This window comes from Mesorhizobium sp. M1C.F.Ca.ET.210.01.1.1 (genome assembly GCF_004791585.1).
Lineage (GTDB): Bacteria > Pseudomonadota > Alphaproteobacteria > Rhizobiales > Rhizobiaceae > Mesorhizobium.
On sequence record NZ_SRUU01000002.1, the window covers coordinates 286,292 to 342,724 of the forward strand.

A 56,433-nucleotide genomic window follows, 5' to 3' on the forward strand; every position below is an offset into this window, starting at 1 on the left:
TCGTTCCCGTTCTCGCAGGCACGTCGCCGATCAAGATTCGTCACATCATCGGCGGCGATGACGGCGTGGCGCCGCCTTCTACCACCGACCTGTCGGACGCCGCCGCGCTCCCCGTCAAGGCCGGCGGCAAGGAACGGCTGGCGATGCTATTCGACCTTGGGCAGGTCTCCGACAGCGCCGAGGGCTTCGCCGTGCTGGCGCTCTATGATCTCGGCGGCAAGCCGAAACTGCTTGATGCGGTCAATGTCGCCATCGATCGGAGCACCTTCTTCCGCGATAGGAGCAGGCTTTCGATCGGTGCCGGCGATGACGCCATCGTCACCACGAGCACGCATTCCAATTCGAGCCAGGGCTATGTCGGCACACTGCTGATCATGGTCCGCGACGACCGCTTCCAGTTGATCGATTCAATCTTTACGTTCGATGAAAACTACTGCGGTTACAAGCGGACGCAGGACCTTGCCTTCAAGACGCTCCCGGGCGGCCATTATGCGGCGATCAAGGCGACGGTCACCGACGCCACGGCGCCGGGAGAAGGCTGCGAGGACAAACAGGCCAAGGCTTCGACGCAGAGGATCTCCGTGACCTACCGCTGGAGCAAGAAAGCATCGCGCTACATGCCTAGCTCCAAGGCGTTCGAGCGTTTGGCAGCAGAGAACGAGAAACGGTTCTGAGCCTGACGCATTCGTTTGCCCGGTCCGGCCGGCCGCGATAAATTCCCCTCACAACCCCGATCACGATTGAGGATCCGCCATGGACAAGGGCAAGATTTTTCGCGATCTGCACACCTCCACCTTCGTCATGCCCAATCCCTGGGATATCGGCACGACCAAGCTTCTTTCCTCCTTTGGCTTCAAGGCGCTGGCCACCACCAGCGCCGGCTTTGCCTTCTCGCGCGGCCTGCCCGACGGCGCCGTGACGTTCGATGCCATGATCCACCATTGCCGCGAGGTGACGGCGGCGACCGACCTGCCGGTTTCGGCCGATCTCGAGCGCGGCAAGGGCGACAGCCCCGAGCAGGCGGCCGAAACCATCTTCGCGGCCGAAGCCGCCGGCCTTGCCGGCTGCTCGATCGAGGACCATACCGGCGATCCCGACAATCCGATCTACGATTTCTCGCACGCGGTCGAACGCGTCGCCGCAGCCGTCGAGGCGGCTCGGGCGCTCAAGCACGATTTCGTCTTCACCGCGCGGGCCGAGAACTTCCTGTGGGGCAAGACCGATCTCGACGACACGATCAAGCGCCTGCAAGCCTTCGAGAAGGCCGGCGCGGATGTGCTTTACGCGCCGGGCCTGAGCGATGTCGAGACCGTGCGGACGGTCTGCGCGGCGGTGAGCAAGCCCGTCAACGTCATGGCGCGGCCCGGCTTCACCGTCACCGACCTTGCCATGGCGGGCGTCAAGCGCGTGTCGCTCGGGCCATGGCTGACGAATTTCGCCTACGGCATGCTGGAAACGGCGGCGCGCGAAATCCAGCAGGACGGCACCTTCGGCTTCACCCGTGCCGCCATGCCGTTCGGCAAGCTGCAGGCGCTGTTCCGCGAGGGCGGTACGGAGCAAGACTAGACAGGCTTGCGCACGGAGACCGCCTTGTGCAGATGCACCATCATGGCGGCCGCAAAGAGCGGCGTCAAAAGGTTGAGCAGCGGCACGGCGAGGATGAGGGCGATGACCAACCCGGCCAGGAAAACGGTGCCGGCATATTTGCGGCGCAGCGCCTTGGCCTCTGCCTCAGGACGAAAACGCATGGCGGCGAATTCGAAGAACTCGCGGCCCAGCAGATAGCCGTTGACGATGAAGAAGGCGGCGATGTTGATGCCCGGCACCAGCAGCAGAAGCAGGGCGACGATGTTGCCGAGGATCACGACGCCGAAGAATTTGATCGCCAGCACCAGTGAATGCAGCGCCGGCACGGCGCGGCCGGGCGGGTCGTTCGGGTAGTCGGTGCGCTCGACCACCTCGGCGACGTCGTCCAGGAACAGGCCGGCGATGATCGCCGTTACCGGCGCCACGAGCAGCGCCATTCCCACCGCGAGGACGATGCCGGCGATGATGCCGCCCAGCCATCCGGCCCAGGAAGGCAGGCCCGGAACAAGCGCCTGCAGCCACGGCCAGGCCAACCATTCGAGCAGGCTCTCGACACCTAACCACAACGCCACCAGCGCCAGCAGCGTCAGGCCCAGCGTCTTCAGGAAGACGGAGCGGAATTCGGTCGAGAACAGTTGGCTGGCGGCGGCGCGGGCGGCGTCTAGGATCACGGCAGGTCCAAGCCCTTATCGAGGAACGACGTTCCCGAGATAGGCGGGCTTGGCGGCTCGCGCAACCAAGGCGCATCGCGTCGACGCGCCCGTCCCCCTAAAACCACTCGACATGCGCTATTGCGCAAGCCTTGCCTGCCTTGCCGGAATGGTCATGGCGGCCACGCCGACGACGACGAAGGCCATGCCGAGCCAGGCCGTCGGGCCGAGGCTCTCGCCGAGGAAGACGGCGCCGATGCCGACGCCGATCGGCACGCGCAGATAGGCCTGCGAGGTGGTGCCGACCGAGCCCAGCGTATGGATGAGCCGGAAGAAGATCGAGAAGGCGAGCGCGGTGGAGAAGACCGAAAGCCCGAAGAGTGCCAGGATCGATGCCGTCGACGGCGTCAATGTCCAGGGCCGGTCGAAGACGAGACTTAAAGGTATAAGGATCGCGGCGCCGCAGATCATCGAGCCGGCCGCCGGCACCATCGGATCCAGTCCCCTGAAGTTTCGGCCGAAGATGGCGGCGCCCGCATAGCAGATGGTGGCGGCGACCACCGCAAGCTGCGCCCAGAGCTGATGGCCGATGCCGCCGAGAGCCTCGGTGCCGACAATGAGGCAAATGCCTGCGATACCGGCGCCGACGCCGACCAGCTTGCGCAGCGTCACCGGCTCGTGGCGGGTGATCAGCGCCGTCAGCAGGAAGGTGAAGATCGGCGATGTCGCGTTCAGGATCGTGGCGAGACCGGCGTCGATCGAGCGCTCGGCGGCCGCGATCAGCGTGAACGGGATGACGCTGTTGAGGCAGGCCTGGAACATGAAGCGGCGCCAGTTGACCATGTCCCGCGGCATGGCAAGGCCGCGCCAGCGGATGAGGCCAAGCAGAATGCCGCCGGCGATCAGGGTGCGCCCGGCGATGAAGGTCACAGGCGGGATCGTCTCGACGCCGATCTTGATGAAAGTGTAGGAGGCGCCCCACAGCACCGCGAGCAAGCCAAGCAGCGCCAGTTCGATGGTCATCTCGGTCTTTTCGGACATTGAGTAGTTCGTGCCTTCAGCCAGTTGCCGGATCCGCTTCTAGCTCATAGCGCGGCGGAAATGTTTCGATGACGGTGGAACCATAGCCGTGAGCGACGCGACTGTTATGGGCCAGTTCGACGCGAACACTGCCGCAGCCGGCGAACAATCCCGGCCAAGGTCGGCGCGATGCAAAACCGGCGCCGATTTTTCGGGGTAGGCAAAGCGGTTGCAAGCCGCTAGACCCGCGCCCGGCCGGCATGGCAGAAAGCCGGTAGACGTTGGCGGAGACTTTGATGCCGGAATATGACGTGCTTTGCATCGGCAATGCCATTGTCGACATCATCGCCCAGTGCGACGAGGCCTTTCTCGAAACCAACGGCATCATCAAAGGCGCGATGAACCTCATCGACACCAGGCGCGCCGAATTGCTCTACAGCCGCATGGGGCCGGCGATCGAGGCTTCGGGCGGCAGCGCCGGCAACACGGCGGCGGGCGTGGCGAGCTTCGGCGGCCGCGCCGCCTTCTTCGGCAAGGTTTCCAACGACGCGCTCGGCGACATCTACACTCACGATATCCACGCACAGGGCGTGGCCTTCGACACCAAGCCGCTCAAGGGCGAACCGCCAACGGCGCGCTCGATGATCTTCGTCACGCCGGACGGCGAGCGTTCGATGAACACCTATCTCGGCGCCTGCATCGAACTCGGGCCGGAAGATGTCGAGGCCGACAAGGCCGCCGGCGCCAAGGTCACCTATTTCGAAGGTTACCTGTGGGATCCGCCGCGCGCCAAGGAGGCTATCCGGCAGACCGCGAAGCTGGCGCACACCGCCGGCCGCGAGGTCTCGATGACGCTGTCGGATTCCTTCTGCGTCGACCGCTACCGCGACGAGTTCCTGGATCTGATGCGCTCCGGCACGGTCGACATCGTTTTCGCCAACAGCCACGAGATCAAGTCGCTCTACCAGACCGCTTCCTTCGACGACGCGCTGGCGGCGATACGCAAGGACTGCAAGATCGCCGCCGTCACCCGATCCGAAAAAGGCTCGGTGATCGTGCGCGGCGACGAGACCGTCACCATTCACGCGACGACGATCAGAGAACTGGTCGACACCACCGGCGCCGGCGATCTCTATGCCGCCGGCTTCCTCTACGGCTACACGACCGGTCGAAGCCTCAAAGACTGCGGCGATCTCGGCTCGCTGGCGGCCGGGCTGGTGATCCAGCAGATCGGCCCGCGGCCGCGGCAGAACCTGCGCCGCGAAGCGGAACAGGCGGGGCTGCTGTAGCGTGTCCACCTCTCCCATAAGCGGAGAGGGCAAACCCTCCTTGTCGCGCGCCTGTCACAGAGCGCTCCTACATGCACCCTGGGCGTTTCGCGGCTGACATTTCGGGACGCCCGCCAGTTGGGGTGTCGAATGCAAGACAGCAACCTTTACGGTCGCTGCGTCTGTTGCCGTTGCAATTGCCGCTTTCCGTTGTAGCCGTTCAAAACCGGCCGCGACCAGGGGGAGGAGCGCGGCGCGCAAGACAGATGCATGACCAGATTTCAGAATCCGCCTGATGGGATTTCGCAGGAGGCCCTGGCAGGCCTGGTGGCCGAGGCGGTGCGACAGGCACTGATGCAGCATGGCGCCCTGCTGGACGCGGAGGCCCTGGCTTCCGCAAGCGCGATTGCAGGCAGCGTTGCCGCCGCCCTTCCCTTCCTGCCACAGGCGCAGCGGCTTGCAATCACCTCCTTCAAAGGCCGCTGGAGCGAGCTGACGTCCGAGTTTTTCCGCATGACGGCGGAAAGAATCGCGCGCGCCGACCAGGCGGGCACCGACAGCGTGGACGAAAGCGCGACAACCGGGCTTGCCAGGCCCGCCTCCCGGCCTTTGGCCGCGCGAGCCTTGGAACTCCGGTCGATGCTCATCGAAGACTGGGCCGGCGAGGTTGCCGGGTCGACCTATCTGGAAGAGAAATTCCGCATACCCCGCTCGACGCTGCATCGCTGGCAGAGACGGGGCGAGGTGGTCGCGCTTCGCAAGGGCGGCCGCAAGCACGTCTTCCCGCTCGCCCAGTTCGTCGACGGCAGGCCTGCTCCGGGCATAAGCGATGTTTTGGCGGCGATCACCAATGCCAGGCTGGCCTGGTTCTGGCTGACCCGGCCCTCGCCCGAACTGGATGACCGTATCCCCATTGAAATGCTGCGCGAGGACATGGTCGAGGATGTGGTTCGCGTCGCGCACGCCTTGACCTGACCCTGACTTCCCGACGCAGGTCCGCGCCAGTGCCACGACACTATTAGCCGGATAATAATTCGTCATAAAGCCGTAATAAATGGCACAAATGGCACATTTTCATATAAAAATTATCGTCCTTAATGTATCCATTGTGCAATTTGTGCCGTTCTTTCAAATATGTGACGTGATATTTGCGCAACAAGACTTCTATAAGCGTCCAGAACGCACTTTTCAGTCGCAATCTCTGTTGTGAACGACCGCCAGTTGGGCCATGTCGAGGGCGAAGAAGCGCGCCGATGCGCGACTTTTTCAACGATGGGGACGGGGGTGGCAGAGCCTGCGAGGCATGCCCGAGCCTGTCTTGAACCTTTGACTGGAGATTCAAGAAAATGAACATCAAGAGCCTTCTACTCGGCTCCGCTGCGACGCTGATCGCAGTTTCGGGCGCCCGCGCCGCCGACGCGGTCACCGTCGCCGAGCCGGAACCGGCCGAATACGTCAAGATCTGCGACGTCTATGGCGCGGGTTACTTCTACATCCCCGGCACCGAGACCTGCCTGCGCGTCGGCGGCTACGTCCGCTATGACGCCGGCTTCGGCGATGTCGGCTCCTTCGATGGCCGCACGGCCACCGATCACGAGGACGGCGACGCGCAAAACAGCTGGAAGAAGAACGCCCGCTTCAACCTAAAGACATGGACCGGCCAGGAAACCGAACTCGGCACGTTGAAGACCTATACCGAGACCAAATTCAACTTTCCGAACGGTGGCGCCACCAGCGTGTCGCTGAGCTTTGCCTGGATCCAGCTTGGCGGCCTGCGCGTCGGTAAGGACGAAACGCCTTACGATCAGTTCATCGGCTATGCCGGCAACGTCATCCAGGACACGATCATCCCGTACGGCATCAAAGACACCAATGTCGTCAGCTACTACTTCGACGCCGGCAGCGGCTTCTCGGGCGTGATCTCGCTCGAAGAGGGCTCGGACGGTTCGGGCATATCCGGCACGATCGACAGCTATGTCCCGCATGTCGTCGGCGGTTTGAAGTACAAAGGCGACTGGGGCGCGGTCACTGGCGTCGTCGCCTATGACAGCAACTACGAGGAAGTGGCCGGCAAGGTTCGCTTGGACGTCAACGTCACCAAGGAACTGTCGCTGTTCATCATGGGCGGCTACGGCACCGACGACAATCTCCGCGACGATGCGGGTAACGTCATCGACGCTCATGGCCGCGGCTTCTACAAGCCGTGGGGCGGCAACTGGGCTGTGTGGGGTGGCGGCACCTACAAATTCAACGAGAAGACGGCGTTCAACCTCCAGGCCTCGGCTGACGACGACAAGAACTACGCGCTCGCAGCCAACGTCGCCTACACTATCGTTCCGGGCTTCACGATCACGACCGAAGTCGACTGGGATCATTTCGCCCACTTCGGCGACGGCACCTCGGCCGTCAACTGGACCAAGGCCGACAAGAAGAACAGCGTCGGCGGCATCGTCCGCTTCCAGCGCTCCTTCTGATCGAAGCTGCGATCTCACATGGAAAGGCCCGCGACATCGCCGCGGGCCTTTTTTTGCTTGTCCCTAGCCAATGTCGACCGGCTTTCCGGCTCCCTAGTTGCTCGCCGTATAGGCAGCGATCGCCGCCATGTTGACGATGTCTGAATCCTTGGCGTTGAGCGAGACGATCTGGACCGGCTTGTTCAAGCCGACGAGCAGCGGGCCGATGACGGTCGAGCCGCCGAGTTCCTGCAGCATCTTGGTCGAGATCGAGGCCGAGTGGAACGCCGGCATCACCAGCACATTGGCCGGGCCGGTCAGCCTGATGAAGGGATACTGCGCCATGGCGCGCGGGTTCAGCGCCACGTCGGCGGCCATCTCGCCGTCATACTCGAAATCGACGCGGCGCTTGTCGAGGATGCGCACGGCCTCCTGCACGCGCTCGGAGCGCTCGCCCTGCGGATGGCCGAAAGTGGAATAGGCGAGCATGGCAATCCTCGGCTCGTAGCCCATGCGGCGGGCAAAGCCCGCAGCCTCCTCGGCGATATCGGCGATCTGCTCGGCATTCGGCATGTCGTGCACGGCAGTGTCGGCAACCAGCACCGTGCGGCCCCTTGCCAGCACGATCGACACTCCGATGACGCGGTGACCCGGCTTGGCGTCGATGGCGCGGCGGATGTCGTCGAGCGCGGTCGAATAGTTGCGGGTCACGCCGGTGACGATGCCGTCGGCATCGCCCAGCGCCACCATGCAGGCGGCGAAATGGTTGCGGTCGTTGTTGATCAGGCGTTGACAGTCGCGGAACAGGTAGCCCTTCCGCTGCATGCGCTCGTAAAGATAGTCGGTATAGATCGAGTTGCGGCGCGACAGCCTGGCATTGATGATCTCGAGGCCCTGCTTGTTGAGATCGATGCCGGCGTTGCGGGCATTCTCCTTGATGACGTCGTCGCGGCCGAGCAGGATCGCCGTGCCGAGCTTCTGGTTCACATAGGAGACGGCGGCGCGCATCACCTGCTCCTCCTCGCCCTCGGCGAAGACGATGCGCTTGGGCTGGCGGCGGACGCGGTCGTAGATGCGCTGGAGGGTCGACGCGATCGGGTCGCGGCGGGCGGAAAGCTCATGCGCGTAGCGGTCGAGGTCGAGGATCGGCTTGCGGGCGACGCCGGACTCCATCGCCGCCTTCGCTACCGCGAGCGGGATCGCCGAGATCAGGCGCGGATCGAACGGCACCGGAATGATGTAGTTCGGGCCGAATTTCGGTCGGTTGCCCTGATAGGCGGCGGCGACATCATCCGGCACGTCCTGGCGCGCCAGCTCGGCCAACGCCCGGGCCGCGGCGATCTTCATCTCGTCATTGATGGTGGTGGCCCGGACATCCAGCGCGCCGCGGAAGATATAAGGGAAGCCCAGCACATTGTTGACCTGGTTCGGGTAGTCCGAGCGGCCGGTCGCCATGATGGCGTCGGTGCGGATCTCGCCCACTTCCTCCGGGGTGATTTCCGGATCGGGATTGGCCATGGCGAAGATGATCGGGTTCTTCGCCATCGACTGCACCATGGCGGGGGTCAGCGCGCCTTTGGCGGACAGGCCGAGGAAGACGTCGGCACCGTCCAGCGCCTCGGCGAGGCTGCGCGCCTCGGTCTTGACCGCATGTGCCGACTTCCACTGGTTCATGCCTTCGGTACGGCCCTGGAAGACCACGCCTTTGGTGTCGCAAAGGATGATGTTTTCCGGCGAAAAACCCATCGCCTTCATCAGTTCGATGCAGGCGATGCCGGCGGCGCCGGCGCCGTTGCAGACCATCTTGGTGGTCTTCATGTCGCGGCCGGTGATCTCCAGCGCGTTGATCAGCCCGGCGGACGAGATGATGGCGGTGCCGTGCTGGTCGTCATGGAAGACGGGGATGTCCATCAATTCGCGCAGGCGCTGCTCGATGATGAAGCATTCCGGCGCCTTGATATCCTCGAGGTTGATGCCGCCGAAGGAGGGGCCGAGGAAACGCACGCAGTTGATGAACTCGTCGGCGTCCTCGGTCGCGACTTCAAGATCGACGGAATCGACGTCGGCGAAGCGCTTGAACAAAACCGCCTTGCCTTCCATGACCGGCTTCGAGGCCAGCGCGCCGAGATTGCCGAGCCCCAAGATGGCGGTGCCGTTGGAAATGACGGCGACCATGTTGCCGCGCGTCGTGTAGTCGAAGGCGCGGCTCGGGTCCTCCGCGATGGCGCGCACCGGAACGGCGACGCCCGGCGAATAAGCAAGGCTGAGATCGCGCTGGGTGGCCATCGGCTTGGTGGCGACGATCTCCAGCTTGCCTGGACGCCCCATGGCGTGGAATTCGAGCGCTTCCTGCGCGCTGACGGAGGGCCCGCTGCTTTCGGTTTTCCTGGCCATGATGCTTCTGATTTCCTCGCCTTGCGGCACCGCTTGGCATGGGTGCTTGCTTATGGATTCCCGGATTAAGGCTACACGCGGCCGCTGTAAACCGACAAGCCGGGCAAAGCTGCTTCAACGCGGAAGACCCAAGCGTTGCCGAGGCTCGGTTGGCGACCGGCTGGCAGCATGGCTCGCGGTTTCCCCTGCTTTTCGAGCACCCGGCATTAAACCCTCCGGTCACATCTGCTAGCGTCCCGATATGAACATGCATATGTCCACCGAGACCGACGCCCAGGAAACGACGACGCCGCCGCCAGCCACGGGCGGCGTCACGCCGATGATGGAGCAGTATATCGAGATCAAGGCGGCGAACCCGGATTCGCTGCTCTTCTACCGCATGGGCGATTTCTACGAGCTGTTCTTCGACGACGCCGAGAAAGCAAGCCAGGCGCTGGGCATTGTTTTGACCCGGCGCGGCAAGCACCAGGGCCACGACATTCCGATGTGCGGCGTGCCGGTGCATGCGGCGGACGACTATCTGCAGAAGCTGATCGCACAAGGTTTCCGCGTCGCCGTGTGCGAGCAGATCGAGGACCCGGCGGAAGCCAAGAAACGCGGCTCGAAATCGGTGGTGCGGCGCGACGTGGTGCGGCTGGTCACGCCCGGCACCATCACCGAGGACAAGCTGCTCGCGCCCTCGGAATCGAGCTTCCTGATGGCGCTGGGCAGGGTGAAGGGCGGCAATTCGGCCAGCCAAGGCAGCTTCGCGCTGGCATGGATCGACATATCGACGGGCGCGTTCCGCGTGGCGGAAACCACGGCCGAGCGGCTGCTTGCCGACATCTTCCGCGTCGACCCGCGCGAACTGATCGTCGCCGAGCCGGTGTTCCACGACCCGGAACTGCGACCGGTCTTCGACGTGCTTGGCCGGGTCGCCAACCCGCAGCCGCCGTCACTGTTCGATTCGGCATCGGCCACCGGCCGCATCGCCCGCTTCTTCGAGGTGGCGACGCCGGACAGTTTCGGAACCTTCTCGCGCGCCGAGCTGTCGGCAATCTCGGGCGCCATCGCCTATGTCGAGAAGACGCAGAAGGCCGAGCGGCCGCCGCTGTCGCGGCCCGAGCGCGAGGAGAGCGGCTCGACGCTGTTCATCGACCCGGCGACGCGCGCCAATCTGGAACTGTTGCGCACGCTTTCCGGCAGCCGCGACGGCTCGCTGTTCAAGGCGATCGACCGCACGGTGACCGGCGGCGGAGCGAGATTGCTCGCCGACCGGCTGATGGCGCCTCTGACCGACCCGGCGGCGATCACGGCAAGACTGGATTCGGTGTCGTTCTTCCGTTCCGAGACGCGGCTTTGCCAAGGGGTGCGGGCCAGTCTAAAAAGCGTCGCCGACATGCCGAGGGCGCTGTCCAGGCTGGCGCTCAACCGCGGCGGCCCGCGCGACCTCGGCGCGCTGCGCGCCGGCTTCGAGGCGGCCGGCGCGATCGCCGCACTGTTCGCGACGTCGGCGCTGCCCGCCGAGCTCGCCGCCGCGCTGGCAGCGATCAATGCCTTGCCCGAGGCGCTCGCCCGCCACCTCAGCGAGGCGCTCGACGACGAGTTGCCGCTGATCAAGCGCGACGGCGGCTTCGTGCGCTCCACCTATAATGCCGAACTCGACGAGATGCGGGCGCTGCGTGACGAGTCGCGAAAAGTGATCGCCGGGCTGGAGCGCTCGCTGGTCGAGGAGACCGGTATCCGCTCGCTGAAGATCCGCCGCAACAATGTGCTGGGCTACTATATCGAGGTCACCGCCAACCACCATGGCGTGATGACCGGCAGCGATGCCGCCAAGGCGCGCTTCATCCATCGCCAGACTATGGCCAACGCCATGCGCTTCACGACGACGGAACTCGCGGAGCTGGAATCAAAGATCGCCAACGCCGCCGACAAGGCACTGAGCATCGAGCTTGCCGCCTTCGACCGGCTGACGGCGGAGGTCGTCGGCGAGGCCGACAGCATCCGCGCCGGCGCCGAGGCGCTAGCCGTGCTCGACGTCTCGTCGGCTCTCGCTCTGCTTTCCGAAAGCGAGGGCTGGTGCCGGCCGATTGTCGATTCCGGCCTCGCCTTCGAGATCTCCGGCGGGCGTCATCCGGTCGTCGAGCAGGCACTCAGGCGTTCAGGCGAGGGCCCGTTCGTCGCCAACGACTGCGACCTCTCGCCCGAAGGTGCAGCGAAGGCCGGCGCGATCTGGCTGCTCACCGGGCCGAACATGGGCGGCAAGTCGACCTTCCTCAGGCAGAACGCTCTGATCGCCATCCTGGCCCAGACCGGCTCCTTCGTGCCGGCGCAGAGTGCCCATATCGGCGTCGTCGACCGGCTGTTCTCGCGCGTCGGCGCCTCGGACGATCTGGCGCGCGGCCGCTCGACCTTCATGGTTGAGATGGTCGAGACGGCCGCGATCCTCAACCAGGCAGGCGAGCGGGCGCTGGTCATCCTCGACGAGATCGGGCGCGGCACGGCGACCTTCGACGGTCTGTCGATCGCCTGGGCGGCGGTCGAATACCTGCACGAGAAGAACCGCTGCCGGGCGATCTTCGCCACCCATTTCCACGAGATGACGGCGCTGGCCGGCAAGCTTGCCCGGCTTCACAACGTCACCATGCGGGTCAAGGAATGGGAAGGCGACGTCGTCTTCCTGCACGAGGTCGGCAAGGGCGCGGCAGACCGTTCCTACGGCGTCCAGGTGGCGCGGCTCGCCGGCCTGCCGGAAGCGGTGGTCGCCCGCGCCAAGGAAGTTCTGCATCAATTGGAGGAAGGCGAAGTCTCGGGCAAGACCAACCGTCTGGTCGACGACCTGCCGCTGTTTTCGGTGGCAGTGAAGCGCGAAGCGCCGAAGCCGGCCAAGATCGATGCGTTGGGCGAGGCGCTTGGCGCCATCAACCCCGACGAGATGACGCCAAGGGAAGCCTTGGAAGCGCTCTATCGGCTGAAGGGTCTGACGGCGAAGCAATAGCTCAGTCTTGACCGTCGTTCACTGTTGACTCATTGTACCGCTCGGTACAGTGTCGGCTACCGATGATCGGAACCGACAGGAGATTTTCATGAGCCGTCCGCCATTGCCGCCGTTCACGGCGGAAACCGCAGCGCAGAAGGCGCGGCTCGCGGAGGACGCCTGGAACAGCCGCGACCCTGAGCGGGTGTCGCTCGCCTACACCGAGGACAGCGTCTGGCGGAACCGGGCCGAATTCATCTCGGGCCGGGGCGAGATCGTCGGCTTCCTCAAGCGCAAATGGGCGCGCGAGCTGGACTACCGCCTCATCAAGGAGGTCTGGACTTGGAACGACAACCGTATCGCCGTGCGCTTCGCCTATGAATGGCATGACGACAGCGGCCACTGTTTCCGCTCCTACGGCAACGAGAATTGGGAATTCGACGAAGCCGGGCTGATGCGGCGGCGCGTGGCGAGCATCAACGACCTGCCGATCGCCGAGAGCGAGCGGAAGTATCACTGGCCACTCGGACGCCGGCCGGACGACCATCCCGGCCTTTCGGAACTCGGACTGTAAAGCCGCGAATGCGACGAATCGCGCCCGATCGCGACGGCCTGCTGGCCATGATCGGCGAGGTTTTCCGCGAGCACGGCTATGAGGGCGCCAGCCTGGCCCTGATCGGTGCCGCTACGGGGCTCGGCAAGGGAAGTCTTTACCACTTCTTTCCCGGCGGCAAGGAAGAGATGGGACGGGCCGTCATTGCCCATATCGACTGCTGGTTCGAGGAGAATGTCTTTGCGCCGCTGCGCGACAGCACCGATCCACAGGTCGGGATCGAACGGATGCTCGCGGCAACGGACAGCTATTTCCGCTCGGGGCGCCGGGTTTGCCTGATCGGCGCCTTCGCGCTGGAGGAACCGCGCGATCTTTTCGCCGATCAGATCCGGGACTATTTCGGCCGCTGGGTCACCCACCTCGCCGATGCGCTGGCGCGAGCTGGGCACCAGCCGGGCGAGGCCAGCGAGTTGGCCGAAGAAGCCGTCGCCGCCATCCAGGGCGCACTCACACTCGCCCGCGCCGCCGATGACGCCGACGTGTTTGCGCGTGCGCTTCGCAGGGTGCGCGTGAGGCTGGGGCTGACGGCGGGCGGCTAGATAGCTAAACAGGTTCGAAGCGGAAGGCTGTCTCGGTTCGATGAACCCGACCGACGCCGGGTGAATCGAGATGCGCGCCTGCAACGAAATGGCCGTTGTCGGCGGCAAGACCAAGTATTCGCAACCGGCTTGCGCGCGCCTGCTCCTGGTCGGCGTCGAATTCCCATGCGACCTCCGGCCGATCGAACTGAAGCGACGGCACATGCACGGTGTCGCCCCAGATCAACAATGTTTCGCCGCGGCTCGTGACACGAAAGCAGGTATGGCCGATTTCGTGGCCGGGAGCGGCGATCGCCTCGATACTCGCGCTCAGGCGCTGTCCCGGGTCCAAAGGTTTTGCTCGATCATGGAAGCGGCTCAACCTTGCAACCGACCGGAACATGTCGAGCTCGGCTCGAGGCACAAGCAAGCGGGCGAGCTGCGGGAAACCGTCCCCGCCGTCCGGGAGGATGAGCCCGTGGATATGGTCGAGATGGGTGTGGGTGAAGGCAACCGTGCGTATCCGATCGACGGCGATCTTCGCCTCGCTTAGCGCCTGCGGCAGAAAGCCCATTGTCGGATGCCATGCGTTCGAGCATCCCGTATCGATCAGCGTGATTGCTTCGCCTTCTTCGATGGCAAAGGCATTCACCGACAATCTGAGTGCGCCATCGAAGAGCGGTACCTGCGACGGGAGGTCGTCGCCGAAGCGCTTGTCTCCCGGCTGGCGCAGTCGCCGGACCGGCATGTCGACATAGCCGTCGCGCAGCGACGCGACCGTCATGTCGCCGATCCTATAGGTCGCGTGATGAGGACCGTCTGAAATTCGCTCCAACACTTGCCCTCCGTTCGATCGCAAAATCCGGATTGACGTTTCGGGCTAGATCATTTCCAGGCCGCGCTTGCGCGTCGGCGGCGGGAAGGCGCGGTCGAGCTCGGCGAAATCCTGAGGCGTCAGAGCGATGTCGAGCGCGGCGGCGTTCTGGCGGACATGCTCCTGCCGGCTGGCCTTCGGGATGGCGATGACGCCTTTCTGCGCCATCACCCAGGCAAGAGCGATCTGCGCGGCCGTCGCGTTATGGCGGGCGGCGATCGCGTCAAGCCTGGCGTTGCGCGCCAGCGCGCCCTGCTCGACCGGGGAATAGGCCATCAGCGGGATGCCGCGCTTCAGGCTCCAGGGCGCGAGGTCGAATTCCGGACCGCGCCGCGAGAGGTTGTAGAGGACCTGGTTGGTCTGGACGTTGCCGCCGGAAGCGAGGCCCACCAGTTCCTCCATATCGTCGGTGTCGAAATTGCTGACGCCCCAGTGGCGGATCTTGCCGGCCGCCTTCAAGGCCTCGAAGGCTTCCACGGTTTCGGCCAAAGGCACGCTGCCCGGCCAGTGCAGCAGATAGAGATCGATGCGGTCGGTGGCGAGACGTTTGAGGCTGTTCTCGCAGGCCCGCATGACGCCGGCCCGCGAGGCATTGGTCGGCAGCACCTTGGAAACCAGGAAGGTCTCGTCGCGGCGCCCGGCGATGGCTTCCGCCACCACCTCCTCGGCACCGCCGCCGGCATACATCTCCGCCGTATCGATGAGCGTGATGCCGAGGTCCAGCCCGAGTTTCAATGCCGCGACCTCGTCGGCGCGGCGCCGGCGGTCCTCGCCCATTTTCCACGTGCCCTGGCCCAGCACCGGAACGGCTTCGCCCGACGGCAGCGTGGTGGTTCTGATCTTGGAAGACGTGGGCCTGGAAGACGTGGGCTTGGAAGACATGGGCTTGGAAGACATGGGGGGCTCGCTCCGCGTGAAGCCGGATCGCAGCACAGCCATGGCCGGAAATCCAGACCGAGGTCCCCGCTTCTGTCCGGATTCCGGCGCGGGGAATTACTCCACCGGATGCTTGGCAAGCCAGTCCTGCATCTCTTTGATCTCGGCTTCCTGCGCCTTGACGACGCCTTCGGCGAGCTTACGAATTTCCGGGTCCTTGCCGTTGGCGATCACCACCTTGGCCATGTCGATCGCGCCCTGGTGATGCGGGATCATGCCGCGCACGAAATCGACATCGGCATTGCCGGTGTACCCGATCATCATGTCGTTGTGCATTTTGTCCATCGCCGCCTTGTAGCCGTCGGTGGCGGGGCTATCCGTACCCATCGCCATGCCGGCCATATTGTGCTTCGTCTCTTCCGACTGCGCCGGAACGCTTTCGAGGAACACGGCGAGCAGCATTCCCGCCGCCATCAAGAGCAGCACAATCTTCTTGGCCAAGGTCATCCAGTATCTCCTGTTGAATGGAATGTCGTATCTGGGGGCTTCGGTCAGAGTTTCAACGTTCTCAGTCGCAATGCGTTGCCGATCACCGAGACCGACGACAGGCTCATCGCCACCGCCGCAATCATCGGCGACAGAAGCGTGCCGGTGAGCGGGTAGAGCACGCCGGCGGCGACCGGCACGCCGAGCACGTTGTAGAGGAAGGCGAAGAACAGGTTCTGGCGAATGTTGCGGATCGTCGTCTGGGCGAGCGTACGGGCTCTGACGATGCCGTTGAGGTCGCCCTTGACCAGCGTTATGCCGGCGCTTTCGACAGCGACATCGGCGCCCGTGCCCATGGCGATGCCAACGTCGGCGCCGGCCAGCGCCGGCGCGTCGTTGACGCCGTCGCCAGCCATGGCGACGCCGGCGCCCTTGGCGCGTAACTCCTCGACCAGAGCGCCCTTCTCATCCGGCAGCAGGCCGGCGCGAACCTCATCGATGCCGAGCCTGCCGGCGATCGCTTTTGCCGTGCGCTCATTGTCGCCGGTCGCCATGATGATCCTCAGGCCCCTGTCGTGCAGCGCCTTGATCGCTTCGGCAGTGGTTGCCTTGATCGGGTCGGCGACGGCGACGAAGCCGGCGAGCTTGCCGCCGACGGCAACGAACATCGCCGTCTTGCCTTCGCCCTGCAAGGCCTCAGCCTTTGCCGAAACCGGTGCGGTGTCGACGCCGAGATCGGCCATCATCGCCGCGTTGCCGAGTGCGACTTTCCTGCCCGATACCGTGCCGGAGACGCCCTTGCCGGTGATTGCCTCGAAGTTTTCGGCCTCGGCAAGCTTGACGCCGCGTTCGGCGGCACCCTCGACGATCGCCTCGGCGAGCGGATGTTCCGAGCCTTTTTCGAGCGCTGCGGCGAGCGCCAGCAGATCGTTCCCGTCGCTGGCCTCGACAGCAACCACGTCGGTCAGCCGCGGCCTGCCCTCGGTCAAGGTGCCGGTCTTGTCGACGATCAGCGTATCGACGGAAGCGAAGCGCTCGAGCGCCGCCGCCTCCTTGATCAGCACGCCGGCTTGCGCGCCGCGTCCGGTCGCGGTCATGATCGACATCGGCGTGGCGAGACCGAGAGCGCAGGGACAGGCGATGATCAGCACCGATACAGCGGAGACGATGGCGAAGATCAGGCTCGGCTGAGGGCCGAACAGCGCCCAGGCGATGAAGGAAATGATCGCGACCAGCACGACAGCGGGAACGAAATAGAAGGACACGCGGTCGGCCAGCCCCTGGATCGGCGCGCGTGAGCGCTGCGCCTTGGCGACCATTTCGACGATGCGTGAGAGCGTCGTCTCGGCGCCGACCTTTTCGGCGCGCATGATCAGCGAGCCGTTCTTGTTCAGCGTGCCGCCGGTAAGGTTGTCGCCTTCGGTCTTCTCGACCGGGAGCGGTTCGCCGGTGATCATGGACTCGTCGATCGCCGAGCGGCCTTCCAGCACTATGCCGTCGACGGGAACGGCGTCGCCCGGACGGATGCGCAGCATATCGCCGACCTGCACGCTGTCGAGCGGCACATCCTTCTCGGAACCGTCGGCACCGATCAGCCGCGCCGTCTTCGGGGCAAGGTCGAGGAGCGCGCGGATGGCCGAGCCGGTGCGTTCGCGGGCTCTGAGTTCCAGCACCTGGCCGAGGAACACCAGCGCGACGATGACCGCGGCTGCCTCGAAATAGACCGGCACGGCGCCGTCATGGCCGCGGAACTGGTGCGGGAAGATGTCCGGGAACAGGGCGGCGACCACGCTGTAAAGATAGGCGGCGCCGACGCCGAGCGAGATCAGCGTCCACATGTTGGGGCTGCGATTCAGGATCGATTCCCAGCCGCGATGGAAGAAGGGCAAGGCCGCCCACAGCACCACCGGGCTCGCCAACGCCAGCTCTGCCCATGTCTTCGCCCGGCCGTCGATGAAGCTTTCGAAGCTCAAACCGAGCATCGGCGCCATGGCGGCGATGAGCAGAGGCAAGGACAAAACGGCGCTTACCCAAAGGCGACGGGTGAAATCCACCAGTTCCGGATTCGGCCCCTCGTCGCCGGTTGGCACGCCCATCGGCTCCAGCGCCATGCCGCAGATCGGGCAGGAACCGGGCTTGTCGCGGATGATCTCGGGATGCATCGGGCAGGTGTATTGCGTGCCCTTCGGCATCGGCTCCGGCTCTGGCCGGCCGGCGAGGTATTTTGCCGGCTCGGCTTCGAACTTGGCCTTGCAGCCGCTTGAGCAGAAATAGAAGCCCTGGCCTTCGTGGCGCACGAAGTGCTTCGCGCTCGCGCGGTCGACACTCATGCCGCAGACGGGATCGATTGCGGTCAGATATGTTTCCGGATCGGCCTGGAACTTCGTGCGGCAGCGCTCGCTGCAGAAATGAAATGTCCGTCCGCCATGCTCGGCCGTCGGCTTGCCGGCGGCCGGATCGACCGTCATGCCGCAGACAGGGTCGCGAATCACCGCTTCGGCCGCAGGCGCGGCATTCTTGGCCGAACAGCAGGATGCGCCGTGTGCATGATGGTGGCTGTGGTCGGAATGGCTCATGATCAAATGCCTCGGAATTCTCGAATGAGGCGGACGTAGTCCTTCCAGTAACTGGAAGGTCAAGGGCGGGTTTCGTTTTTTGGAAGATTTTGCCGGGCAGCCGCGGGTGGTGCTCCTCGTCTACTGCAGCAAAGCGCATTCGCCAGCCCCATACACAGCGCCGCGAAAACGCGCTATAGACGCCGCCGAATGGCAAAGATCTCCCTGAAACTCGACGAAATCATCGACGGTGACGCCTTGCGCCGCGACATGACGGCGCTGACGGTGGCGAGCGCCGGTGACGGCTCCGGCAAGGCCACGCGCACAGCTGTCCTCCAGCTGCTCAAGGGCAGGCTTGGCGAGGGGCGGAAGATCGCGGAAGCGATGCTGAAGGAGGATGGCGGCGGCCATGCCTGCGCCGAGCGGCTGTCGCATCTGATGGATGAGCTGATCCGGGCGCTCTACGATTTCGCGGCCACCCATGTCTACCGGGTCAAGAACCGTTCCGTGGCCGAACGCATGGCGGTCGTCGCGGTTGGCGGCTATGGGCGCGGCACGCTGGCCCCGGGATCCGACATCGACCTGTTGTTCCTGCTTCCCTACAAGCAGACGCCGTGGGGCGAGCAAATCGTCGAATACATGCTCTACATGCTGTGGGACATGGGGCTGAAGGTCGGCCATGCCACCCGCAACATCGAGGAGTGCCTGAGGCTGTCGCGCACCGACATCACCATCCGCACGTCGATCCTGGAAGCGCGCTTCCTGTGGGGCGAAAGCAAGCTCTATGACGAATTGCTGACCCGCTTCGACCACGAAGTGGTGCGCACGACCGGCCCCGAATATGTGCAGGCCAAGCTCGCCGAGCGCGACGAGCGCCATGCCAAGGCCGGCGAAAGCCGCTATCTGGTCGAGCCCAACGTCAAGGACGGCAAGGGCGGCCTGCGCGACCTTCAGACGCTGTTCTGGATCGCCAAATACTTCTATCGCGTGCGCACCGGCGAGGAACTGGTCGAGAAAGGCGTTTTCACCGAGGCCGAATATCGCGAATTCCAGAAGGCAGAGGATTTCCTGTGGGCGGTGCGCTGCCACATGCATTTCCTGACCGGCAAGGCGGAAGAGCGGCTGCATTTCGACATTCAGCGCGAGATTGCCGAGCGGCTGGGCTACACGACGCATCCCGGCCTGTCGGCGGTCGAGCGCTTCATGAAGCACTACTTCCTCGTCGCCAAGGATGTCGGGGACCTCACCCGCATCTTCTGCGCCGCGCTCGAGGAAGAGCAGGCCAAGCACGTGCCGGGCTTCAACCGCATCTTCCTCACCTTCTCGCGGCGCAAGCGCAAGCTTGCCGGCACATCCGATTTCATCGTCGACAACCACCGCATCAACATCGCCGACGACATGGTGTTCGAGCGCGATCCGGTCAATCTTCTCAGGCTGTTCTGGTTCGCCGACAAGCACGGGCTGGAATTCCATCCCGACGCGCTGAAGCTGCTCACCCGCTCGCTCGGCCTGGTCAACAAGTCGCTCAGGCGCGACGAGGAAGCCAACCGGCTCTTCCTCGACATCCTGACCTCCGACCGCAATGCCGAGCTCAATCTCAGGCGCATGAACGAGGCGGGGCTGCTCGGCAAGCTGATCCCCGATTTCGGCAAGATCGTCGCCATGATGCAGTTCTCGATGTACCACCACTATACGGTGGACGAGCATCTGATCCGCTGCATCGGCGTGCTGGCCGAGATCGAGCGTGGCGACGGCGCGAAAGTGCATCCGCTGGCCCATTCGCTGATGCCCGGACTGAAGAAGAGCCGCGAGGCGCTCTATGTAGCGGTGCTGCTGCACGACATTGCCAAGGGCCGGCCGGAAGACCATTCCGAAGCCGGCGCCAGGATCGCGCGGCGCATCTGCCCGCATATGGGGCTATCGGCGGCCGACACCGAGACGGTCGCCTGGCTGGTCGAGAACCATCTTGTCATGTCGATGACGGCGCAGACGCGCGACCTCAACGACCGCAAGACGATCGAGGATTTCGCTTCGATCGTGCAGTCGGTCGAGCGGCTGAAGCTGCTCTTGACCCTCACCGTCTGCGACATCAGGGGCGTCGGGCCGGGCGTGTGGAACGGCTGGAAGGGGCAATTGCTGCGCACGCTCTACTTCGAGACCGAGCTGCTTCTGACCGGCGGCTTCTCGGAAGTGTCGCGCGCCGAGCGTACGGCGGCCGCGCGCGAGCGGCTGGCAGAGGCGCTCTCCGCCTGGCCGGCGAAAGAACGCAAGCGCTATGTCGCCCAGCATTACGAGAACTATCTGCTGACCGTCGACCTGCCCGACCAGCTGCGTCATGCCGAATTCGTCCGCGAGGCGGATGCGGCCGGCAAGAAGCTCGCCACCATGGTGAAGACGCACGAATTCGAGGCGGTGACCGAAATCACCGTGCTGGCGCAGGACCATCCGCGCCTGCTCTCGGTAATTGCCGGCGCGTGCGCGGGGGCCGGCGGCAACATCGTCGACGCGCAGATCTTCACCACCTCGGACGGGCGCGCGCTTGACACCATCCTGATCTCCAGGGAATTCGACCTTGACGAGGACGAGCGCCGCCGCGCCGAGCGCGTCGGCAAGCTGATAGAGGACGTGCTGTCCGGCAGAAGCTGGCTGCCCGAGATGATCGAGAAGCGCACCAAGCCGAAACGCGGCGCCAAGGCGTTCCGCATTCCGCCGCGCGCCGAGATCCGCAACACTCTGTCGAACCGCTTTTCTGTGATCGAGATCGAGGGGCTGGACAGGCCGGGCCTGCTGTCCGAGATCACCGGCGCGCTGTCGGACCTTTCGCTGGACATCGCCTCGGCGCACATCACGACCTTCGGCGAGAAGGTCATCGATACCTTCTATGTCACCGACCTCACAGGACAGAAGATCGACAGCCCGACGCGCACGGCCACCATCCACAAGCGGCTGATCGACACGCTGGAAGGCAATGCGCCCGAACGCAACGGCAAGGCCAAGGCGGCGGCCGAATGACATCCATTTGACGCAATTCCGCAGGCAGTCATCCAGCGCATGAGCCTTGTCAAGAAATTCGCCACCGTCGCTTCCGGCACGCTGATGAGCCGCGCGCTGGGTTTCGGCCGCGAGATGCTGATGGCAGCGGCGCTGGGCACCGGGCCCGTCGCCGACGCCTTCAACGCCGCCTTCCAGTTCCCCAACACCTTCCGTCGGCTGTTCGCCGAGGGCGCCTTCAACGCCGCCTTCGTGCCGCTGTTCGCCAAGGAGATCGAGACGCACGGCACTGATGGCGCCAAGCGCTTTTCAGAGGAAGTGTTCGGCGTGCTGTTCTCGGCGCTTTTGGCGCTCACCATCGCCATGGAGCTGGCGATGCCGCTGATCGTGCGCTACCTGGTGGCGCCGGGTTTTGCCGACATTCCGGGCAAGTTCGAGACGACCGTCCGGCTCGCGACGATCATGTTCCCCTACCTCATCTGCATGTCGCTCGGCGCCATGATGGCGGGCATGCTGAATTCGCTGCGCCGCTATTTCGCGGCGGCGATCGCACCCGCCTTCCTCAACATCATCCTGATCGGCGTCCTCGGCTATGCCTGGTATCACGGGGCGGACGCGCATGATGTCGGCTTCGGGCTCTCCTGGGGCGTGTTGGCGGCAGGCATCGTGCAGCTCGCCATCGTCTGGGTGGCGGTGCGCCATGCCGGCATCTCGATTGGCTTCCGCCGGCCGAAGATGACGCCCAACGTCAAGCGACTCCTGATCCTGGCGCTGCCGGCGGCGATCACCGGCGGCATCACCCAGATCAACCAGTTGATCGGCACGGCGATCGCCTCGGGGCAGAACAGCGCCGTGTCGTCGCTGGCCTATGCCGACCGCATCTACCAGCTGCCGCTCGGCGTCGTCGGCGTGGCGGTGGCGATCGTGCTTTTGCCCGAACTGTCGCGGGCGCTGAAATCGGGCAATCTGATCGAGGCCGCCAATCTGCAGAACCGCTCGGTCGAGTTCACTTTATTCATGACCTTGCCGGCGGCGGCCGCGCTTTGGGTGATGTCGGAGCCGATCGTGCGTCTGGTCTACGAGCGCGGCGCGTTTGCCGCCAACCATTCGACGCCGATCGTCGCCTCAATCCTGGCGATCTTCGGCCTCGGCCTGCCGGCCTTCGTGCTGATCAAGGCCTTCACCCCCGGCTACTTTGCGCGCGAGGACACGCGCACGCCGATGGTCTTCGCCGCCATCTCGGTCGGCGTGAATGTCGCCACGGCGCTGAGCTTGTTCCCGTCGATGGGCGCGCCGGGCATCGCGGTCGCTTCGGCCGTCGCCGGCTGGGTCAACGCCCTGATGCTGCTCGGCATGCTGATAAGGCGCGGCCATTGGGGCCGGGATATCCCCCTGCTCAAGCGCATTCCGCGGCTGGTGCTGTCGGCTGTGGTGATGGCGGTCGCGCTTTACTTCGCCGAGCACTATTTCGCCACCAGGCTCGGACCCGGCTCGCCGCTGGTGGTCAAGGCGACGACGCTGTTCGCGCTGGTCGGAGGCGGTGCGGCGCTCTACTTCATCACCGCCTTCGGCACCGGCGGCGCCGATTTCGGCATGATCCGCAGGAACGTCAAGCGCGGTTCGGCAAAGGCGGTGCCGTCGGTCACGGAACAGTCTCCAGATCCGTGAGCCTGAATTCGCCGGCCGTGGAGAGCATGGGAACGGCGTAGTAGCGCGCGCAAGCGTAGTGGAAGCAGTCGGCCATATTCAGAGGGATGGCGTTGCTGCGAAACCGCGACGCGGCCTCGACGGACAGCGATGCTGCCTCGGGCGCAGGCGGAAGCTCGCGCAAGGCAATGGCCCGTTCTTCGAGGAAGCGGCTCACGATCTCCGCGCTCCTCGCAACCGGTATGGCCAGCTTTTCCGGTCGCGCGAGCGCCATTGCGGCCTCCCACGCGGCGATCGCCGAAGTGAACGGAGTCGACGCATCCATGACCGCCCGCGCACAGCGCTCGGCCTCAGCTTCGTTGCTCAGCATCGCGACGATGGCGGCGGCGTCGACGAACATCAGTCGTCACCGGAGAGCTCGTCATAGACCGAGCGCGGCAGTGGGTTGCGCGCCTGATCGCTGAGCTTGATCCCGAATTCGGCGCGCAGCCTTGCCGCCGTTTCCAGCGGCGTCTCGCGATTGCGGCGCCGCTCCAAGGCTTCGCGCATGGCGATCACGATAGCCTCGGTAATGCCGACGCCTTCGACCCTGGCGAAAGCGCGCGTCAGACTATCCGCTTCTTTGTTGCTGATGTTGATGGTCATCGCGAGCGCCCACATCGATTTGTAGGTTAATTAATGTAGCAAGCTACAACTGGAAATCAACATGCAGCGGGCCGGTTCGGCCCGGACCCTACCCGCGCTCCAGGGCGAGCTTTGCGCCGAACAGGATGAGCAGACCGCCGGCAAGGCGATCAATGGCGCGGCGCAGCCGCCGATAGCCGTTCGAAACGGCTTCGGCCGCGAACAGCCAGACCACGCAGGCATACCAGCCGACCGAGATCGCCACCATCAGCACGACCGATGCGACCCCCAGCGTCAGCGAGGGCTGCGCCGGCAAGGCGACGGCAAAGACGCTGGCCACCGAAAGCGCTGAACGTGGATTGGCGAGGCTGGTCGCAAGGCCAATCCAGAAGGCGCGCCAAGTCGAAAATCCCCTGGAATCGACGGCCAATGCGCCGTCGGCCTCACTGCGCCTCTCGGCAAGCACGATCAACCTTAGGCCCGAATAGATGAGGTAGCCGGCGCCCGCCAGCTTCAACGCCGCATAGGCCCACGGCGCGGCCAGGAACAGCGCCTTGATGCCGGCAAGCCCGCAGACCCCCCAGATGGCGGTGGCGATGCCGATGCCGCAGACGGCGGCAAGGCCCGCGCCGCGCGAGCGCGCCACCGCGATCCGCGCCGTCATCAGGAAGTTCGGGCCAGGCGAGACCGCGGCGACCAGCCACACGGAAGCGACGGCAAGCAGATGTGAGAGCATGATGAGGATTCCAGGCGAGGCCACGATGCTAAGCCAGACCAGCCCAAAATGGCTAGGGCTCAATCCAGCCCTTACTCGGCCGACCTCTTGATCCGGCAATCGGCTTCGTCCATAAGCGCGCCGTCGCAAGACTTTCGCCGCACGCGGTTTCCAGCCGCATGATTGGCTCCAAAAAGTCTGCAGCTTCTTGGAATCATGCTTGTACGGCCCTCCACAAGCCCTGAGGAACTCATGTCCGCCTTCAAGCCACTCGTCTTTTCGGGCGTCCAGCCGACCGGCAATCTGCATCTCGGCAACTATCTCGGCGCCATCAAGAAATTCGTCGCCCTCCAGGAACAGTCCGACTGCATCTATTGCGTCGTCGACCTGCATTCGCTGACGGCGCAGCTCGTACATCAGGATCTCGGCGACCAGACGCGCTCGATCACCGCGGCGTTCCTCGCCTCCGGCATCGACCCCAAGAAGCACATCGTCTTCAACCAGTCGCGGGTCATGCAGCATGCGGAGCTCGCCTGGATCTTCAACTGCGTGGCGCGCATCGGCTGGATGAACAAGATGACGCAGTTCAAGGACAAGGCCGGCAAGGACCGCGAGAACGCCTCGCTCGGCCTGCTCGCCTATCCGAGCCTGATGGCGGCCGACATCCTGCTCTACCGCGCCACCCACGTTCCGGTGGGCGAGGACCAGAAGCAGCATCTGGAGCTAACCCGCGACATCGCGCAGAAGTTCAACAACGATTTCTCGGACCGCATCGCGGCGCTTGGCGTCGGCGTCGAGATGCAAGTCGGCGAGGAGACCGTGAACGGCTATTTTCCGATCACCGAGCCTGTGATCGGCGGCCCGGCGGCGCGCATCATGAGCCTGCGCGACGGCTCGAAGAAGATGTCGAAGTCCGACCCCTCGGACCTGTCGCGCATCAACCTGACCGACGATGCCGACACCATCTCGAAGAAGATCCGCAAGGCCAAGACCGATCCCGAGGCTCTGCCGAGCGAGCTCGACGGGCTGGAAAGCCGGCCGGAAGCCGAAAACCTGGTCGGCATCTATGCCGGGCTGGCCGAGATCTCGAAGGCCGACGTGCTTAAGGAGTATGGCGGGCAGCAGTTTTCGGTGTTCAAGCCGGCGCTTGCCGACCTTGCGGTCGAAAAGCTCGCGCCGATCGCTTCCGAGATGCGCCGCATCGAGGGCGACCGCGCCTATGTCGATGCCGTGCTCAAGGACGGCGGCGACCGCGCCCGCGCGATCGCCGAGGGCACGATGAAGACGGTGCGCGACATCATCGGCCTGCTGCAGGACTGATCGCTCCTGCCTCGCTAACTTCCATCGCCACGCCGGCCGGCGACTTGCCGCCGGTTCGTGGCGGTGGCAGATTGCGGCCGAATTGATACCGAGCAGATAGACATGGTCTCCAAACGCCTTAGCCGTGAAGCCGGCCATCGCCGCAAGTTCCTGGCGATCATCGATGACACGCCGGAATGCGAGCGCGCCGTCGCCTACGCCTCGAAGCGGGCGCAAAGCACCAGCGGCGTGCTGGTGCTGCTCTATGTGATCGAGCCGGACGATTTCCAGCACTGGCTGGGGGTCGAGAAGATCATGCGCGAGGAAGCCAACGCGACCGCGCGCGCGGCGCTCGATACCTATGCCAACAAGGTGCGCCAGAAGGTCGGCATCGAGCCGGAGCTGGTGGTGCGCGAAGGCAAGCCGACCGAAGAGATCCACAAGCTGATCGAGGAAGACCAGGACATCGCCATCCTGGTGCTGGCGGCCGGCGCCGGCAAGGAAGGTCCCGGACCGCTGGTGAGCGCCGTGGCCGGCCGGGGCGCGGCCTTCCCCATCCCGGTCACCGTGGTGCCGCAGAACCTGTCGGATGAGGAGATCGAGAGCCTGGCCTAACGGCGCATCGATATTCAGATGAGGCCGGCCTGCGAGTGGCGGCTTCCTGCGCTTCCGGTGCTCACGTACTTCAAGTACGCTCCGCTCCGGTTCTCGGAAACCACCATTCTCGACTCGGCCTGATCTGAATCTCGGCACAACTTGATCAGTGCCGCTGCGGCGTGCAAAAACATTCCGCCAGCAAGCCGTTCGGGCGATGCGTTTCGCTTGAATGTCCAGCCGATAGAGCCTATTTAGAATTATTCCAAACTATCGGCCCGGGAAGGGCCTGGAGATACTCATGTTCATCCAGACCGAATCGACGCCGAACCCGGCGACGCTGAAGTTCCTGCCCGGCAAGGAAGTGCTGCGCGACGGCACCGCCGATTTCCGCGACGCCGCAGCGGCCGCCGAGGCCTCGCCGCTGGCCGGCCGGCTGTTCGAGATCCCCGGCGTGACCGGCGTCTTCTTCGGCTATGACTTCATCACCGTGACCAAGGACGGCCCGGACTGGCAGCACCTGAAGCCGGCGATCCTCGGCGCCATCATGGAGCACTTCATGTCGGGCGCGCCCGTCATGGCTTCGACGGCTCCTGCGAGGGAATCCGGCCAGACCGCCGAGTTCTACGACAAGGCCGACGAGGAGCTGGTTCTGACCATCAAGGAACTGCTCGACACCAGGGTGCGCCCGGCTGTCGCGCAGGACGGCGGCGACATCACCTTCCGCGGCTTCGAGAACGGCACTGTGTTCCTGCACATGAAGGGCGCCTGCGCCGGCTGCCCGTCTTCGACGGCGACGCTGAAGCACGGCATCCAGAACCTGCTTCGCCATTTCGTTCCGGAAGTTCAGCAGGTCGAGCAGGTCGCCTGATCATTTTCGCAGCGTCTGCCGCGATACAAATCGCCAAAAACAAAAAACCGGGCCCCAACAGCCCGGTTTTCTGTTCTTGGACGTCTTGTGTTGCCTAGACGGTCCGCTTGCGAAAGCTTTCGCCCCCGGCCTTCGTGATCACATCACGATGACCTTGGCGCCGACCGAGGTGCGGTCGTAGAGATCGATAATGTCCTGGTTCATCAGGCGGATGCAGCCAGACGACATCGCCTTGCCGATCGAGAACCACTCCGGGCTACCATGCAGGCGGTAGCCCATGTCGCCGCCCTTGTTGAACAGATACATGGCGCGGGCGCCGAGCGGGTTCATAAGCCCCGGTTCCATGCCGCCGGCGAACTTGGCGAGTTCGGGCTGGCGCCTGATCATCTGCGAAGGCGGGGTCCAGGTCGGCCATTCGCGCTTCAGCGCGATGTGGGCGGTGCCGTGCCACTCGAAACCCTCGCGGCCGACGCCGATGCCGTAGCGCACCGCCATGCCGTCACCCTCGATGAAGTAGAGGAACTTGTTCTGGGTGTCGACGATGATGGTGCCCGGCTTCTCCGAAGTGTCGTAGCGCACTTCCTGCCGGTGGAAACGGGCCGGAACCTTCTCGATCGGGATGCGCGGCAGCTGATAGCCGGCATCGGTCATCGCGCCATAGTTGTTGGTGAAGAGTTGCCCGCCGATGGTGCTGCAGCCGCTGACCGCGGTCGACAGCGCAAGAGCGGCAAGAACTGCAAGTGACTTCAAGCGCATGAAAAGGTCCGACGCCCTGTCTCTATCAGCGGCACGAGTCGGCCGCTTTCCCGCCATCATTCATGCTGGCATTTCTTTTGCTTGCCAAGCGTGCACTGCCTATATGCAAGACCTTACGCGCCGGTAAGTGTCGAACTGCGGCATTTCGGCAACAGGACTCACAGGATTGTGAAGCAAAATCAATGGGGCGGCCGGAAGGGCCGCCAGGGATCAAGGAGAGCGCCATGAATGTCGGTGATGCCGCCGAACGTTCCGGCCTGCCGGCCAAGACCATAAGATATTATGAGGAGATCGGCCTGATCCGGCCGGCCCGGGCCGATAATGGCTACCGCGACTACTCCCGCGACGACGTGCACCGGCTGGCCTTCCTGCGCCGCGCGCGCAACCTCGGCTTTTCAATCGACGATTGCAGGCAGCTTATGGCGCTCTATCAGGACCGCGACCGCGCCAGCCACGACGTGCGCGAAATCGCCGCCGCCCATGTCAGGGCGATCGAGGAGAAGGTACGCGAGCTGCAGTCGATGCGCGCGACCTTGCAGAAGCTGATCCATGCCTGCCACGGCGACGACCGGCCGGACTGTCCGATACTGGATGATATGGCGGGCGTGGCCTGATCGCATCGCGCGGGAGCTGGACAAGCGTCCGATACCCATCTTAGCTCACGAGCCAGCAACATCCAGCGGCAGGAGTACCTCACGGTGAAGGGATACTGGCTCATCATCGGCACCGAGATTTCGGACCAGCAAGCGCAAGCTGAATATGGACGTTTGTGGAAACCCATAGGCGAGAAGTATCAAGCGCGCCTCAGTTCGATGAAAAACCCGCCTTTGCTGATGGAGGCGCGCGATGCCGGCCGGATGGTCGTCGTCGAATTCCCGACACTGGAAATCGCCAAGGCTTGCTACGCCGACCCGGCCTATGACGAAGCCAAGCGGTTTGCGCTGCAAGCGTCGAACCGTGTCCTGCTTATTTTCGAAGGGGACCTCGGATAGGGTTGTCAAATAGATAATCGCCCGCTCAAAGCGGGTTCAAACCGTGAACAAAATCTGGCATGGTGCCTGCCATGCCACTCGTTTCCCCGATTCCCCTCAACCCCCTGATCGACGGCCGCCAATCCGAGCGCGCCATGCTGGTGCGGCGCGGCGTGCAGCGGCTACTCACCGAAATGGGCGCGCATGTGCTGCCGGAACTCTCCCTGGCAACCGGCCGACGCGCTGATCTCGTCGCGCTCACCCGGCAGGGCGACATCTGGATCATCGAGATCAAGTCCTCGATCGAGGATTTTCGCGTCGACCGCAAATGGCCTGACTACCGGCTGCATTCGGATCGCTTCTTCTTCGCCACGCATCCCGGCGTGCCCGCGGAAATCTTTCCGGAGGAATGCGGCTTCATCCTCTCCGACGGCTATGGCGCCGAGATCCTGCGCGAGGCGCCGGAGCACCGCATGGCGGCCGCGACGCGCAAGTCGCTGATGCTGAGGATCGCCCGCGCGGGCGCTGCGCGGCTCCTGGCCGCGGAGCTTGCCGGCGTGGCGGTGCCGGCGCTGGAGGGGGAGAGCGAGTAGCAGCCTGTTAGCGGCGCCTCCGAGGGCTGTCTCACGGGTTCGTATCGCGCTGGTCTTGTGCCTTGTCCTGCGTTGGCTTTGGCGTCGCCGACGGCGTCGCCCGCTCCGTCCCGGCTTCGCCGGGCCACCTCTCCCCCCGCTTCGCGGGGGAGAGGAAATGGGCGTCGAGGGCTGGCCTACTCCGCTTCCTCATCCAACTCGCCCGCCGCCGGCGCCATGAGCAGCACGGCGGCGCCGAGAAACGCCGCAACCAGCGAGCCGGCTAGGATGCCGACCTTCACCGCGTCCTGAAGCGCGGCGTCATCGGCGAAGGCGAGCAGGCCGATGAACAGGCTCATCGTGAAGCCGATGCCGCAGAGCAGTGAGATGCCCAGCATATGCAGCCAGCCGGCATTGACCGGCAGGTCGGCGAGGCCGAGCCGGATGGCGATGGCCGAGGAGCCGAACACGCCGACCAGCTTGCCGAGCACCAGGCCGGCGGCGACGCCCAGCGTCAGCGGCTCGACAAGTGCTGCAAAGCTCAGGCCGCCGAGCGGGACGCCGGCATTGGCGAAGCCGAAGATCGGGATGACGATGAAGGGCACGAGCTTGTGCAGGCCATGTTCCAGCCGGTGCAGCGGCGAATGCTCGACGTCGTGGCCGATGCCGGGGGAGCGTTCGAGCGGAATGGTGAGCGCCAGCGCCACGCCGGCAAGCGTGGCATGCACGCCCGACTTCAGCACCAGCACCCAGAGCACCGCGCCGATCAGGAGATAGGGCAAGAGGTTCATTACCCGCATGCGGTTGAGCACGATCAGCACGGCGATGGCCGCGAAGGCCGCCGCCAGGTAAGCGAGCGACAGGCCGCTGGTGTAGAACAGCGCGATGATGATGACGGCGCCGAGATCGTCGATGATGGCCAAAGCGGTGAGGAACACTTTCAGCGAGGCCGGCACGCGGCTGCCGAGCAGCGACAGCACGCCGAGCGCGAAGGCGATGTCGGTGGCGGTCGGGATCGCCCAGCCGGAAAGGGCTGCCTGATTGTCGCGGTTGATCAAGACATAAACGAACGCCGGAAACACCATGCCGCCGGCGGCTGCAATGCCCGGCAGCACGCGGCGCGGCCAGGTCGAGAGCTGGCCGTCGAGCATCTCGCGCTTGATCTCCAGCCCGACCAGCAGGAAGAACACCGCCATCAGGCCGTCATTGATCCAGTGCGAGACGCTGAGCGGCCCGAGATAGGCGTGAAGGACGGCAAAGTAGGTCTCGGCCAAAGGCGAATTGGCGACGATCAGCGCCAACGCCGCGGCCGCCATCAGGATGATGCCGCCGGCCGCCTCGCCGTCGAGGAATTCGCGAAGGATCGATTTCGGCCGCTGCTTCTCGTCGTCCATGGTCCCTCCGCGCTGTCGGAGACTGTTTCGAAATTCGCTCTGGCGAGTCATATGGTGGTGGTTTCGAGAACCGGAGCGGAGCGGACATTTGGGTCCGTGAGCACCGGAAGCGCAGAAAACGCCAGCAGATGGCCGCCGGAGTAGAATTTCCAAACAGTCTCTCAGCGCGGCGCGCGCTTGGCGAGGATACGCTGCAAGGTGCGGCGGTGCATGTTGAGCCGGCGCGCGGTCTCGGAGACGTTGCGGTCGCACATTTCGTAGACGCGCTGGATATGCTCCCAGCGCACGCGGTCGGCAGACATCGGATTTTCCGGGGGTGCGGCGCGCTCGCCCGCGGTGCGGGTCAGCGCGGCGAACACGTCGTCGGCGTCGGCCGGCTTCGACAGATAATCGACGGCGCCGAGCTTCACCGCCGTCACCGCGGTGGCGATGTTGCCGTAGCCGGTCAGGATGATGGTGCGGGCGTCGTCGCGCTTCTCGCGAATGGCGGCGACAACGTCGAGGCCGTTGCCGTCGCCGAGGCGCATGTCGACCACCGCATAGGCGGGCGGATGGGCGCGCGCCTTGGCGACAGCCTCTTCCACGCTCTCGGCCGTCTCGACCAGGAAGCCCCTGGTCTCCATGGCGCGGGCAAGCCGGGTCAGGAACGGCTTGTCGTCGTCGACGATCAGCAGCGAGGTGTCCTCGCCTTCGACCATTGCGCCAGTGGTATCGTCCGCGCTCATTTGATCAGCATCCTACCGACTTAAAGCCTGCCGCGCCGAAACGGATCGTAGCGAACGCGCTTTAAGTCTTTGTTTCCAGGCACGTCGTTTCCCAAGCCGCTGCACAGTTTGGAGCGAAATGCCTCACTTTTACGCAGATACAATTGTGCAACAGCAATGTCCAATTTTTAGAGCCGGCAACAGAGCTGCCATGCGGTCAATGCAAGGCTCAGGCATTGTCGAACATGGTTCCGGACACATGCTCGGGATTGAGGAAGACGGCGCGCGGCCAGGTGATCTGCACCACCGCGCCCTCGCCGAGCCCGCTCGAATTGCGGAAGTCGAGCGTCGCGCCGGAGCGCTCGAGAAGGGTCTTGGCGATGAAAAGCCCAAGGCCGAGGCCGCCGCCGGCCTCGGTGCCCTGGCGTGTCGACATATAGGGCTCGCCGATGCGGTCGATGATCTCCGGCGGAAAGCCCGGTCCGTCGTCGATGATGGCGAAGGAGACCTGGTCATTGTCCCAGCTCCAACTGACGGTGACGCTCTTCTTGGCAAAGTCGACCGCGTTCTCAACCAGATTGCCGAGGCCGTAGATGACGCCGGGGCTGCGCTGGCCGACCGGCTCCGGGCCGATGCGCTCGCCGGGACGCAGCCGGATCGAGATGCCGAAGTCGCGGTGCGGCGCAGTCACCTCCTCAATCAGCGAGGTCAGCGGCAGTCGCGAAAGATGCTGCTCGCCTTCCGAGGACAGGCTGGTCAGCCGCTTCAGGATCTCGCGGCAACGCTCGCTTTGCGAGCGCAGCAGCTTCACGTCCTCGGCGAATTTCGGATCCTCGCCGAGCGCCTTTTCCATCTCCTTGGCGACAACGGTGATGGTGGCCAAAGGCGTGCCGAGCTCATGCGCGGCGGCCGCCGCGAGCCCGTCGAGCGCTGAAAGATGCTGCTCGCGCTGCAGCACCAGTTCGGTGGCGGCGAGCGCGTTGGCGAGTAGGCGCGCCTCCGCCGCGACGCGGAAGGCGTAGATCGCCGTGAAGGCGATCGAGGCGAACACCGCCATCCACATGCCGGCGACATAGATGAAGGGCATCGGCAGCGGCGCGCCCTCGTACCATGGCAACGGCAGGTGGAAGAACACCAGCAGCGTGGCCGCCACGATGACCAGCGCGCCCAGCACGGCCGTCATGCGCAGCGGCAGCGACGCGGCGGAGATGACGACCGGGACGGAGAGCAGCACCGAGAACGGATTGGTCAGCCCGCCGGTCATATAGAGCAGGCCGGCGAGCTGCAGGCTGTCGAAGGTGAGGATGGCGAAGGCCGGGAACGGCGTCAGCCGGTGCGCGGCGGGATAGCGGAAGGTAAGCCAGAGGTTCATCCAGGCCGAGCAGGCGATGAACGCGAAGCACATCGAGACCGGCAGCGGGAATTTCAGCCCGTAGGCAACGACGAGCACCGCGATGCTCTGGCCGACGATGGCCAGCCAGCGCAGGCGGATCAGCGTGTTGAGCCGCAGCCGCTGGCTCTGCTGGGTATCGGGCGCGCGCAGAATGTTGATCATCGACTTACGATTATAACCGCAGGAGGGTAAGCGCTAGTAGCGCTGTAAAGGCGACTTGGCCGGTTGGCAGCCGGCGTTTCATCGTTCGTTTTGGTTCGCCATCATAAACATTCGGCCGAGGCCTTCGTCACCCCAGGGCAAAGCAGGAGCGAAGCGACGCGGCGCAGACCCGTGGATGACGAGTGATGGGCGTTTGCGCCAATCGCCAACGTACAATGTCCGCTAAGCAAGCGACCCGCCAAGCTGTGCAAGGCTAGGTCCCGCGCGGCTTGGCGCGGCTGGTGGCGGCGGCAAGGAGCGGGTTTTCCGGCCAGACATGTTTTGGATAGCGGCCGCGCATGTCGGTGCGCACATCCGCCCAGGAGCCGCGCCAGAACCCGGGGAGATCCCGCGTCGTCTGGATCGGACGATGCGCCGGCGACAGCAATTCGAGCGTCAGTGGCACCTTGCCGTTAGCGATCGCCGGATGGCGGTCGAGGCCGAACAGTTCCTGCACGCGGACCGCCAGCACCGGCCATTCGCCGTCATAGCGGATCGGCACATGGCTGCCCGAGGGCGCGTCGAAATGGGTCGGCGCCAGCGCGTCGACCTTGCGCTGAAGGTCATGAGGGACCAGTGACATCAGCCCTGCCGCGAGCGCGCCCGGCTTGATCGCCGCGAACGACGCCTCGCCGGTCAGAAAAGGCAGCAGCCAGTCGTCAAGGCGATCGAGAAGCGCCCGATCCGAAACGTCAGGCCAGGGCGCGCCGAGGCCGCGGTTGAGCCAGCCGAGCCGCTGGCGCAGGGTCTCGGCCTCCTTGCCCCAGTCGAGCGGCGGCAGGCCGTGCTCACGCAGGGCATCGAGAATGGCGCGGTCGGCCTCGGTGCCCGAAGGCGCCGGCAGCATGCGCTCGGAAAGCGTGATGGCGCCGAGCCGCGCCGTCTCGCGCACGCGCACGGCGCGCCGCTCGCGGTCGAAGCTGGTTTCACGCTTCGTCTCGATCCGGTCGGCAAGCGCTGCACGGATGTCGGCTTCGTCGACCGGCGCCGCAGCTGTGATGCGGGCATTCTGCGCCTTGCCTTGAAGATCGGCGACGACCAGCCACATTTCGCCGGCCAGCGGATCGGCGGCGTCGACTATTGCGCCCGAGCCGTTGGCGAGCACGAAGCGGCCGCGCTCGCCGCGCGCCCTGGCGACACGATCCGGCCAGGCATGGATGAGGAGAGCGCCGGCTGGAACCGGCATCGTGCCTTTTCCGCCGCCGGCTTGCTTCGCCAGACGTTCGGCAAGCTGCCGGGCAGCATTGGCGCGCGGCGATTTCTCGCTGCCAAAGCGCATCAGCCGCCGTTCCAGATCGGCGCCGTCGCCGCCAAGCCCACGCTCGGTGAGCAGCACCGCAAGCGTCGCCGCTTCGAGCGCCTGTCCGCCCTTCGCCGCTTCCGCCACCATATGCGCAAGCCGCACCGGCAGCGCCAATTTGCGCATCGCGGCGCCGGCTTCCGTCAGCCGGCCAGCATCGTCGATGGCGTGCAGCGCCTTGAGCAGCACCCGCGCTTCATTGAGCGCCGGCGCCGGCGGCGGGTCGAGGAAGGAGAGGCTCGACGGATCGGCGACGCCGAAAGCGGCGCAGTCTAGCAACAAGCCGGAAAGGTCGGCCTCGAGGATTTCCGGCGGAGTGAAGGCGGGAAGGGCCGCCGTCTGCTCGGCGCGCCACAGCCGGATGGCGACGCCTGGTTGCGTGCGCCCGGCGCGGCCGGCGCGCTGGTCGGCGGAAGCCTTGCTGACGCGCACCGTTTCCAGGCGCGTCAGGCCGCTTGCCGGCTCGTAACGCGGCAGCCGCGACAGGCCGGAATCGATGACGACGCGCACGCCGTCGATGGTGATCGAGGTTTCCGCGATCGAAGTCGCCAGCACCACCTTGCGGCGGCCGGGCGGCGGTGGCCTGATCGCCGCGTCCTGTGTCCTGTTGTCGAGCTGACCATAAAGCGGAACGACGTCGGTATCGGCGCCGATATTGCCCGCAAGGCGCTCGGCCGTGCGCTCGATCTCGCGCTGCCCGGGCAGGAAGGCGAGCACGCTGCCCTGCTCGGCGGCTAAAGCCGAGCGGATCGCCCTGGCCGTCGCGTCCTCGATCGCCGTGCCGGCCGGCCGCTCGTCATAGCGGATGTCGACCGGATAGGCGCGGCCTTCGCTTTTGATGACCGGCGCGTCTGACAACAATTTCGCAACGCGCGCGCCGTCGAGCGTCGCCGACATGACCAGCAGGCGCAGCTCCGGCCTCAGCGCGCCCTGCACGTCGAGCGCCAGCGCCAGCCCGAAATCACCGTCGAGCGAACGCTCGTGAAATTCGTCGAAGATCACCGCAGAGACGCCGGGCAGTTCCGGATCGTCGAGGATCATACGGGACAGAACGCCCTCGGTGACGACAAGGATCTTTGTCCGCGCCGAAGTGCGGTTTTCCATGCGCATGGCGTAGCCGACCGTGCTGCCGGGCTCTTCGCCAAGCAGCTCGGCCATGCGGCGCGCGGCGGCGCGGGCCGCCAGCCGGCGCGGCTCGAGCAGCACGATGCGGCCCGCACCGAGCCAGGGGGCGTCGAGCAGCGCCAGCGGCACCAGCGTCGTCTTGCCGGCGCCGGGCGGCGCTACCAGCACGGCGCTGTTGCGCTCGGCCAGCGCCTGGCCGAGCGCCGGCAGCGCTGCAGATACCGGAAGCTCGGGCAAGATTCCTGTCTTCATGGCGCCCGCATATCAGCGGCCCCAGCCGAGGCGCAACCGGCCAGGCCGGCAAACAAGGTTACGAAGAAGCCGATCTCGAAGACGGTGAACTGCCCGCCGAGGCTCTTGATGACGGCATCGCTGCACGAATAGCTTGCATAGGCGATCAGGGCGAGCACGATTCCGTTCGGCACGTTTCGATTTCCGGGAGAGACAAGTGAAGATACTGGCGCTGGGGGCTCATCCCGACGATATCGAGATATTCATGTTCGGTACGCTGGCCACCTGTGCCGTGCTAGGCGCAGAGCTGACTTTTGCGATAGCCACCGACGGCGCCAAGGGAGGCAAGGGCGATCCAGCGGCACTTGCCAAGGCACGGCGCGAGGAAGCGACTGAAGCGGCCGGCCTTCTCGGCGTCACGCCGCGCTTCCTCGACTTCCCCGACGGAGCGCTGGTCGCGGACGCCGCGCTCATTGGGGCGCTGAAGGCGCTGATCGGCGAGGTGAAGCCCGATCTTGCGATCACGCACGCGCCGAACGACTATCACGGCGACCACCGCGCCCTGTCCGACGGAGTGCGCATCGCCGCGTCCTTCGCGGTCCCGGTGCTGCATGCCGACACGCTCGGCGGCACCGGCTTTTCGCCGACGCACTATGTCGACATTGCCGCGCATTGGGACATCAAGGCGCAAGCGATCCGCGCGCATCGCTCGCAGGATCCCGAGCGCTTCGTCGAGGGCACGCGCACGCAGAACGCGTTCCGCGCCGGCCAATGCAACGGCGCGCCCGGCGCGCTGGCCGAGGCCTTCCGCTTCGAGTCCGTCTTCCCCTTCGCCGACATACGCGAACTGTTGCCGCCGGCGCCGCCGATCCGGCCGGTGACCGTGAGCACGAAGACGGTCAGCTAGGGCGATCCGGCCGGATCGGCCGGCGACTATTTCTCAACGATTTCAAGCACGCCTTTCGCCATGCTGCGGCGCAGCAACGAATTCGCTTGCGTTGTTTAGTAAAAAGAGCATCACTAAACAAATTACTAAACATTGGCAGCGCATCGCGCGGCATGTTTGGGCCCTCGGAGGAGCGAGGGTTGAGGGCTCTTGAAACCGTCATCCGGACGCGTTTCGCAAATGGGAGGTAAGGCATGAAATCGACCTGGAAACTGGCGTTGGGACTGGCCTCGGCGATCACCGCGTCGACCGCCGTCTCGAACGTCGCGCATGCGGAAGACCTGACGCTTTGCTGGGCGGCCTGGGATCCGGCCAACGCGCTCGTGGAACTGTCCAAGGATTTTACCAAGGAAACCGGCATCGGCATGAAGTTCGAGTTCGTGCCGTGGACCAACTATGCCGACCGCTTCCTCAACGAGCTCAACTCGCACGGCAAGCTTTGCGACCTGATCATCGGCGACAGCCAGTGGATCGGCGGCGCCGCCGAGAACGGCCACTATGTCAAGCTGAACGACTTCTTCGACAAGGAGAAGATCAGCATGGACGACTTCGTGCCGGCGACCGTGGTCGGCTATTCGGAATGGCCGAAGAACACGCCCAATTACTGGGCGCTGCCGGCCATGGGCGACGTCGTCGGCTGGACCTATCGCAAGGACTGGTTCTCGCGGCCCGAGCTGCAGAAGGAATTCAAGGAAAAGTACGGCTGGGACCTCGCCGCGCCGACCACATTCGACCAGTTGAAGCAGATCGCCGAGTTCTTCCAGAAGCGGCAGATCGACGGCAAAACCGTCTATGGCGCATCGATCTATACCGAGCGCGGCTCGGAAGGCATCACCATGGGCGCCATGGACGTGCTCTACAGCTTCGGTTTCCAGTACGAGAATCCGAAGAAGCCCTACGAGATGGACGGCTTCGTCAATTCCGAGAAATCGGTGAAGGGCCTGGAGTTCTACAAGGCGCTCTATGACTGCTGCACGCCGCCCGGCGCCTCCAACAGCTACATGGGCGAAGGCGTCGACGCCTTCAAATCCGGACAGGTGGCGATGCATATGAACTTCGCCTTCACCTGGCCAGGCCTGCAGAAGGACGAGAATGTCGGCGGCGACAAGATCGGTTACTTCGTCAACCCGAAAGGCCCCGATGGCGACCAGTTCGCGCAGCTCGGCGGCCAGGGCATCTCGGTGGTCTCCTATTCCGACAAGCAGGAATCGGCGCTGAAATACATCAAGTGGTTCGCCAACAAGGACGTGCAGGCCAAGTGGTGGTCGCTCGGCGGCTATTCCTGCCTGAATTCCGTCGTCAAGGACCCGAAGTTCCCGTCCAGCCAGCCCTATGCGCAAGCCTTCCTCGACTCGATGGCCATCGTGAAGGACTTCTGGGCCGAACCCAGCTACGCGCCGCTGCTGCAGGCCTCGCAGAAGCGCTTCCATGACTATGTCGTCGCCGGCCAGGGCTCGGCCAAGGACGCGCTCGACGGCCTCGTCAAGGACTGGACGCAGATCTTCCAGGATGACGGCAAGATGTAAGGCTCCTCCCGAGTTCGACCGCCGCGTCCCGTGCCGCCCTTGGCACGGGACGCAGTTCAGATAAATTCCATCGCCGAGACTGACCAGTGACCGATGCAGGACTAACCATGCTCAATCGGACCGCGGACAATGTTGCCCGGGCGACACCGGAGCCGTTGGCCAAGAAGATCCGGGGCATCAGCGACAAGGGTCTCGCCTGGCTGTTCATTTCGCCGACGATCCTTCTGCTTTTGGCCATCAACATCTTCCCGCTGTTCTGGGCGATCTATCTCTCCTTCACCAACTACCGCGCCAACCGCCCCAACGAGGTGGTGAAGAATCTCGGCCTCGCCAACTACCGGCGCATCCTTGGCGACCAGGACATCTGGATCGCCATGCAGACGACGGCGCATTTCGTCTTCTGGACGATCCTTCTGCAGACGGTGATCGGCTTCACGCTGGCCTGGCTGATCGACCGCAAATTCCGCGGCCACGCCTTCTGGACGACCATCATCCTGGTGCCGATGATGCTGTCGCCGGCGGTGGTCGGCAATTTCTGGCGCTTCCTCTACGAGCCGCAGATCGGGCTGTTCGCCTATGCCGTCTCCTTCGTCACCGGCATCCCGCCGACGAATGTGCAGATGCTGTCCAATGTCGAGCTGGCGCCTTGGGCGATCATCATCGTCGACACCTGGATGTGGACGCCTTACGTGATGCTGATCTGCCTCGCGGGCCTGCGCTCCATCCCCGAATACATCTATGAGGCGGCAGAGGTCGACCGCGCGTCCAACTGGCGGCAGTTCTGGTCGATCACGCTGCCAATGGCGCTGCCCTTCATCATGCTTGCGGTGCTGTTCCGCGGCATCGAGAACTTCAAGATGTTCGACATGGTCAACCTCTTGACCGGCGGCGGGCCGGGCTCGACCACCGAAGTCGCCTCGATCACGCTGAAGCGGCAAGCCTTCGAAAGCTGGCGCACCGGCTATTCGTCGGCCTTCGCCATCATCCTGTTCGTCGCGGTGTTTGGGCTGGCCAACATCTACGTCAAGGCACTCAACAAGGTGAAGCAGAGATGAGCCTGACCACCGCCCATTCCGTCGTCGCGCCTTCGACGAACTCGAAGCGGATCGCCGGCGTGCTCGTCGTCGGCTACGCGCTGATCTCGATCGTGCCGCTTTTGTGGATCTTCGCCACCAGCTTCAAGACACCGCCGGATTCGATCGCCTATCCGCCGAAGATCGTGTTCCAGCCGAGCATCGAAGGCTATTGCAACCTGTTCACCACGCGCACCAGGCAGACGCCGGAATACATCAACTCGCTCGGACCGGCGACCGGCTTCTGCGATGAGACGGTGCGCAAGCGCAACATGGTGATCGCCGGGCCTTCGAACTTCCTGCCGCGCTTCGTCAACTCGCTGATCATCGCCTTCGGCTCGACCTTCTGCGCGGTGTTCCTCGGCACGCTCTCGGCCTACGGCTTCTCGCGCTTCAAGGTGCCGCTCGCGGACGACCTTCTGTTCTTCATCCTGTCGACGCGCATGATGCCGCCGATCGCTGTGGCGATCCCGATATACCTGATGTACCGCGAGCTCGGCCTCTCAGACACCGCGCTCGGCATGATCCTGCTCTACACCGCGGTCAACGTCTCTTTGGCCGTCTGGCTGCTCAAGGGCTTCATCGACGAGATCCCGCGCGAATATGAGGAAGCGGCGATGATAGACGGCTACACGCGGCTGCAGGCCTTCTGGCGCACCGTGCTGCCGCAGGCGACGACTGGCATTGCCGCCACCGCCATCTTCTGCCTGATCTTCGCCTGGAACGAGTATGCCTTCGCCGCGCTTCTGACCTCCGGCACGGCGCAGACCGCGCCGCCCTTCATCCCGACCATCATCGGCGAAGGCGGCCAGGACTGGCCGGCGGTGGCCGCAGGCACGACGATCTTCCTGGTGCCGATCCTGGTCTTCACCATCCTGCTCCGCAAGCAGCTCTTGCGCGGCATCACCTTCGGCGCGGTGCGCAAATGAGCACGATAGAGCCTCTAAAACGCAGATCGCGCTGGCCCCGCTGGGCCAGGCGCGGCCTGATGGAAAACATCGCCACCGCTATCATCGCCATCGGCTTCCTGATGTTGTTCCAGCCCTTCGCGCTGTCGCTCTACAGCTATTCCTTCGTCACCATGCTCGCCGGCACTGCCATGTTCATTATCGTCTCGAAATTCCCGGAATAGCCATGGCCGAGATCCGCGTTCAAAACCTGAGGAAAGCCTTCGGCGAATTCGTCGCGGTGCAGGATTCCAACTTCGTCGTCGAGGATGGCGAGTTCTTCGTCATGCTCGGGCCATCCGGCTGCGGCAAGACGACGACGCTGAGGATGATCGCCGGCCTCGAGCTGCCGACCGGCGGCAAGATCCTGCTCGGCGGCGAGGACGTCACCATGCGCCGGGCGCGCGAGCGCGACATCGCCTTCGTCTTCCAGCTCTTCGCACTCTATCCGCATATGAATGTGCGCAAGAACATCGGCTTCCCGCTGCTGGCGCAAGGCATGGCGTCGGCAGAGATCCGCGCGCGGGTCGAGGAAACGGCGAAGCTGCTGCGCATCGACCATCTGCTCGACAAATCCGTCTCAGGCCTTGCCGGCGGCGACCGCCAGCGCGTGGCCCTCGGCCGCGCCATCGTGCGGCGGCCGAAATGTTTTCTCATGGACGAGCCGCTCGGCACTTTGGACACCGAATTCCGTGACCTCATGGTCCACGAGCTGCGCGAGCTGCACAACCGCATCCACGCCACCACGGTCTATGTCACGCACGACCAGATGGAAGCCATGTCGATGGCCGACAAGATTGCGGTGATGAACCACGGCGTCATCGAGCAGTTCGGCACGCCGCGCGAGATTTACGACCGCCCCGCGACCATGTTCGTCGCCGACTTCATCGGCTCGCCGCCGATGAATTTCCTGCGCTTCGGCGGCGGGCTTGCCAGGGGCGTGAAGGAGATCGTCGTGCAGGGCGCCAAGGTGACAGTGCCGGAAGTGCGCGAGGATGTGGCGCCCGCCGACATGGCGCTCGGCATCCGGCCCGAGCACATCCGCTTCGACGACGCCTCGAAACTGCGGGGCGCGATCTACGGCACCGAATATCTCGGCACCACGCAGATCGTCGCGGTCGAGACTTCGGACGGCATCATCAAGGCCCGGGTTCCTGCAGGCATCCATTTGAACCCCGGCGAGCAGGTCGGACTGGCATTGAGCAGCGCAAGGCTGTCGCTGTTCGAGAAGGGATCGGGCCGCGCGGTCAGAACCGCCATGCACGATCAGGCAGTGGAGGCGCGCCATGGCTGATGTACAGGTCCGCGGGGTGACCAAACGCTTTGGCGAGACCATCGCCGTCAACGATCTCGACCTGCAGATCAAGGACGGCGAGTTCGTCGTCCTGCTCGGACCGACCGGCGCCGGCAAGACGACGACGCTGAGGCTGATCGCCGGGCTGGAGCGGCCGGACAGCGGCACGATCCACATCGGCGGCCACGACGCCACTGCGTTGTCGCCGGCAGAGCGCGATACCGCCTTCGTCTTCCAGCAATATTCGCTCTATCCGCACCTGTCGGTCTACGACAACCTCGCCTTCCCGCTGCGATCGCCGGCACGGCGGTTTCCCGAAGAGGCGATCCGCCGCCGGGTCGAGGAGGTGGCGCGCATGGTGCGCATCGACCACAAGCTCAACAATCGCTCGACCAGGCTGTCGGGCGGCGAGATGCAGCGCGTCGCCATCGGCCGCGCCTTGGTGCGCAAGCCCGCGATCTACCTGATGGACGAGCCGCTGTCGTCGCTCGACGCCAAGCTGCGCGCCGATCTGAGGCTGGAGCTGAAACGCATCCAGTCCGAGCTCGGCGCCACCATGCTCTATGTCACGCATGACCAGATCGAGGCGATGACCATGGCCGACCGCATCGGCATCCTGGCCGATGGCGTGCTGGTGCAGATCGGCACGCCGCGCGCGATCTATTCGGAGCCGGCGAACCTTCACGTCGCGGCCCGTCTCGGGCAGCCGGCGATCAACCTCTTGCCGGCCGGACTGCTGCCTGACGGCGGCGCGCCGACCGGCGCCACGACAATCGGCGCGCGCACCGAGCATCTGTCGATCGAGAAGGCGGCGAACGGTCACGCCGACGGCGTCGTCGACTGGGTCGAGCATCTCGGCGACCAGAACCATTTGCATGTGACGGTCGGGGCAAAGAAGCTGGTGACGCTGACCGACCCCGACACGCCGCTCGAAAAGGGGGACAGGGTGACGATCCGCTACCGCTCACCGCTTTATTTCGGTTCGGACGGGCAAAGATTGATGTAGCGGGGTATCCGGCTCGCATTGTTGCATACGCCACATTCCGATTGACGACCGCAGATACGGACTGGACGAAATCCATGAAGCACTTTTTCAACCGCAAGGACACGATCGTCACCGAAGCGCTGGACGGTTATCTCGCGACCGCAGGCTCCGGCACTCTGGCGCGGCTCGACGGCTATCCCGAGGTCAAGGTCCTGCTGCGCGCCGACTGGGACAAGACGAAGGTCGCCGTCGTTTCCGGCGGCGGCGCGGGGCACGAGCCTTCCCATGCCGGCTTCGTCGGCGCCGGTATGCTGACAGCCGCCGTCTCGGGCGAGATCTTTGCTTCGCCCAGCGTCGAGGCGGTGCTGCAGGCGATCCGCGCCACGACAGGACCGGCCGGCTGCCTTTTGACCGTCAAGAACTATACCGGCGACCGGCTCAATTTTGGCCTCGCCGCGGAAAAGGCGCGCGCCGAAGGCTTTGCGGTCGAAATGGTGATCGTCGCCGACGACATCGCGCTGCCCGACATCGCGCAGCCGCGCGGCGTCGCCGGCACGCTGTTCGTGCACAAAATCGCCGGGCACCTCTCCGAAGCCGGCCATGACCTGGCGTCGGTGGCAGCGGCGGCACGGGCGGCAGCGAAGGACATCGTTTCGCTCGGCATCTCGCTATCCTCCTGCTCGATCCCGGGCCAGGCGCATGAGGACCGCTTCGGCGCCGACGACGGCGAACTCGGCCTCGGCATCCACGGCGAGCCGGGCGTCGAGCGTATCGCGCTGCAGAGCGCCGGCAGGCTGGTCGACATCATGGCGGAGCGGCTTGCAGCACGGCTCGATCCCTCCAGCCGCTACGCCTTGCTGATCAACAATCTCGGATCGGTGCCGCCGCTCGAAATGTCTTTGATCGCCAATGCGGTGCTTGCCTCGCCGCTGGGCAAGGCAGTGACGCTGACGGTCGGGCCTGGACATCTGATGACGGCGCTCAACATGAACGGCTTCTCGCTGTCGCTGATCAAGCTGGACGCGGAGCGCGAGGCGGCGCTGTCCGCGCCGGTCGGCCCGCATGCCTGGCCGCCGGCAAAGCCGGTTCGCCAGCCGGTCGTGGTGGCAGCGGCCAAGCCGGCAAGCCGCGATGCCACTGGAGTGGCCAGCCGCGACACCGGCGCGGAGCGGCTGATCACCGCCGTCTGCGAAAAGCTGATCTCGCTCGAAGAGGCATTGAACGGCCTCGACGCCAAGGCCGGCGACGGCGACACCGGCTCGACCGTGGCGACCGGCGCGCGCAGCGTGCTCGGCCGCATCGACGCGCTGCCGCTTGCCGACAGGGCCGCGACGCTCGCCGCGATCGGCGATACGCTGGGCACCTCGATGGGCGGTTCCAGCGGCGTGCTCTTGTCGATCTTCTTCACCGCCGCGGCACAGGCGCTCAAAGGCGGCGCGCCGCTCGGCAAGGCGCTGCTTGCAGGCCTTGACCGCATGACCTTCTATGGCGGCGCCAAGATCGGCGACCGCACCATGGTCGACGCGCTGGAACCGGCGCTCAAAGCGCTCGACGCAAGCGGGCTGGAAGCGGCGGCCAAAGCGGCACGGCATGGCGCGGAGGCAACCGCGGCGATGCAGAAGGCGAAGGCCGGCCGCTCCGCCTATGTCGGGCGGCAGCTTGACATAGCGGATCCGGGCGCTTTTGCAGTGGCGGAAGCGTTCGCGGCCGTGGCGGCCATGTTCGCCCCGGCATGAAGGACAGAGAATGGCCGCATCCGACTTCTCTCACTTGATCGCGGCGGCGGCGGACACGATCGCCTTGCATGCCGAGGAACTGACCGCGCTCGACCAGGCGATCGGCGACGGCGACCACGGGCTGAACATGAAGCGTGGCTTCGAAGCCGTGCGCGCCGAAACGGACGCAATCGCGGCAAAACCGTTGCCGGACGCGCTGAAAGCGCTCGGCACCAAGCTGGTGATGACCGTCGGCGGCGCTTCCGGTCCGCTGTTCGGCACGCTGTTCATGACACTCGGCAAGGAATTGCCCCCGGTACCGGACCGCGCCGCGCTGGCTTCGGCGCTCGGCAAGGCGATCGAGGCGGTTTCGGCGCGCGGCAAATCGCAGCCGGGGCAAAAAACCATGCTCGACGTGCTGCAACCGGTGTATGAGGCGCTGGCGCAGGGCAAGACGGCCAGCGAAATCGTCGATGCCGCCGATCACGCAGCAGAGGCAACCGTGCCGATGAAGGCCCTGCGCGGGCGCGCTTCCTTCCTGGGACAGCGCTCGATCGGGCACATGGACGCCGGCGCGCGCTCGACCGCGCTGCTGGTGCGGGCAGTCGCTGAAGCGATCGAGGGTTCTTGATGAGCAATGTCGGCATCGTCATCGTCTCGCATTCGCCGCTTGTCGCCGAAGGCACGGCCGACATGGTGCGCCAGATGGTGGGCAACGAAGTGCCGCTTGCATGGTGCGGCGGAAACGGCCATGGCGGGCTCGGAACCAGCGTCGAGGCGATTATGGCCGCGATCGACAGGGCCTGGTCGGAAGCCGGTGTCGCCATCCTGGTCGACCTTGGCGGCGCCGAGACCAACAGCGAGATGGCGGTCGAGATGATCGGCGAGCCGCGCGCGCACAGAATTGTCGTCTGCAATGCGCCGATCGTCGAGGGCGCGGTGATGGCGGCGACGGAATCCTCCGGCGGCGCCTCGCTCAAGGAAGTGGTGGCGACGGCGCATGAATTGTCGCCGTCGTGAACGAACGGGAACCGACTGAATGTCCGCATCCGCCGAAGCCACGGTACTGATCACCCACGAGGTGGGCCTGCACGCGCGCCCTTCGGTGAAGTTCACCAAGCTCGCCAAGTCGTTCACGGCCGAGGTGGAGGTGGCGGTGGCGGCCAACGGCCCCTGGTTCGACGCCAAGAGCATCGTCAAGGTGATGGCGGCCAAGGCGCCGAAGGGCACGCTGCTGCACATAAGGGCGCGGGGCGACGGCGCGAGCGAAGCGGTCGGCGCGCTGGTCGACCTGGTGCAGCGCGACTTCGACGAGGACAGGGACCATGCCCGGTCCGCTTGAGACGGGCCGGTTTGGCCTCCTGTTCGCAAGGATCGCGGGCCATGCGGATTGAAGGTATCCCCGCCTCGGCCGGCTATGCCGAAGGGCCGCTGTTCGACCTCGACCGGCCGCCGGCCGCCTACAGATGCAAGGCGACCGCGGCCGAGGAAAAAGCCGCGCTGAAGGCGGCGATCGCCAGGGCGGTGAGCCGGTTGACGTCGCTTGCCGAACCCGCCGATGCCGATGCTGCCGGCATCCTCGAATTCCACATCGCGATGCTGGAAGACGATGCGTTGGGCGGCCCAGCCTTCGTGTCGATCGATTCCGGGCAACCGGCCGATGCCGCCTGGCGGGCCGCGCTGGATGCCGAAATCGCCGGCTACGAGGCATCCGACCAGGACTATTTCCGGGCGCGCGCCGCCGACCTGCGCGACATCCGCGACCAGGTGCTGCGGGCGCTTAGCGAGGATGGCGGCATCGACGCGCCCGCCGGCGCCATCCTCTACGGCATGGATATCGCGCCGACGCGCTTCCTCGAAACCGACTGGAGCAGAGGCGGCGGCATTGCGCTCAAGGCCGGCAGCTCGGCCAGCCATGTCGCCATGCTGGCGCGTTCGCGCGGCGTGCCGATGGTGGTGGGCCTTGGCGTTTTTGGGGATGACCCAACCGGAGTCGCGTTGCTCGACGCCGAGCATGGCGACATCGTGCTCTCGCCGTCGCCGGCGGACGTCGAAGCGTTCCGAGAGTCATCCTCCTCCTTCGCGGCGCGCCAGGGCAAGGCGCAGACCTTTCTCACCCAGCCGGCGGCGACCAAGGCCGGCACGCCCGTGCGGGTGCAGGTGAACATTGCCTACCCTTCCGATGTCGGCGGCATCGATATCGCGAGTTGCGACGGTGTCGGCCTGATGCGGACGGAATTCCTGTTCGGCAAGGCGTTGCCGGACGAAGAAACGCAATTCCATGCCTATCGCAAGGTGCTGGAATGGGCAGGCGACAAGCCGGTGACCATCCGCACGGTCGACGCCGGCGGCGACAAGCCGGTTCCCGGCTTCACTGTCGAGGAGACCAATCCGTTCCTCGGCCTGCGCGGCATCAGGCTGTCGCTGGCGCGGCGCGACATCTTCCGGGTGCAAATCCGGGCATTGCTGCGCGCCGCCGTACACGGCAATCTGAAGGTGATGTTCCCGATGATCGCCACGACCGAGGAGTACAGCCAGGCCGCCACGCTGTTCGCTGAAGAGCAGGCCGCTCTCGCGACGCGGGGTGTTGCGCACAAGCTGCCGCCGCTCGGCATCATGGTCGAGGTGCCGTCCGTCGCCATCGCGCCGGAGGCGTTCGCCAATGTCGCCTTCTTCTCGATCGGCTCAAATGATCTGACGCAGTATGTGATGGCGGCGGCGCGCGACAACGCGGCGGTGGCCAATCTCAATTCGGTCCGCCATCCCGCCGTGCTGCGGCTGATCGCTTCGGTCGCGGCCTTTGGGCAGCAGCATGGGATTCCGGTCAGCCTCTGCGGCGATGCCGGGGGCGATCCGGCCGCCATCCCGGCGCTGCTCGAAGCCGGCCTGCGCGATCTCTCGGTCGCCCCGGCGCAACTCGCAATGGCCAAGGCGGCCATCGCGGACGTTTCGGTGTAAGCGCGCATGGCCAAAGCCGCCAAGATGCAAGAAGCCGGCTCGGAAGACGCGATCCGCGCCTACAAGACGATCCTGTCGCAGGTCATCGACCAGCGACCTTCGGGCATGCGCCAGCGGCTTGCCGATGCGCTCGGCAAGCATCGCAGCTTCGTCACGCAGATCTCGAGCCCGGCCTATTCGATCCCCATTCCGTCGAAGCATTTGCCGTCCATCTTTTCCGTCTGCCATTTCAGTCCGGCCGAGCGCGACCAGTTCCTGGTCGCCTATCACCAGGCGCATCCAGGCAAGCTGCCGGCGGCTTCGGGCCCGCGCAAGACGCGCCACGTCTCGCTCATCGTGCCGGATTTCGGCGACGACAAGCAGAACGCCGCGCTTGACCGGGCGATCAACGAGTTCATCCAGAAAATAACGAGCATCGCCGGCAAGGGCAGCGGCTGATCAGAACGGTTCCGGGAGGACTGCCATGAAGAAATTCATAAACGCGGTGGACACGGTGCTCACCGAAAGCCTCGACGGTTTCGTCGCCGCCCATTCCGATATCCTCGTGCTCGGCGACGAGCACAAATTCGTCCGCCGCAAGGAGCTCAAGCCGGGCAAGGTGGCGCTGATCTCCGGCGGCGGCTCCGGCCACGAGCCGCTGCATGGCGGGTTGGTCGGCCACGGCATGCTGGATGCCGCCTGCCCCGGCCAGGTCTTCACCTCGCCGACGCCCGACCAGATGCTGGCGGCCGTGCAGGCCGTCGAAACCGGCGCCGGTTGCCTGTTCATCGTCAAGAACTACGAAGGCGACGTGATGAATTTCGACATGGCGGCCGAGATGTCGGAAGACGTGCTGCAGGTGGTGACCAATGACGACGTCGCGGTCGAGAATTCGTCCTACACCACCGGGCGGCGCGGGGTTGCCGGCACGCTGGTGGTGGAAAAGATCGTCGGCGCCGCGGCCGAGCAAGGCATGGCGCTGCACGAGCTCAAGGCGCTCGGCGATCGCGTCAACGCCGCGACGCGCTCAATGGGCGTGGCGCTGACCAGTTGCACGGTGCCAGCTGCGGGCAAGCCGACTTTCGAGATCGGCGACAACGAGATGGAGTTCGGTGTCGGCATCCATGGCGAGCCCGGCCGACGGCGCGATGCGCTGAGGAGCGCAGACGCCATCGCCGAGGAGATCTGCGCGGCGATCCTCGGCGATCTTGGCGACCGCGCCAAAGGGCCGGCTCTGCTGTTCATCAACGGTTTCGGCGGCACGCCGTCGATGGAGCTTTACCTGATGTACAACAGCGCCCGCAAAATCTTCGAGAAGGGCGGCGTGACGGTGGCCCGCTCGCTGGTCGGCTCCTACGTCACCTCGCTCGACATGGCCGGCTGCTCGATCACGCTGGCCATGCTCGACGACGAGGTGACGGCACTGTGGGACGCCCCGGTGCACACGGCGGCGCTGCGCTGGGGAATGTAGTCCGCTGGCATCGCCAGGATTTTTCTGCGACCATATTCGCGGAATTCGCATGCCATTCGCAACGTTGCCCGGTTGATGCTGCCACCGCTTTCGCCTGCCGAAGAAAAGCTGCTGCTTGACTTTGCCGACCCCGAAGCGCCGGCCGACCGGGGCCGGGATCTCTCGGCAAGCAGCTTGATGGCGCTGCTCGCCAACGCCGAATTCCACGGCGTGCTGCCGATCATGCTGCGCAAGCTCCGGGAAATCGGCGACGCCAAGCTGCCGGACGATGCCACCTTGCGGCAGAAGCTCTGCGAGCAGCGCGACCAGGCGACGCTGGTTACCGGGCAGTCGATGCTGCTGCAATATCATGGCGAACGGATCATGAAGGCCTTGGCGGTGAAAGGCATTCCGGCTCGCATCGTCAAGGGTCCGGTCTTCGCGCGAAAACTCTACCGCCATGCCGCCGACCGTCCGTTCACCGACATCGACATTCTGGTCGATCCCGCCAGCATCGGCGAGGCCAACAGGACAATCGCTGAATGCGGCTTCGAGCTTGCCAGCGGCGAGGCCGAGTCGCACGAGCTGCAGGAGTACAAATGGCTGGAGAAGGAGAACTCCAGCCTGCTGATCGAGCTTCAGGGCAACCTGGTGCATGACACCGGCATGCGGCGGCGGCTGTCTCTCGGCTTTCGTGAGCTGCAGGCCATCGACGGCGGCGAGGTGGATACGCCGGCGTCGCTTCTCACCATCGCCATCGTTCACGCCGCCGGCGGCCACAAATTCCACCGGCTGCAGCTCTGTGTCGACGTGCTGCAGGGGGTGCGCGCGCTGCAGTCGCCGGAGTCGGAAACGCGGCTGCTCGAGGCCGCGCGCATGACCGGCATCGAGCTCGAACTGGCGACCGTTCTCAACGTGACCGGGCGCCTGTTCGGCGAGGCGCACGCGATCGAGCTTGCCGACCGCATCAAGCCCGATCTTTCGATACGGCTCGCCAGATGGCTGATCACAGGGAACATGCTGCTTCGCGTCAACTCTCGCGAAAAGCTACGCTCGCGCCTCAGCCGCGACGCCTTCCGTTGGGTCCAGCGGCTGGCCCGGCCGAGGCCCTATCCCGTCTGAGCGACCCGATCCAGCGCGGCGCGGATCAGCGCCGCTGCATCTGCCGGGCTCGAGCCAACTTCCAATGTGAAGGTCGGAACCGCCTGGACCAGCGCCGCGATCGTCGCCATGCGCCGTTTCTGCATCGGCAGGAGGCCGGTCATACCGGTCCTGACGTTGTCGGTGGCAAGCGCCACCATCGCATCGGTCCTGGCCATGGGCATGAGCCGGGTCTGGCCGTCGGCCGAGCGCGCGAGATGCAAGAGCGCCGCGACCGGCCTTGCGCGCACATCCTCGACGCGGATGATCTCGCCGAGACGGTCCAGCGAAACGGCCTGCTCGCCCTCGGCATCCCATTTGTCGCCCAGACAGGGGGCGACGAATGGCAGCATCGCGGCGGTGTTGCGATGGACCTTCACCTTGCGCGGCATGCCCCAGGCCGTGACTTCGCCTGCTTTCGCGCTGAGGATCATGACATCGTCCGAGCAGAGGCCGAACCCTTGAGATGCCAGCGCCAGCGACGTCGTCGACTTGCCGGTGCCGCTCGGCGCATGGATCAGCACGAGCGCATCGCGGCCAGGCAGCGTCAGGCCGGCGGTGTGGAGCATGTGCTGCCCACCCGCATCGAGCGCGGCGTCCAGCACCATCATCAGCAGCGTCCATTTGACCTTGCTGTCGGGGTGCACGCGGATTTCGGCCCAGCCTTGGTCGGCATGGACCGAGGCTATTTGAAGGCCAGGGAAGATCAGATGGACGACGTCGCCGCCGTCGATCAGCCGGCAATGGCCATCCAGCGGCACGTCGCCATCGAAGGCGAGCTTGCCTTCGGGGGTCTCCGGCAGCGCCGGCGTTTCAAGGATGTCGATGCGAAAGCCAGGTTCGACGGGTTCATCGACGCGCAAGGTGCCAAGCATCAGGTCGAAGCTCGGCCAAAGCTCGGCGCGGGATGCGGATATGCTGATGACCTGGCCGTTGAGGTCATAGCGGAAGGTGGCGGCCACACCGGTCAAGCGGCGCGCGCCTTCGCCGCGTCGGCATGGTGGCGATAGATCTCCACCATGCCGGGCAGGCTGTCGCTGACCACCGGCCTGCCGTCGAGGCAGACCCAGCAATGCGCCGACAGGCGCGGCGCATGCATCGATTTCGCATCGACGCCGAAGCGCAGTTCAGGGTCGAAGCCGGCCATGCGCAGGAAGCGGAAGCCGAGCAGCCCCTCCCTCAGGCATCTGCGGTCGCGCATCAGCCAAGGATGCCGGACCGTGCGGTTGACCCGGGTGACGATGTAGGCCGAAGGCAAGCCGCGATAGGGTGCGGGCGCGTTGAGCGGCGCCCATTTCAGCACCGTCTCGAAGTCGCGCTGGCCGATCAGCACCGGCATCAGCCGGGCGCTGAACCACAGATGGGTACGAAACAGGGCGCGCAGGAACGGTCCGTCGGCCATCACGCGCCCGGGTCGGCGAGAATGCCTTCCGCCACCAGCTCGGCGGCAAGTGCTGCAATGTCCTCGTCGAGCGTGGCCTTGTCGACTTCGAATTCGTCCGACAGCAGATCGACGATCTGGTCTAGGCTGCGCGCGCCGTCGACCTTGTCGAGGAAGGCTTCGGTGGTGCCGTTGCAGGTGTAGAGCTGGCCGCTGCGCGCCAGCAACACGACGGCGCCGTCGCCGACATGCTGCACCGAGGCGTCGTCCGCCATGCGCAGAACCGTTTCAGAGTCGATTTCGACCATGCGCCCGCTCCCTTCGCCGAAGTGCAATTAGCGCGGCGCAAAGGCGCTGTCCATCGGCTGATGACAGACCGGCAATGCGTGGACGATCGGATCTTCCCACGAGCGCCGCGAAGAATACCCGCTTCCGGGCCAGGCCGACCGCCGGCTGTCATCCGACGGGACCAATCGGTCCGCTCGGGGCGGCAACGACCTTCGACAGCGTCTCGCGCTTGACCAGCAGCGGCTTTTCGTAGGTTCTCTTCACCAAAGTCCCCCAAGAATGTCCACGCCGGGAGGATGACGAGTGGTTGCGCCCCCTGTCAAGGCGGCGGTTCCCGTCAGGGTTGCCATCCTTCCCTTGAGTAAGCTATGAGTCCGCCGGGGTTTTTGGGGAGGTAGTGCCATGCGTTACAATTGGGATCGGGCGCCGTCGACCTTCGAGCGCCATCGCAAAGCGTTCGCGGCCGCCATTCTGATCGCCGGCGGCGTCGGGCTGATGCTGGCGGCACTGCCGCTCTAAGCCGACTTTCATCCCGAGGCAATCAGAACGGCGCTCCAAGCGGACCGCCGTCAGCGGACCTTTGCCAGCGACGTCGACCAAAATGCAGGAAGACATGGCCGCGCGAGGCGGCATAGTCTATTGCAAAACGCAAAACGTTCCCGGGGAGGAAGAGGCGATGGCGTCACGCTATCACGAAGTCTTTGAGGGCTGGAAACGCGACCCCATGGGGTTCTGGGCCGAGGCGGCCAAGGCGATCGACTGGTATTCGCCTGCCGAAAAGGTCTTCGATCCGACGGCCGGCGTCTATGGCCGCTGGTTCACCGGCGCCACCTGCAATACCTGCTTCAACGCCATCGACCGCCACGTGGCGGGCGGGCGCGCCGACCAGCTGGCGCTGATCCATGACAGCGCGATCACCGGCACGGTGCGGAAATTCACCTATGCCGAATTGAAGCGCGAGGTGGTGGCGCTGGCTTCGGTGCTCAGGCATCGCGGCATCGGCAAGGGCGACCGCGTCATCATCTACATGCCCATGGTGGCCGAGGCGGCCATCGCCATGCTCGCCTGTTCACGCATCGGCGCTGTGCACTCGGTGGTGTTCGGCGGCTTTGCCTCGCACGAGCTTGCCACGCGCATCGACGACGCCAAACCGAAGCTGATCATCAGCGCGTCCTGCGGACTGGAGCCCGGGCGCGTCGTCGCCTACAAGCCACTGCTCGACAAGGCGATCGAGATGTCGAGGCACAAGCCCGATGCCTGCCTCGTCCTGCAGCGCGACCAACTGCGCTGTGAGATGAGGGACAATTACGATTTCGACTATGCCGATGCGGTCGCCCGCGAGCGGGCGGCGGGCGCCAATGTCGACTGCGTGCCGGTTCTCGCCACCGACCCGCTCTACATCATCTACACCTCGGGCACGACCGGGCAGCCGAAAGGCATCGTGCGCGACAATGGCGGCCATATGGTCGCGCTGAAATGGACGATGGACAACGAGTTCGACGTCAAGCCGGGCGAGGTGTTCTGGGCGGCCTCGGATGTCGGCTGGGTGGTCGGCCACTCCTACATCGTCTACGGGCCGCTGCTGCACGGCGCCACCAGCGTGCTGTTCGAAGGCAAGCCGATCGGCACGCCGGACGCCGGCACCTACTGGCGGGTGATCTCGGAGCACGGCGTGGTGGCGCTGTTCACGGCGCCGACCGCCTTCCGCGCCATCAAGGGACAGGATCCCAGGGGCGAGTTCGTGTCGAAATACGACCTGTCGAAATTCCGCACCCTGTTCCTCGCCGGCGAACGCGCCGATCCGGAAACCATCAAATGGGCTGAGCAGAAGCTCGACCGTCCGGTCGTCGACCATTGGTGGCAGACCGAGACCGGCTCGCCGATGACGATCAACCCTGCCGGGCTCGGGCTTCTGCCGGTGAAATACGGCTCGCCCGGCGTGCCGATGCCAGGCTACGACATCCGCATTCTCGACGACGCAGGACACGAGGTGCCGCGCGGCACGCTCGGCAATGTCGTGGTCAAGCTGCCGCTGCCGGCTGGCTGCCTGCCGACGCTCTGGAATGCGGACGCCCGCTTCCGCCAAGCCTATCTCGAGGAGTTCCCCGGTTTCTATAAGACGGCCGACGCCGGGATGATGGACGAAGACGGCTATCTCTACGTCATGGCCCGCACCGACGACATCATCAACGTCGCCGGGCATCGGCTGTCGACCGGCGCGATGGAGGAGGTGCTGGCCGCGCATCCGGACGTTGCCGAATGCGCCGTCATCGGCATCGCCGACGCGATGAAAGGCCAGGTGCCGCTCGGCTTCGTCGTGCTCAATGCCGGCGTGTCGCGCGACACCGGCGCCATCGAAAGCGAGGTGGTGAGCCTGGTCCGCGAGCGGATCGGCCCGGTCGCCGCCTTCAAGACGGTGGTGACGATCAAGCGGCTGCCGAAGACGCGCTCCGGCAAGATCCTGCGCGGCACGATGCAGAAGATCGCCGACAAGGAGGAATGGACCATGCCGGCGACCATCGACGATCCCGCGATCCTTGACGAGATCACGGCGGCGCTCAAGGGACGCGGCATCGGGATCTAGCCCGCTTCGCCACCTCGGCAGCGGGTTGCAGCGGCGGGTGGTCTCCCGAATTCGTCCCGCACTGCAATCGGCTGTTGTGCAATGCAGCAACAGCCCGTAATGTTCGCCTTGGGGGGCCATTCCGAAGGCACGGCATGGCTCAGCACAAGACGACATTCGGCGGCGTCGACATATTGCGTTTCCTGGCGGCCGTCATGGTGATGTTCTATCACTATGGTTTCTGGATATGGGCGTTCCCCGGTGGGGTGTCGGCGCGCGCCACGGGAGGCATCCCGGCCCACCCCGAGATGGCGCTCGTCGGCTCCGGCTGGGTCGGCGTGCAGGTGTTCTTCGTCATCAGCGGCTTCGTCATCGCCTTCAGCGCCGAGAATTCGACGCCGCTCAAGTTCTTCGAGGCGCGCGTCAGGCGGCTGGCGCCGGCGGTCTGGGTCTGCGCGCCGATCTCGGCGGTGGTGCTGCTCATGGTCGGTCTTTCCTGGCCGACGGACGCCGTGCTGCGGCTTGCCCGCACGGCGATGTTCGTGCCTTTCGAGCCATGGGTGGACAGCGTCTACTGGACGCTCGGCATCGAGATCGCCTTCTACGCCATCGTCTGGATCCTGCTCAGGCTTGGCCGATTCCATCTGATGGAAGCCGTCGCCGTCATCATCGGTCTCGTCAGCACGCTGTTCTGGTGCGCCTATTTTCTCTTCGGCTGGTCCGATCTCGCGGAGACGCGCTGGCTGCAGCTCACGCTTGTGCATCACGGTGCCTTCTTCGCCATCGGCGTGCTGCTTTGGCTGATGCGCTTCAAGGCGGTGACCGTTCCACGCCTCGGCTTCTCGGCCCTGTTCCTCGCCGGCGGGGTGCTGCAGATCGGCAGCTCGGTCGATGTTCACAGCATCAAGGTGGAAGCCGCGATGCCCTATGCGCCGCCGATCGTCATCTTCCTTGCCGCGGTAGCGCTGATGGCGTGGTCGCTCAGGCTCGATCTTTCCTGGCGCGGCTGGCGCCGGATCGGGCTGATGACTTATCCGCTCTACCTCATCCACGATGTCGTCGGCGCCGCGATGCTCGGCGCGCTGATCCGGGCGGGCGTGCCCTACCTCGTGTCGATCCCGCTCGTCGGCGCCACCATGATCGCGGCGAGCTGGCTGGTGGCGGCCGAGGCCGAGCCGCGCATCCGCCTGCTGCTCGACCACACGCTGTTCCGCTACCGTCTGAAAGCCGCCTAAACTCCACAGCAGCTCCCGGTGTGGAATTGTTTGCATCCGGCTGATATCGAGACTTGGTCCGCGCTCCGCATCGCGCGATCCCAGTTTGAGTGCCGAGCCGCAATCCGTGAGCCTGTTCCAGCGATCGAGACGACCCCGACCCTTGCCGCGCGAACGGCTGGTGATGGATATGCGCGACACGGTGGTCTACGCGGTCGGCGACGTGCATGGCTGCTATGACGAGCTGCGCGCGCTGGAGCAGAAGATCGTGCTCGACGCTCTGCAGTTCCGCGGCCGCAAGATCATCATCATGCTTGGCGACTATATCGACCGCGGGCCGCAGTCGCGGCGCGTGATCGAACACCTCATGGCGCCGCCGCCAAAAGGCTTCCTGCGCGTCTGCCTGGCCGGAAACCACGAGGTCGCGATGCTCAACTACCTCGACGGCTATCTGTCGCGGGAGCCATGGCTTGCGGTCGGGGGGCGGGAGACCCTCTATTCCTATGGCATCGACCCGGCCCATCTCGCCAATCTCTACGCTTCAAGCGAGGAGGTCGACGAAAGCATCCGCGAGGCCATACCTGCCGGCCATATCGGCTTCCTGCGCACGCTGCCGGTGATGGTCTGCTCGGACGAGTTCGTGTTCGTGCATGCTGGCATCCGGCCCGGGATCGCGCTCGAAGCCCAGGACGAGGCCGACCTGGTCAACATCCGATCCGATTTCCTCGCGGCAACGCATCGCCTCGACCGCTGGGTCGTGCACGGACATACGATCGTGGACGTCCCGACGCTCGACGGGCGCCGGCTCGGCATCGACACGGGTGCCTTCCAGAGCGGCCGGCTGACCGCCCTCAGGATCGTCGGCAAATATGGACGGCTGCTGTCGTCCAGGGATTGAAGCTGAGCGGCTTGGCGCGTTCGGGCCTCTCCAGGCATTTTCAACGCAATTCCGGAAAGCGAAACACCCTGCAACGCGATCATGAGCGCGAGTACAGCATCGCTGCTGTCAGGTCAGCGCAAGCCCGGCCTCAGCGGGCAGCGCCATAGGACAGCAGATCGCCTTGCCATCCGCTGCGCCTGAGGAACTGTTCCCAGGTCAAAGCATTCGGATCGACTTTCCGGCTCCAGGTCAGATCGCGCTCCGGAGCGTAGTAGCCATATTCGACGCAGTATTCGACCATACCCACCAGCTCGCGCACCAGATGCTCGTTGCCGGCGAAACCCGGAAAGTGGCGCAGCAAGTCCTCGCGCGAGTAGGCGGAGGCGTAGCGCGCGGCCTTTCCGGTGACCCGCACAAATGTATCCACCATCTGCTGCGCCGAGATAAACTCGC

54 protein-coding genes and 1 pseudogene (2 of these 55 only partly in view) are annotated in these 56,433 nt (G+C 65.1%); 34 read left to right on the forward strand and 21 right to left on the reverse strand.

Annotated features, from left to right (window positions below):
* Window positions 1–674: the 3' portion of a hypothetical protein gene (locus EN853_RS03490; RefSeq protein WP_127857875.1), read on the forward strand. It extends 151 nt beyond the left edge of the window; only the last 674 of its 825 coding nucleotides appear in the window; its start codon lies off the left edge, out of view; the stop codon is at window positions 672–674.
* A 79-nt stretch (window positions 675–753) separates the two neighbouring features.
* Window positions 754–1,566, forward strand: a complete 813-nt coding sequence (locus tag EN853_RS03495; protein ID WP_127857876.1) for an oxaloacetate decarboxylase — start codon at window positions 754–756, stop codon at window positions 1,564–1,566.
* Here the strand turns inward: EN853_RS03495 and EN853_RS03500 are convergent.
* Window positions 1,563–2,258: a sulfate transporter family protein gene (locus EN853_RS03500; RefSeq protein ID WP_127857877.1), complete on the reverse strand. Its 696-nt coding sequence runs from the start codon at window positions 2,256–2,258 to the stop codon at window positions 1,563–1,565. The two genes, EN853_RS03495 and EN853_RS03500, sit on opposite strands and share 4 nt — an antisense overlap.
* Window positions 2,259–2,375: 117 nt before the next feature.
* Window positions 2,376–3,278: an EamA family transporter gene (locus EN853_RS03505; protein WP_127857878.1), complete on the reverse strand. Its 903-nt coding sequence runs from the start codon at window positions 3,276–3,278 to the stop codon at window positions 2,376–2,378.
* A gap of 275 nt (window positions 3,279–3,553) precedes the next feature.
* Here EN853_RS03505 and EN853_RS03510 point away from each other — a divergent pair, with 275 nt between their 5' ends.
* The 3 genes from EN853_RS03510 (at window position 3,554) to EN853_RS03520 (ending at window position 6,999) form a co-directional block, all read left to right on the forward strand.
* Entirely contained in the window at window positions 3,554–4,546 is a 993-nt protein-coding gene (locus EN853_RS03510) for an adenosine kinase (protein ID WP_127857879.1), read from the forward strand.
* Between the two features lie 306 nt (window positions 4,547–4,852).
* Window positions 4,853–5,500, forward strand: a complete 648-nt coding sequence (locus EN853_RS03515) for a hypothetical protein (RefSeq protein ID WP_348631558.1) — start codon at window positions 4,853–4,855, stop codon at window positions 5,498–5,500.
* 371 nt (window positions 5,501–5,871) lie between these two features.
* Entirely contained in the window at window positions 5,872–6,999 is a 1,128-nt protein-coding gene (locus EN853_RS03520; protein WP_127857881.1) for a porin, read from the forward strand.
* Between the two features lie 93 nt (window positions 7,000–7,092).
* Here the strand turns inward: EN853_RS03520 and EN853_RS03525 are convergent, their stop codons facing one another.
* The gene (locus EN853_RS03525; RefSeq protein ID WP_127857882.1) at window positions 7,093–9,372 is read right to left on the reverse strand and encodes an NADP-dependent malic enzyme; all 2,280 of its coding nucleotides are present in this window, start codon (window positions 9,370–9,372) and stop codon (window positions 7,093–7,095) included.
* A gap of 241 nt (window positions 9,373–9,613) precedes the next feature.
* On the opposite strand from EN853_RS03525, the gene mutS reads away from it, so the two are divergent.
* The 3 genes from mutS to EN853_RS03540 all read left to right on the forward strand — a co-directional run bounded on the left by mutS (window position 9,614) and on the right by EN853_RS03540 (window position 13,483).
* Window positions 9,614–12,352 (forward strand): DNA mismatch repair protein MutS, encoded by a 2,739-nt coding sequence (mutS, locus tag EN853_RS03530; RefSeq protein WP_127857883.1) that lies wholly within the window; start codon window positions 9,614–9,616, stop codon window positions 12,350–12,352.
* An 88-nt stretch (window positions 12,353–12,440) separates the two neighbouring features.
* Window positions 12,441–12,905 carry a nuclear transport factor 2 family protein gene (locus EN853_RS03535; RefSeq protein WP_167524359.1) on the forward strand — a complete coding sequence of 155 codons (465 nt, stop codon included), beginning with the start codon at window positions 12,441–12,443 and terminating at the stop codon, window positions 12,903–12,905.
* 8 nt (window positions 12,906–12,913) lie between these two features.
* Entirely contained in the window at window positions 12,914–13,483 is a 570-nt protein-coding gene (locus EN853_RS03540; protein WP_127857884.1) for a TetR/AcrR family transcriptional regulator, read from the forward strand.
* Window positions 13,484–13,487: 4 nt separating this feature from the next.
* Here the strand turns inward: EN853_RS03540 and EN853_RS03545 are convergent, their stop codons facing one another.
* The 4 genes from EN853_RS03545 to EN853_RS03560 form a co-directional block, all read right to left on the reverse strand.
* Window positions 13,488–14,246, reverse strand: a complete 759-nt coding sequence (locus EN853_RS03545) for an MBL fold metallo-hydrolase (protein ID WP_245516800.1) — start codon at window positions 14,244–14,246, stop codon at window positions 13,488–13,490.
* Between the two features lie 96 nt (window positions 14,247–14,342).
* On the reverse strand, window positions 14,343–15,218 hold the full coding sequence (locus EN853_RS03550) for an aldo/keto reductase (RefSeq protein WP_127857967.1): 876 nt from the start codon (window positions 15,216–15,218) through the stop codon (window positions 14,343–14,345).
* A gap of 111 nt (window positions 15,219–15,329) precedes the next feature.
* The gene (locus tag EN853_RS03555) at window positions 15,330–15,719 is read right to left on the reverse strand and encodes a DUF305 domain-containing protein (protein ID WP_127857886.1); all 390 of its coding nucleotides are present in this window, start codon (window positions 15,717–15,719) and stop codon (window positions 15,330–15,332) included.
* Between the two features lie 44 nt (window positions 15,720–15,763).
* The gene (locus EN853_RS03560) at window positions 15,764–18,274 is read right to left on the reverse strand and encodes a heavy metal translocating P-type ATPase (protein WP_127857887.1); all 2,511 of its coding nucleotides are present in this window, start codon (window positions 18,272–18,274) and stop codon (window positions 15,764–15,766) included.
* Between the two features lie 189 nt (window positions 18,275–18,463).
* Here EN853_RS03560 and EN853_RS03565 point away from each other — a divergent pair, with 189 nt between their 5' ends.
* Window positions 18,464–21,265: a [protein-PII] uridylyltransferase gene (locus EN853_RS03565; RefSeq protein ID WP_127857888.1), complete on the forward strand. Its 2,802-nt coding sequence runs from the start codon at window positions 18,464–18,466 to the stop codon at window positions 21,263–21,265.
* Between the two features lie 39 nt (window positions 21,266–21,304).
* Entirely contained in the window at window positions 21,305–22,912 is a 1,608-nt protein-coding gene (gene murJ / locus EN853_RS03570; RefSeq protein WP_127857889.1) for a murein biosynthesis integral membrane protein MurJ, read from the forward strand.
* Here murJ and EN853_RS03575 read toward each other — a convergent pair.
* The 3 genes from EN853_RS03575 to EN853_RS03585 all read right to left on the reverse strand — a co-directional run bounded on the left by EN853_RS03575 (window position 22,887) and on the right by EN853_RS03585 (window position 24,251).
* A complete protein-coding gene (locus EN853_RS03575) occupies window positions 22,887–23,291 on the reverse strand; it encodes a type II toxin-antitoxin system VapC family toxin (protein WP_127857890.1) in 405 nt (134 codons plus the stop codon). The two genes, murJ and EN853_RS03575, sit on opposite strands and share 26 nt — an antisense overlap.
* Window positions 23,291–23,536, reverse strand: a complete 246-nt coding sequence (locus EN853_RS03580) for a type II toxin-antitoxin system VapB family antitoxin (RefSeq protein ID WP_127857891.1) — start codon at window positions 23,534–23,536, stop codon at window positions 23,291–23,293. The genes EN853_RS03575 and EN853_RS03580 overlap by 1 nt, the downstream gene beginning before the upstream one ends.
* Window positions 23,537–23,624: 88 nt before the next feature.
* Window positions 23,625–24,251 carry a LysE family translocator gene (locus EN853_RS03585; RefSeq protein WP_167524360.1) on the reverse strand — a complete coding sequence of 209 codons (627 nt, stop codon included), beginning with the start codon at window positions 24,249–24,251 and terminating at the stop codon, window positions 23,625–23,627.
* A gap of 231 nt (window positions 24,252–24,482) precedes the next feature.
* Between EN853_RS03585 and trpS the strand changes: the two genes are divergently transcribed.
* The 3 genes from trpS (at window position 24,483) to EN853_RS03600 (ending at window position 26,994) form a co-directional block, all read left to right on the forward strand.
* A complete protein-coding gene (trpS, locus tag EN853_RS03590; RefSeq protein WP_127857893.1) occupies window positions 24,483–25,550 on the forward strand; it encodes a tryptophan--tRNA ligase in 1,068 nt (355 codons plus the stop codon).
* Between the two features lie 102 nt (window positions 25,551–25,652).
* Window positions 25,653–26,144 carry a universal stress protein gene (locus EN853_RS03595; RefSeq protein WP_127424569.1) on the forward strand — a complete coding sequence of 164 codons (492 nt, stop codon included), beginning with the start codon at window positions 25,653–25,655 and terminating at the stop codon, window positions 26,142–26,144.
* Window positions 26,145–26,424: 280 nt separating this feature from the next.
* Window positions 26,425–26,994 carry a NifU family protein gene (locus EN853_RS03600; protein WP_127857894.1) on the forward strand — a complete coding sequence of 190 codons (570 nt, stop codon included), beginning with the start codon at window positions 26,425–26,427 and terminating at the stop codon, window positions 26,992–26,994.
* Between the two features lie 138 nt (window positions 26,995–27,132).
* Here the strand turns inward: EN853_RS03600 and EN853_RS03605 are convergent, their stop codons facing one another.
* Window positions 27,133–27,750, reverse strand: a complete 618-nt coding sequence (locus EN853_RS03605; RefSeq protein WP_127857895.1) for a L,D-transpeptidase — start codon at window positions 27,748–27,750, stop codon at window positions 27,133–27,135.
* A 224-nt stretch (window positions 27,751–27,974) separates the two neighbouring features.
* On the opposite strand from EN853_RS03605, the gene cueR reads away from it, so the two are divergent.
* The 3 genes from cueR to EN853_RS03620 all read left to right on the forward strand — a co-directional run bounded on the left by cueR (window position 27,975) and on the right by EN853_RS03620 (window position 29,314).
* Complete coding sequence (gene cueR / locus EN853_RS03610; protein WP_127857896.1) at window positions 27,975–28,364, forward strand: Cu(I)-responsive transcriptional regulator; 390 nt, start codon at window positions 27,975–27,977, stop codon at window positions 28,362–28,364.
* An 84-nt stretch (window positions 28,365–28,448) separates the two neighbouring features.
* Window positions 28,449–28,742, forward strand: a complete 294-nt coding sequence (locus tag EN853_RS03615) for a DUF1330 domain-containing protein (RefSeq protein WP_127857897.1) — start codon at window positions 28,449–28,451, stop codon at window positions 28,740–28,742.
* A 71-nt stretch (window positions 28,743–28,813) separates the two neighbouring features.
* A complete protein-coding gene (locus tag EN853_RS03620) occupies window positions 28,814–29,314 on the forward strand; it encodes an MmcB family DNA repair protein (protein ID WP_167524365.1) in 501 nt (166 codons plus the stop codon).
* 176 nt (window positions 29,315–29,490) lie between these two features.
* On the opposite strand, the gene nhaA is transcribed toward EN853_RS03620, so the two are convergent.
* The 5 genes and pseudogenes from nhaA to EN853_RS03645 form a co-directional block, all read right to left on the reverse strand.
* Window positions 29,491–30,687: a Na+/H+ antiporter NhaA gene (gene nhaA / locus EN853_RS03625; RefSeq protein ID WP_127857899.1), complete on the reverse strand. Its 1,197-nt coding sequence runs from the start codon at window positions 30,685–30,687 to the stop codon at window positions 29,491–29,493.
* Window positions 30,688–30,848: 161 nt separating this feature from the next.
* Window positions 30,849–31,412: an ActR/PrrA/RegA family redox response regulator transcription factor gene (locus EN853_RS03630; protein ID WP_127857900.1), complete on the reverse strand. Its 564-nt coding sequence runs from the start codon at window positions 31,410–31,412 to the stop codon at window positions 30,849–30,851.
* A gap of 208 nt (window positions 31,413–31,620) precedes the next feature.
* The gene (locus tag EN853_RS03635) at window positions 31,621–32,946 is read right to left on the reverse strand and encodes an ActS/PrrB/RegB family redox-sensitive histidine kinase (protein ID WP_127857901.1); all 1,326 of its coding nucleotides are present in this window, start codon (window positions 32,944–32,946) and stop codon (window positions 31,621–31,623) included.
* A gap of 253 nt (window positions 32,947–33,199) precedes the next feature.
* Entirely contained in the window at window positions 33,200–35,662 is a 2,463-nt protein-coding gene (hrpB, locus tag EN853_RS03640; RefSeq protein ID WP_127857902.1) for an ATP-dependent helicase HrpB, read from the reverse strand.
* A 44-nt stretch (window positions 35,663–35,706) separates the two neighbouring features.
* Window positions 35,707–35,835 (reverse strand): annotated as a pseudogene (locus EN853_RS03645) (EamA/RhaT family transporter); the annotation flags it as partial.
* A 23-nt stretch (window positions 35,836–35,858) separates the two neighbouring features.
* Here EN853_RS03645 and EN853_RS03650 point away from each other — a divergent pair.
* The 15 genes from EN853_RS03650 to EN853_RS03720 all read left to right on the forward strand — a co-directional run bounded on the left by EN853_RS03650 (window position 35,859) and on the right by EN853_RS03720 (window position 49,636).
* Window positions 35,859–36,548 (forward strand): PIG-L deacetylase family protein, encoded by a 690-nt coding sequence (locus EN853_RS03650; protein ID WP_127857903.1) that lies wholly within the window; start codon window positions 35,859–35,861, stop codon window positions 36,546–36,548.
* Between the two features lie 233 nt (window positions 36,549–36,781).
* On the forward strand, window positions 36,782–38,113 hold the full coding sequence (locus EN853_RS03655) for an ABC transporter substrate-binding protein (RefSeq protein WP_127857904.1): 1,332 nt from the start codon (window positions 36,782–36,784) through the stop codon (window positions 38,111–38,113).
* Between the two features lie 107 nt (window positions 38,114–38,220).
* A complete protein-coding gene (locus tag EN853_RS03660) occupies window positions 38,221–39,168 on the forward strand; it encodes a sugar ABC transporter permease (RefSeq protein WP_127857905.1) in 948 nt (315 codons plus the stop codon).
* Entirely contained in the window at window positions 39,165–40,115 is a 951-nt protein-coding gene (locus tag EN853_RS03665) for a carbohydrate ABC transporter permease (protein WP_095810306.1), read from the forward strand. Before EN853_RS03660 ends, EN853_RS03665 begins: the two co-directional genes overlap by 4 nt.
* The gene (locus tag EN853_RS03670; protein WP_127857906.1) at window positions 40,112–40,318 is read left to right on the forward strand and encodes a hypothetical protein; all 207 of its coding nucleotides are present in this window, start codon (window positions 40,112–40,114) and stop codon (window positions 40,316–40,318) included. The genes EN853_RS03665 and EN853_RS03670 overlap by 4 nt, the downstream gene beginning before the upstream one ends.
* 2 nt (window positions 40,319–40,320) lie before the next feature.
* Window positions 40,321–41,427, forward strand: coding sequence for an ABC transporter ATP-binding protein (locus tag EN853_RS03675; protein ID WP_127857907.1), 1,107 nt, complete (start codon window positions 40,321–40,323; stop codon window positions 41,425–41,427).
* Window positions 41,420–42,433: an ABC transporter ATP-binding protein gene (locus tag EN853_RS03680; protein ID WP_127857908.1), complete on the forward strand. Its 1,014-nt coding sequence runs from the start codon at window positions 41,420–41,422 to the stop codon at window positions 42,431–42,433. The genes EN853_RS03675 and EN853_RS03680 overlap by 8 nt, the downstream gene beginning before the upstream one ends.
* Window positions 42,434–42,507: 74 nt before the next feature.
* Window positions 42,508–44,148, forward strand: a complete 1,641-nt coding sequence (locus EN853_RS03685; RefSeq protein WP_127857909.1) for a dihydroxyacetone kinase subunit DhaK — start codon at window positions 42,508–42,510, stop codon at window positions 44,146–44,148.
* Between the two features lie 10 nt (window positions 44,149–44,158).
* Window positions 44,159–44,758 carry a dihydroxyacetone kinase subunit DhaL gene (dhaL, locus tag EN853_RS03690; RefSeq protein WP_127857910.1) on the forward strand — a complete coding sequence of 200 codons (600 nt, stop codon included), beginning with the start codon at window positions 44,159–44,161 and terminating at the stop codon, window positions 44,756–44,758.
* Window positions 44,758–45,147 carry a dihydroxyacetone kinase phosphoryl donor subunit DhaM gene (dhaM, locus tag EN853_RS03695; RefSeq protein WP_127857911.1) on the forward strand — a complete coding sequence of 130 codons (390 nt, stop codon included), beginning with the start codon at window positions 44,758–44,760 and terminating at the stop codon, window positions 45,145–45,147. The genes dhaL and dhaM overlap by 1 nt, the downstream gene beginning before the upstream one ends.
* 19 nt (window positions 45,148–45,166) lie before the next feature.
* Window positions 45,167–45,469, forward strand: coding sequence for an HPr family phosphocarrier protein (locus tag EN853_RS03700; protein WP_127857912.1), 303 nt, complete (start codon window positions 45,167–45,169; stop codon window positions 45,467–45,469).
* 41 nt (window positions 45,470–45,510) lie between these two features.
* Window positions 45,511–47,085, forward strand: a complete 1,575-nt coding sequence (ptsP, locus tag EN853_RS03705; RefSeq protein ID WP_127857913.1) for a phosphoenolpyruvate--protein phosphotransferase — start codon at window positions 45,511–45,513, stop codon at window positions 47,083–47,085.
* Between the two features lie 6 nt (window positions 47,086–47,091).
* Window positions 47,092–47,523: a hypothetical protein gene (locus EN853_RS03710; RefSeq protein WP_245516802.1), complete on the forward strand. Its 432-nt coding sequence runs from the start codon at window positions 47,092–47,094 to the stop codon at window positions 47,521–47,523.
* A gap of 25 nt (window positions 47,524–47,548) precedes the next feature.
* Complete coding sequence (dhaK, locus tag EN853_RS03715; protein ID WP_127857914.1) at window positions 47,549–48,535, forward strand: dihydroxyacetone kinase subunit DhaK; 987 nt, start codon at window positions 47,549–47,551, stop codon at window positions 48,533–48,535.
* Between the two features lie 75 nt (window positions 48,536–48,610).
* Window positions 48,611–49,636 (forward strand): nucleotidyltransferase family protein, encoded by a 1,026-nt coding sequence (locus EN853_RS03720; RefSeq protein ID WP_127857915.1) that lies wholly within the window; start codon window positions 48,611–48,613, stop codon window positions 49,634–49,636.
* Here the strand turns inward: EN853_RS03720 and EN853_RS03725 are convergent.
* The 4 genes from EN853_RS03725 to EN853_RS03740 form a co-directional block, all read right to left on the reverse strand.
* A complete protein-coding gene (locus tag EN853_RS03725) occupies window positions 49,624–50,616 on the reverse strand; it encodes a serine kinase (RefSeq protein WP_245516812.1) in 993 nt (330 codons plus the stop codon). The genes EN853_RS03720 and EN853_RS03725 overlap by 13 nt on opposite strands.
* Window positions 50,617–50,621: 5 nt before the next feature.
* Entirely contained in the window at window positions 50,622–51,056 is a 435-nt protein-coding gene (locus EN853_RS03730; RefSeq protein ID WP_127857917.1) for a lasso peptide biosynthesis B2 protein, read from the reverse strand.
* Complete coding sequence (locus EN853_RS03735) at window positions 51,056–51,343, reverse strand: PqqD family protein (RefSeq protein WP_127857918.1); 288 nt, start codon at window positions 51,341–51,343, stop codon at window positions 51,056–51,058. Before EN853_RS03735 ends, EN853_RS03730 begins: the two co-directional genes overlap by 1 nt.
* Window positions 51,344–51,491: 148 nt before the next feature.
* Window positions 51,492–51,587 (reverse strand): putative RiPP precursor, encoded by a 96-nt coding sequence (locus tag EN853_RS03740; protein ID WP_127857919.1) that lies wholly within the window; start codon window positions 51,585–51,587, stop codon window positions 51,492–51,494.
* A 412-nt stretch (window positions 51,588–51,999) separates the two neighbouring features.
* Between EN853_RS03740 and EN853_RS03745 the strand changes: the two genes are divergently transcribed.
* The 3 genes from EN853_RS03745 (at window position 52,000) to EN853_RS03755 (ending at window position 55,998) form a co-directional block, all read left to right on the forward strand.
* Window positions 52,000–53,907 carry a propionyl-CoA synthetase gene (locus EN853_RS03745; protein ID WP_127857920.1) on the forward strand — a complete coding sequence of 636 codons (1,908 nt, stop codon included), beginning with the start codon at window positions 52,000–52,002 and terminating at the stop codon, window positions 53,905–53,907.
* 134 nt (window positions 53,908–54,041) lie between these two features.
* A complete protein-coding gene (locus EN853_RS03750; protein ID WP_127857921.1) occupies window positions 54,042–55,121 on the forward strand; it encodes an acyltransferase in 1,080 nt (359 codons plus the stop codon).
* A 142-nt stretch (window positions 55,122–55,263) separates the two neighbouring features.
* The gene (locus EN853_RS03755; RefSeq protein ID WP_348631559.1) at window positions 55,264–55,998 is read left to right on the forward strand and encodes a metallophosphoesterase family protein; all 735 of its coding nucleotides are present in this window, start codon (window positions 55,264–55,266) and stop codon (window positions 55,996–55,998) included.
* Window positions 55,999–56,128: 130 nt separating this feature from the next.
* Here the strand turns inward: EN853_RS03755 and EN853_RS03760 are convergent, their stop codons facing one another.
* A protein-coding gene (locus EN853_RS03760) for an NmrA/HSCARG family protein (protein ID WP_127857923.1) crosses the window boundary here: on the reverse strand, window positions 56,129–56,433 show its 3' portion. It continues 667 nt past the right edge of the window; the window shows 305 of its 972 coding nt (coding positions 668–972); its start codon lies off the right edge, out of view; it ends in the stop codon at window positions 56,129–56,131.

Excerpts from the sequence above, each read along its gene's own strand:
- hrpB (WP_127857902.1), bottom strand. The coding sequence starts at position 35,662 with ATGAAGACAGGAATCTTGCCCGAGCTTCCGGTATCTGCAGCGCTGCCG.
- EN853_RS03575 (WP_127857890.1), bottom strand. The coding sequence starts at position 23,291 with ATGTTCGTCGACGCCGCCGCCATCGTCGCGATGCTGAGCAACGAAGCT.
- EN853_RS03585 (WP_167524360.1), bottom strand. The coding sequence starts at position 24,251 with ATGCTCTCACATCTGCTTGCCGTCGCTTCCGTGTGGCTGGTCGCCGCG.
- EN853_RS03635 (WP_127857901.1), bottom strand. The coding sequence starts at position 32,946 with ATGATCAACATTCTGCGCGCGCCCGATACCCAGCAGAGCCAGCGGCTG.
- trpS (WP_127857893.1), top strand. The coding sequence starts at position 24,483 with ATGTCCGCCTTCAAGCCACTCGTCTTTTCGGGCGTCCAGCCGACCGGC.
- EN853_RS03660 (WP_127857905.1), top strand. The coding sequence starts at position 38,221 with ATGCTCAATCGGACCGCGGACAATGTTGCCCGGGCGACACCGGAGCCG.
- EN853_RS03595 (WP_127424569.1), top strand. The coding sequence starts at position 25,653 with ATGGTCTCCAAACGCCTTAGCCGTGAAGCCGGCCATCGCCGCAAGTTC.
- EN853_RS03630 (WP_127857900.1), bottom strand. The coding sequence starts at position 31,412 with ATGAGCGCGGACGATACCACTGGCGCAATGGTCGAAGGCGAGGACACC.
- mutS (WP_127857883.1), top strand. The coding sequence starts at position 9,614 with ATGAACATGCATATGTCCACCGAGACCGACGCCCAGGAAACGACGACG.
- EN853_RS03605 (WP_127857895.1), bottom strand. The coding sequence starts at position 27,750 with ATGCGCTTGAAGTCACTTGCAGTTCTTGCCGCTCTTGCGCTGTCGACC.
- EN853_RS03505 (WP_127857878.1), bottom strand. The coding sequence starts at position 3,278 with ATGTCCGAAAAGACCGAGATGACCATCGAACTGGCGCTGCTTGGCTTG.
- EN853_RS03750 (WP_127857921.1), top strand. The coding sequence starts at position 54,042 with ATGGCTCAGCACAAGACGACATTCGGCGGCGTCGACATATTGCGTTTC.
- EN853_RS03720 (WP_127857915.1), top strand. The coding sequence starts at position 48,611 with ATGCTGCCACCGCTTTCGCCTGCCGAAGAAAAGCTGCTGCTTGACTTT.
- EN853_RS03655 (WP_127857904.1), top strand. The coding sequence starts at position 36,782 with ATGAAATCGACCTGGAAACTGGCGTTGGGACTGGCCTCGGCGATCACC.
- EN853_RS03495 (WP_127857876.1), top strand. The coding sequence starts at position 754 with ATGGACAAGGGCAAGATTTTTCGCGATCTGCACACCTCCACCTTCGTC.
- EN853_RS03735 (WP_127857918.1), bottom strand. The coding sequence starts at position 51,343 with ATGGTCGAAATCGACTCTGAAACGGTTCTGCGCATGGCGGACGACGCC.
- ptsP (WP_127857913.1), top strand. The coding sequence starts at position 45,511 with ATGCGGATTGAAGGTATCCCCGCCTCGGCCGGCTATGCCGAAGGGCCG.
- EN853_RS03700 (WP_127857912.1), top strand. The coding sequence starts at position 45,167 with ATGTCCGCATCCGCCGAAGCCACGGTACTGATCACCCACGAGGTGGGC.
- nhaA (WP_127857899.1), bottom strand. The coding sequence starts at position 30,687 with ATGGACGACGAGAAGCAGCGGCCGAAATCGATCCTTCGCGAATTCCTC.
- EN853_RS03670 (WP_127857906.1), top strand. The coding sequence starts at position 40,112 with ATGAGCACGATAGAGCCTCTAAAACGCAGATCGCGCTGGCCCCGCTGG.
- EN853_RS03620 (WP_167524365.1), top strand. The coding sequence starts at position 28,814 with ATGCCACTCGTTTCCCCGATTCCCCTCAACCCCCTGATCGACGGCCGC.
- EN853_RS03745 (WP_127857920.1), top strand. The coding sequence starts at position 52,000 with ATGGCGTCACGCTATCACGAAGTCTTTGAGGGCTGGAAACGCGACCCC.
- EN853_RS03540 (WP_127857884.1), top strand. The coding sequence starts at position 12,914 with ATGCGACGAATCGCGCCCGATCGCGACGGCCTGCTGGCCATGATCGGC.
- EN853_RS03675 (WP_127857907.1), top strand. The coding sequence starts at position 40,321 with ATGGCCGAGATCCGCGTTCAAAACCTGAGGAAAGCCTTCGGCGAATTC.
- EN853_RS03685 (WP_127857909.1), top strand. The coding sequence starts at position 42,508 with ATGAAGCACTTTTTCAACCGCAAGGACACGATCGTCACCGAAGCGCTG.
- EN853_RS03560 (WP_127857887.1), bottom strand. The coding sequence starts at position 18,274 with ATGAGCCATTCCGACCACAGCCACCATCATGCACACGGCGCATCCTGC.
- EN853_RS03680 (WP_127857908.1), top strand. The coding sequence starts at position 41,420 with ATGGCTGATGTACAGGTCCGCGGGGTGACCAAACGCTTTGGCGAGACC.
- EN853_RS03555 (WP_127857886.1), bottom strand. The coding sequence starts at position 15,719 with ATGACCTTGGCCAAGAAGATTGTGCTGCTCTTGATGGCGGCGGGAATG.
- EN853_RS03730 (WP_127857917.1), bottom strand. The coding sequence starts at position 51,056 with ATGGCCGACGGACCGTTCCTGCGCGCCCTGTTTCGTACCCATCTGTGG.
- EN853_RS03550 (WP_127857967.1), bottom strand. The coding sequence starts at position 15,218 with ATGTCTTCCAAGCCCACGTCTTCCAGGCCCACGTCTTCCAAGATCAGA.
- murJ (WP_127857889.1), top strand. The coding sequence starts at position 21,305 with ATGAGCCTTGTCAAGAAATTCGCCACCGTCGCTTCCGGCACGCTGATG.
- EN853_RS03565 (WP_127857888.1), top strand. The coding sequence starts at position 18,464 with ATGGCAAAGATCTCCCTGAAACTCGACGAAATCATCGACGGTGACGCC.
- EN853_RS03665 (WP_095810306.1), top strand. The coding sequence starts at position 39,165 with ATGAGCCTGACCACCGCCCATTCCGTCGTCGCGCCTTCGACGAACTCG.
- dhaM (WP_127857911.1), top strand. The coding sequence starts at position 44,758 with ATGAGCAATGTCGGCATCGTCATCGTCTCGCATTCGCCGCTTGTCGCC.
- EN853_RS03520 (WP_127857881.1), top strand. The coding sequence starts at position 5,872 with ATGAACATCAAGAGCCTTCTACTCGGCTCCGCTGCGACGCTGATCGCA.
- EN853_RS03580 (WP_127857891.1), bottom strand. The coding sequence starts at position 23,536 with ATGACCATCAACATCAGCAACAAAGAAGCGGATAGTCTGACGCGCGCT.
- dhaL (WP_127857910.1), top strand. The coding sequence starts at position 44,159 with ATGGCCGCATCCGACTTCTCTCACTTGATCGCGGCGGCGGCGGACACG.
- EN853_RS03510 (WP_127857879.1), top strand. The coding sequence starts at position 3,554 with ATGCCGGAATATGACGTGCTTTGCATCGGCAATGCCATTGTCGACATC.
- EN853_RS03535 (WP_167524359.1), top strand. The coding sequence starts at position 12,441 with ATGAGCCGTCCGCCATTGCCGCCGTTCACGGCGGAAACCGCAGCGCAG.
- EN853_RS03545 (WP_245516800.1), bottom strand. The coding sequence starts at position 14,246 with ATGACGGTCGCGTCGCTGCGCGACGGCTATGTCGACATGCCGGTCCGG.
- EN853_RS03600 (WP_127857894.1), top strand. The coding sequence starts at position 26,425 with ATGTTCATCCAGACCGAATCGACGCCGAACCCGGCGACGCTGAAGTTC.
- dhaK (WP_127857914.1), top strand. The coding sequence starts at position 47,549 with ATGAAGAAATTCATAAACGCGGTGGACACGGTGCTCACCGAAAGCCTC.
- EN853_RS03525 (WP_127857882.1), bottom strand. The coding sequence starts at position 9,372 with ATGGCCAGGAAAACCGAAAGCAGCGGGCCCTCCGTCAGCGCGCAGGAA.
- EN853_RS03710 (WP_245516802.1), top strand. The coding sequence starts at position 47,092 with ATGGCCAAAGCCGCCAAGATGCAAGAAGCCGGCTCGGAAGACGCGATC.
- cueR (WP_127857896.1), top strand. The coding sequence starts at position 27,975 with ATGAATGTCGGTGATGCCGCCGAACGTTCCGGCCTGCCGGCCAAGACC.